Raw genomic sequence first — 57,671 nt, 5'->3', positions numbered from 1 at the left:
ATTACCAAATATAGAAGCATCGACTTCTTGTTCTTCAGCCACTGCATCCGTATCGCTTAGTTCACCGACATCAATACCCAGTGGATCAGAATAACTTAAGCCACTCAAGTTATCCGTAATACTCTCTACAGCCTCTTGTAGGCTCGCAAACAAATCATATTCCTCACCAGCGTCATCACTTGATGGAGCATATAAGCTATTCAATGTACCAACCACGGCCTCTTTGGCAAAAATACCCGTAATAATCCCCACGGTTGCAGGCCAGTTGTCTTCTTTAATACCAATAGGAGCAAGCACAGGTGTCACGACTTGTGCGGCTTTAGATAGCACCGAGTTTGCTGAGTCTTCATTACCAAATGAGCCATCAGTACCCATCGAGTTGAAGAAACTCAATATCGCGACAACCACGACAATGGTTTTACCCGCGCCTAATACAAAACGTTTAAGCTTCTGCCATGTTTTGATGCCCACATTACGCATGGTTGGCAGTTCGTAATCTGGCATTTCCATGATAAAGCTGTCACTACTACCAGGGTAGATAGTATGACGAAGTACCAAACCAGTAAGTACTGCGGCTGCAATGCCTAACAGGTACAGTCCAAATACCACATTCTGTCCATTTTCAGGGAAAAATGCCGCGGCAAATAAAGCATAAACTGGCAGACGTGCGCCACAAGACATAAACGGTGCCATTGCTGCTGCCAACTTACGTTCACGTTCTTGCTCTAACGTACGGGTTGCCATAATGGCAGGTACATTACAGCCAAAACCGAGTACTAACGGTACAAAGGCTTTACCCGGTAAGCCAACTTTCTGCATCACTTTGTCTAAAACAAAAGCGGCACGAGCCATATAACCTGAGCTTTCCAGTACTGCAAGGAACAAGTAAAGACAGGCAATAACAGGAATGAAGGTTGCGACAGTTTGTATACCACCGCCAATGCCATCGGCGATAACCGTAACCAGCCATACAGGTAAATGGCCATCCAGTAAATAATGGCCGCCATCAACAAGCAACGCGCCCACACTAATATCGAAGAAGTCGATAAATGCACTACCGATATTTATAGAGAACATAAACATCAAATACATAACAACAAAAAAGAAAGGGATACCAAATGCGCGGTGCAAAAGTACCTGATCTATCTTATCGCTCACGCTTCGGCTTAACTTACCTTCTTGACGACGTACTTTTTGGCATACATGGTATAAGTGGCTATATCGTGTATCGGCGACTTGAATATCTGGGTCAAGATCAACCTGTAATTTATTACGCACATTACAAGATGCTTCTTTGTGTTCTTCCGATAAAGTGTTAATGATTAAAGTGTCATTTTCGAGAACACGAATAGCTTGGGCGCGAGCTTTAAGTTTCTCATTAGAGAAAAATGGCTCAAGTTCAGTCACCGCCTGTTCAAATTGCTGGCCATAATCAAGTGCAATATCGCTTATCGCAATACCTTGCGCCAACATCTTATGCAGCTTAATTTTGAATGCAGAGACTTGCTTCATATTGTTAGCAGATAAGCTCAGCACTGGGCAACCCAGTACTTTTTCAAGTAACTTAACGTCCAAAACCTGGCGCTGTCGTTCAAGTACATCCATTTTGTTCAGTACAACGACCATTGGGCGGCCAAGCTCACGTAGCTGCAATGTCATATACAAGCTACGCTCTAGGCAAGATGCATCGACAACATTGATAATGACATCCGCTGGTGTTGTTAAAATAGCCCGAGAAGCAATCGCTTCGTCTAGGCTATTTTCATCATTTGCACTATCGAGGCTATAAATACCAGGAAGATCCGTTAAGGCAAACGAATCGCCAGCGCAATCATAACGCCCCGTTTTCTTTTCTACCGTTACCCCAGCCCAGTTACCAACCTGCTGTTTAGCACCGGTGAGGCCGTTGAATAAAGTCGTTTTACCGCTATTTGGATTACCGACAGTTAGAATATTGTATTCCATTATTGGATCTCCACATCGATACTTTCAGCAAGCTGCTTACGCAAGGCAATATCAACACCTCGCACACGTACCTGTAATGGATCTCCTAATGGTGCTACACGTACAACGCTTATCGGCGTATTAGGTAAAACGCCCATAACCATCAGTTTCTTACGCGTAGCCGCAGGTAACGTCGACATTCCAGTCACGACGCCTTCGGCTCCACACGACAATTCAGACAGCTTCATACTAAATCGCAACCTTAAATAAGAATAGTTTTCATTTTTATCATTGTTACAGATTGAAACATATTTAAGGTTGTTTTAAATCAATAAAATACACTCATTTTTGAGTTTATTGTTTCCATTAATGAGTATCACCCGATCATGTGGCACATCATTCGGTTACGATCTACTTTCAGCATTAATAGATAATACAGAGACAATTGTTTTAGGGATTATTTCGGCGGGTGATTTTCAATGGGTCTGCGACAATATAAGTATCATAGTATCCGAGGTAAGCCAGTAGACCATACCTCGTTGTTTATTACGTATGCAGTTTACGCCTTACTCGTATTTATTCGACGCCCCTAGAGCACTGAACATATTGTTTAGGTGTTTGACCTGTTCGGGCTTTAAACTGTGCGCTGAAATCAGATGGGTCATTAAATCCACATGAGAGTGAAACATCTGAAATTTGATCCCCTTGTTTTAACATCATCGCAGCCTGATCAAGCCTAAACTGAGCAATATAATCGTTAAACGCAATACCATACTCTTGCTTAAACTTACGTTGAAACTGGCGTTCAGAGCTATCAAAGGTTTTAGCTGCTGACGCAAGACTAAAATCGGGGTGGTGGAAGCATGTAGAAACTAACGCCTTTACTTCCTCTTTCCAGCTATTCACATCTTTCACAATAACGTGCTGAGAATGTACTGGAAGTGGCAGTAATTGCGCTACCTGTGCTAGCACCAATTCAGACGTCAGCGGCTTTATCAGAACGCCATCAACCCAGTTACTGTCACTTTCAGTATCACCGTCTACTAATAAAACAAATTTCGGTACATGGTTAATATCAGGTTCGTCGACTAAACGTTGTTTTAGTGCTTCTCCCCCAAGCCCTGGTAAAACCGACTCAATAATCATCAAGTCAGGAAGGTGCTCATAGGCCATCATGAGCGCCTCATAACCATCAGAGGTGAAAAGCACATTATAATCTTGCTCCATTAACTCCCTAAGGCAAACGCGCACATGGGGATCTTCAGAAGCAACCAGCACACGCGGCATCGGCGTATAGTACTCTTGCTGATCGCCAGTGGGCTTCACCACATTTTGGGCTCGATGATGCACAGGGAACCGCAGGATAAATTCACTACCAACGCCTTGGTAGCTGATAACTGAAATATCACCGCCATACAACTCCACCAGTTGTTTAACAGTGCTGAGCCCTAAGCCAAAACCAGCTTGCGGATTTAATTCTGGCTCTTCTTGATAGTAGCTTTCAAAAAGATGGGCTTTCGTCTCTTCCGACATACCTTTACCAGTATCACTGACTGAAATAACCAACTGTTTATGTAGCTCTCTGACTGCAACCGTGATGCACCCTTTATCGCCAGTATACTTAAGCGCATTAGACAGTAAATTACCCAGCATGATCTCTAGGTGGTAAGGCGCCATATAGACACTCAATCCTTCCGTTTCATCTTCAAGGCATACGACGATCTGTTTTTCTTCCGCTTCCACTTGCCAACTCATGCAAGAAGCCTGAATTATTGGGCTCACAAGCTGCTCACAAGATTTCTCGGGCTCTACCAGTGCTAATGTATCGCGTGACAAAATCTGCTCTGCGACATGCAATGAATGCGTAATATTCTTTTCTGTAGCATCCAATTTATCATCATCTATCAATGAGGATTCTTGCCGTATGCTCGATAACAAACTAAGTGAAAGACGTAATGGGGTGCGTAACTCGTGCGATAGCTGTGCCATTATATTTTGGCGGATAGACAAAATACGCTGTAATTGCACATTGCTCGCATTAAGTTGCTTCTTCTGTAACTCAATTTTGGCGGTTTTCCGAAATACAGCCTGTTTTAGCTGCATATTCTGGTCTTTAAATGCCCGAGCTCGCCATGTTAAAAACAGTAAAATGCAGACAATAACCATCACAATAGCGATAGTTATTAAGCCAACCGATAAAAACCACGGCCGTTCAACATTAAAGGCGTATTGCAAAACCTCACCAGTATCGCTTCCTATACGATCAATTTTTGCCTCAAGTACAAACTCACCAGGCGGAAGCGAATCGATCAACAAAGAGCTGCCATCGACCTGCAGCCAATTTGATGGCTTCTTGTTGTCTTTTATCAACCGATACGATAATACCGGTCTACCGTAAAAAGGAATAGTACTGAATTCAAAATTAATAGAAGTGCCGTATTGAAGTGTCAGAGTATCTCCAGTTGCACCCGCAAGCTGACGTAGGTCGTTATCGGTTTTGACTTCACTCAACGTTAACTGAAGATTTGACTCGCGACTTGCCAGTATCTTATCTGGCGCGACTTCCAGTACCCCTTCCCTGCCACCAAAAATTAATTTACCGCTAACACCTCGAATACATGCCTGTGAATAGAACTCACTCGCAATGATCCCTTCAGGAGACTTAATGTGGCGCTTGATATTGCCTGTAAACGAAAAGTAAGAAAGCCCTTTACTGCTCGTTACCCATAAACCATTGTTGTCACCAACGATACAGTAAGGGTTAGCACGGACACCTGATAGTAAAATACCTTGAAATGACAAAGGCTTGAGTGTTTGTGAATACTGTAAACTATGATTATTTACTACCCACAACTGCCCAATTCGATCTTCATAGATATCGAGTACGCCGCCCTCTTTCGTCGTCTCACGCTCTAAATAGAGTCGGCCTGCTTCAAAAAGATATAAACCATAATCAGTACCAACCCAAATTTGATATTCGCTGTCTTCAAAAACAGTCGTGACTTGCTCATCCCCTCTTGGGTCACGTAGCCAATGGCTGCCAAACGATACCCACTCGTTGCTATCAGGCCAATATCGATATAAACGCGAAGTCATTCCAACCCAAACCGAGCCAAAGTGATCAACCATTAAACTAACAACTTCACTTTGTTGAAAGTGATCTGGTATCGCTAATGCCTTCCATGTATCAGTCTGACGTGAATAAACCTCTACACCACGCTCTGTGGCTAGCCAGAGCTGGTCTCGCCTTGAGACTACCTGATTTACTTTGCCCAATGCAGGTTGATGCTGAACGATCTTTAAAAATGCGGATAATTCGAATAAGCCATTATCGGTTGCTAACCAAGTTCGCCCATCACTGGTTTGTTCGATATCATTAATTTGTGCAGCAGGCAACGCTCCTTCACCGTAACGCAAGCGCTTCATCAGTGCCGTTGTTGGCGGCAAATAATTAACCCCGTTATTTGTTGCGATCCATAGTGAGCCGTATTCATCGCGTAACATCGCATGAATACGGTTGCCTTCCAGTGCATACATATCATGCACAGAGGATTGGTAATGCGAGATAGCTTTAGTCTGTTGATCGATAACGTACAACCCGCTTTTACTGCCAACCCATAACCCAGACTCAGTTTGTACAATAGAAGAAACTGATTGACTGTCAGTACGCTTTAAATCGACTTTCTTAGCTTCACGAGTAAGAAATAATCCATTCAATGTACCAAACCAAAGCTGCTGCTGGTCATCTTGATAAATCGCAGTAACATCATGTTCAGGAAGTAATAAATCTGAAACTGTTTTATCGTGCCTATATTCATACACTCCTTTCGCCAATGCGACAAAAATAGAGTCACCCGCTGAATATAAACCTGATAATTTTAAGGGGCGCGGAAAAGAAGTGAAGTCAGGAATTTGCGAGCGCTGTTGTAGGCGGTAAAGTCCTCGCCTATTGGCAAATAAAGCCGAGCCATCATTTTCAACCACATACTCCATAGGTACTTGGCTAATATTGAGCTTATATAGGGTCGTTTTTGCTGGGGAATAATAAAAAGCATCGCTATCTTTAACTAACCATAAACCATTATTAATCATAACGGCATCGGTAATACCCGTAAGTTCATTGCCAGCTTGATCAATTGCAGGTTTAAGTTGTCGGCCATCATAGAAAATAAGCGCACCACGAACATCGACAAACCACAGCCCGCCATGAGTGTTCTTTATGATTTTCTTGGCCGCAATCAAGCTCCCCGCTTCCTGGTGCGGTAGCGGATAAAACAAGTGGTTAGAGGCCGCTGCTGCCATTGAAGAAAAGCAAATAATCAATATAACGCAACAAAGAATGATCCACTGTCTAGCCATGACATTTAAAGGGGCAACCACAAACCTTAACCTACAATCTGATATATATGCTTATTATGCTACATCATAATAGTGAATATAAGATCATATTTATAAAATGTGGCTTAGTACATAAAAAGCGTACCGAAGTACGCTTTTTATTTCTTTTTCTTTTGATGGCAATCAGTATTATTTGATATCGAAATTAATCACCATCATGAATATTTACTTAAGACATTGAATAAAACTCTGTCCCATTTCACGTAAAAACTCTGTATAACCACCCTTTGCATCACTAATATTTGTCGCCATAGGATCTAAAGTACCTATATTGACATCAGTACCATTGATGACACTTTTAATAACGGCAGGTGAAAACTGTGGTTCACTAAACACACATGTTGCATGCGCATCTTTAAGTGACTGTCTAATTGATACCAATGTTCTTGCGCCAGGTCGACGATCAGGGTCAACCGTAAATGCACCAAGATTATTCAAGCCAAATTGTTCCTCAAAATAGCCATAACCATCATGAAAGACAAAATAGCCATTATTCAAAACGGGTTTTAGCTGTACTTCAAGCTCTTCAATTACACTCTCAATTTCGGTGGTAAAGCGAGAAAGGTTCAACTCATATTGCGCCTTGTTTTTAGGGTCTAACTCAATGAGTTTCTTGGTGATAACACCTGAAGCTTGGATAACCTGCTGTGGACCTAACCATAAATGCGGGTCGATGCCGTCATGGCTGTGACCTTCGTGACCTTCGTGGCCATCACTGCCATGGTCGTGCCCTTCATGACTACTAGATTCGTCATGCTCTTCGTGACCTTCATGACCTTCATGACCTTCATGACCTTCATGACCTTCATGACCTTCATGACCTTCATGACCTTCATGACCTTCATGACCTTCATGACCTTCATGATTATTATCACCATAATAACGAAATGCAATCTCATGATGATCAGTCAACGCTAATGCATTATCTTTATCTTTTAGCATTCTCGTTAGGAACATTTCAAGCTCAGGTCCAGCCCAGATAACCAAGTCGGCCTCATTTAATTTTTTTGCATCTGAAGGACGTAATGCATAATCATGCGGGGAAGCACCAACAGGCAGCAAGGTCGAGCTAGTTGTCACTCCAGCCGTTAACTCTTGCACTACCATGTTAAGGGGCTTGACTGTTGTTACAATGTTTAGCTCTTGTGCCTGAGCATATGACGATAAAAGCAGTCCAATAGAACTGCAAGAAAGCAAAAAACGGCGCATAATAGGTTCCCGAAATAATTCTTGATTACAACACTAGAATGAAATGTTATATTATAACATATCACTTTGGCAAACATCTTAAGCAAAGAAATTATGACAACCTTAGTTGAATTACAGGCTGTGACCGTGACGTTCTCCGATCGCCATGTCCTTGACCAAGTATCACTCAAGCTAGAACGTGGACAAATCACAACCTTGATTGGTCCTAATGGTGCTGGTAAATCGACTCTCGTCAAAGTCATTACCGGCCTAAGAAAGCCAAGCGCGGGTAAAATTATTCGCCCAAAAGGCCTACGTCTTGGCTATGTACCACAAAAGCTCGAGCTTAATAGCTCACTGCCACTGAATGTAGATCGCTTTATGCGTTTAGCAGGCCGTTACAAAGAGTCAGATCGAGTTCATGCACTTGAACTCGTTAATGGTAAACACCTACACCATAGTAATATGCACTCGCTGTCTGGCGGTGAAATGCAACGGGTGCTGTTGGCACGTGCGCTTTTACAAAAACCCGATCTATTAGTGTTAGATGAACCAGTGCAAGGCGTCGATGTAAATGGTCAACTCGAGCTTTATAGTTTAATACAATCACTACGTGATAAGCTAAATTGTGCAATCTTAATGGTCTCGCATGACCTTCATTTAGTGATGGCAAAAACCGACCATGTGATCTGTTTGCATCATCACATTTGCTGCTCTGGTGAACCCGAGTCTATTACTCGCCACCCCAATTATGTGGCGCTTTTTGGACAACAACAAAGCGAGCAGTTGGCTTTATACCAACATCACCATAATCACGAGCATGACTTATCTGGCAGTCCGATTGGCCCTTGCCAGCACAATCATACAGAACAACAAGAGAACCAAAATGCTTGAGTTACTTCTACCAGCTCTAATCGCTGGTATTGGCATTGCCATGTTAGCAGGGCCTTTAGGTTCTTTCGTGGTATGGCGTAAAATGGCCTACTTTGGCGATACGCTATCACATGCATCATTATTGGGTATCGCACTCGGGTTTTTATTTAATATAAACTTAAACCTTGCACTTATTATCTGCTGTTTGACGCTGGCCGTTATCTTAGTCAGCTTACAAAAACAAAAGTATGTTGCAACAGACACCTTGCTGGGTATTTTAGCGCATAGCGCATTATCTTTGGGGCTTGTTGCCATCAGCTTCCTCGACAACATCCGTATCGATCTAATGTCTTATTTGTTTGGTGATTTACTTGCTGTAACGACCAACGACTTATATTGGATTTATGGCGGCGGCATGATTGTGTTAGGCCTTCTAGTTACCTTATGGCGCCCATTACTCTCTTCTACAATTAATGAAGATCTCGCGCAAGTAGAAGGAATTAATGTCGATTTAATGCGACTATTACTGATGCTAATGGTTGGTTTGGTTATTGCCGTCGCAATGAAGTTTGTTGGGGCGTTGATCATAACCTCATTACTGATAATCCCTGCAGCGACAGCAAGACGTTTCGCTCCTAGCCCAGAGATCATGGCAGGACTCGCATCAATCATTGGGTCAGTTTCCGTCATGATAGGCCTTGCGATGTCATGGCATTATGACACCCCTGCAGGCCCTTCCGTCGTGGTCGCAGCCGCAGGCTTATTCATGCTCAGTCAATTAAAGCGTACTGAAGCCTAACCATTTTTATTATCAATGCCTGCTAATTTAGCAGGCATGGCTAATTGAATAAGCTTCGATGCCTACTGTTGCAGGTACTCTTAACTTGCATAGCCACACTTGTACTTTTTGACGGCGGTAAATAATCGAGTAAGCATTGAAAATAGCCCTGATCTTTTTCCGACAACATAAAGTTATCAATATAGAGACGATGGCAAGCATTGGTCATCAAACTAGCCGCCGTACCATTTTCTGCTAAAGATACATGTTCAAGAATACAGTCTTCGTGTGCCTCTTTATCTTCGGCCGCCATTACTGGTGAGACTACAGACCAACCGAATAAAAATAGTATACCGCACCACTTCATTCTTATCTCCTACCACCAAGCCCGTAAATTTCACGCTACATAATGTTACTCACTAATTATAAGTTAAGTGTACTTACAAACTAATGAACACGGCCTGAATCTCCGTCACGGTGCCACAATACCTTCATATAAACACCCCATAAAAAAACCCGCCAATGGCGGGTTTTTATGTTTGCAACGATGGTAGCTAGAAACTTACCAACCTGTTACTTCACGTAGTGCTTTACCGATATCAGCAAGGCTCTTCACGGTTTTAACACCAGCAGCTTCAAGGGCTTGGAATTTATCTTCAGCAGTACCTTTACCACCAGAGATAATCGCACCCGCATGACCCATACGCTTGCCAGGAGGCGCTGTAACACCAGCGATGTAAGAAACAACAGGCTTAGTGACATTTTCTTTAATGTAGGCTGCCGCTTCTTCTTCCGCTGTCCCGCCAATTTCACCGATCATAACAATCGCTTCAGTCGCAGGATCTTTTTCGAAAAGTTCAAGCACGTCAATAAAGTTAGAACCCGGAATTGGGTCTCCGCCAATGCCCACACAGGTTGATTGGCCGAAGCCTTCATCCGTTGTTTGCTTAACAGCTTCATAAGTCAATGTACCAGAACGAGATACGATGCCAACCTTACCCGCTTTATGAATGTGACCAGGCATGATACCGATCTTACACTCATCAGGTGTAATAACACCTGGGCAGTTAGGGCCAATCATACGTGCGCCTGATTCATCAAGACGAACTTTAACATCAAGCATATCCAACGTAGGGATGCCTTCAGTAATCGTTACAATTAATTCAATTCCGGCATCAATCGCTTCAAGGATTGCATCTTTACAGAACGGAGCAGGTACGTAGATAACCGTTGCAGTCGCGCCCGTTGCCTCTACTGCATCACGTACAGTATTGAACACAGGTAGACCAAGGTGTGTTGTACCGCCTTTACCTGGTGATACGCCACCAACCATCTGCGTTCCGTAATCAATCGCTTGCTCTGAGTGGAAAGTCCCCTGACCACCCGTGAAGCCCTGACAGATAACTTTGGTATCTTTATTAATTAGTACTGACATTATTTGCCCTCCGCTGCAGCAACTACTTTTTCCGCTGCTTCAGTTAGGGAAGTCGCAGCAATAATATTCAGGCCACTTTTTGCTAGAGTTTCAGCGCCAAGTACCGCGTTGTTACCTTCTAGTCGAACAACAACTGGCACTTCAACACCAACTTCTTCAACTGCGCCGATAATACCTTCTGCAATAAGATCACAGCGTACGATACCGCCAAAAATGTTAACCAGTACGGCTTTCACATTGGTATCAGATAGAATGATTTTAAATGCTTCAGTTACACGCTCTTTGGTTGCACCACCGCCAACATCAAGGAAGTTAGCAGGCTGGCCGCCATGTAGGTTAACGATATCCATCGTACCCATAGCAAGACCGGCACCATTCACCATACAACCGATGCTGCCATCAAGCGCAACATAGTTTAGCTCCCACTGTGCAGCATGCGCTTCACGCTCATCTTCCTGCGAAGGATCATGCATTTCACGTAGTTTTGGCTGACGGTACATTGCGTTTGAATCAATGTTGATTTTACCATCTAGGCACAGCAAGTTATCGTCACCGGTGATAACCAATGGGTTGATTTCAAGCAAGGCCAGATCATAGTCAGCAAACATGTTGCCAAGACCTAGGAATATTTTGGTAAATTGCTTAATTTGGTCGCCTTTCAGGCCAAGCTTGAATGCAAGCTCACGACCTTGGTATGGCTGAGGGCCAACCAATGGATCAATCGCAGCTTTATGAATTAGCTCTGGCGTTTCTTCGGCAATTTTTTCAATATCAACACCACCTTCAGTTGATGCCATGAAAACAATGCGTCGTGTGCCACGGTCAACGACCGCGCCAAGGTACAGCTCATTTGCAATGTTCGATGCTTCTTCAACCAAGATTTTAGTCACTGGCTGACCATTCGCATCTGTTTGATAAGTCACTAAATTTTTACCCAACCATTTTTGGGCAAACTCTTTAAGACCTTCTTTATTATCGTGTAGCTCAACACCACCCGCTTTACCACGTCCACCAGCGTGAACCTGACATTTAATTACCCACTTATCACCACCAATCTTACTGGCAGCTTCAGCAGCCTCCTGTGGTGTATCGCAAGCATAACCTTCTGGAACTGGCAGACCGTACTCAGCGAACAGCTGTTTCGCCTGATATTCATGCAAATTCATGATGTTCTATCCGTTTTCATATCCCTAGCGGGACTTGTTATATCCATATGAAATACTCTTGGGTATTTCTTCGTTAATCACTCACCGTGAATATAAGCCGGACGTCGAGCCTGCCCGGCTTCACAATCAGTGTTATACGTCTAGTAATAGACGTGTTGGGTCTTCTAGAAGTTCTTTAATTGTTACCAAATAGCCCACTGACTCTTTTCCATCCACTAAGCGGTGGTCATAAGACAGTGCTAGGTACATCATTGGTAAAATTTCAACTTTGCCATCAACTGCCATTGGGCGGTCAGCAATTTTATGCATGCCCAAAATCGCAGCTTGTGGTGGGTTGATAATTGGCGTCGACATCAGTGAGCCAAATACACCACCGTTAGTGATAGTAAAATTACCACCAATTAACTCATCAACGGTTAATTTGCCATCGCGTCCTTTAATCGCAAGCTCGCGAATGCCTTTTTCGATTTCAGCAAGGCTTAACTTGTCGCAATCACGCAGCACTGGTGTCACCAAACCACGTGGTGTCGAAACCGCAATGCTAACATCGAAAAAGTTATGATAAACAATGTCATCACCATCGATAGATGCATTAACTTCTGGGTAACGTTTTAGTGCTTCAACAACCGCTTTCACATAGAAAGACATAAAGCCTAAGCGAATACCATGGCGCTCTTCAAAGATGTCTTTGTACTGCTTACGAAGATCCATGATTGGTTTCATGTTTACTTCGTTAAATGTTGTTAGCATCGCCGTGCTGTTCTTCGCTTCAAGCAGACGCTCAGCGACACGCTTACGTAAACGCGTCATTGGTACACGCTTTTCACTACGATGAGCAAGAGGTGCTTCCATTTTGGCTTCTACAGCAGGAGCTGCTGGTGCCGGCGCTGATTTGCCTTCTTTAACAAAAGCTTCAACATCTTCACGGGTAATACGACCACCAACACCTGTACCTTTCACATCAGATGCTTGAATACTGTGCTCGCCAAGCAAGCGACGAACTGTTGGGCTAAGCGCTTCATTCGTCTCTTCACCTAACGCTGCAGTGTTGCGCTTGTTCGGTGATGATTCCGCTTCTGCTGGCACATCTTTTGTTGGTTCACCCGCTACCGCTCCAGCTTTGATCTTACCAATAAGCTGTTTCGTTAAAACGGTTGTACCCTCGCCTTCTAGAATAGCTTCTAGAACACCATCTTCTGGTGCTGGAACTTCCAGCACAACTTTATCAGTTTCGATATCAACCAGAACTTCATCACGTGTCACAGCATCGCCTGGCTTCTTGTGCCAAGTTGCTACTGTCGCGTCTGCAACTGATTCAGGTAAATCGGGAACCAGAATTTCGATCGTCATATCGGCTTTGTCCTTTTTGTTCCAGTTCTTATTAGTCTGTAGTTAGTGCGCTTTCAATTAGCGCTTTTTGCTGTTTCAGGTGTACCGACATATAGCCTACAGCCGGTGATGCAGAAGCCGGACGGCCCGCATATTCCAACTGAGCTCCGGCCGGTAACGCAGAACGGAAGTTATGCTGGCTTGAGTACCATGCACCTTGGTTCTGCGGCTCTTCCTGACACCACACGAAGTCATTAACATGTTGATAATCTGCCAATGCAGCTTCAACATCTTCTTTAGGGAATGGGTATAGCTGCTCAATACGAACGATAGCAACATCTGTCTGTTCGTTTTTGCGACGCTGTTCAAGAAGATCGAAATAAACCTTACCAGAACAGAATACGACACGCTTCACCTGCTTTGGATCTAAGTCATCAACTTCTGGAATTGCTGGCTGGAAATTACCATTCGCTAACTCATCCAGTGTTGATGTACATAGTGGGTGACGCAGCAATGATTTCGGCGACATTACAATCAATGGACGGCGCATTGGGCGTACCACCTGACGGCGCAGCATGTGGTAAACCTGTGCTGGCGTTGATGGGATAACCACCTGCATATTTTGTTCAGCACATAATTGTAAGTAACGCTCTAGTCGCGCCGAGGAGTGTTCAGGGCCCTGACCTTCATAACCATGTGGCAGCAGCATGGTTAAACCACACATACGACCCCACTTCTGCTCACCTGAGCTAATGAACTGGTCAATAACAACCTGTGCCCCATTGGCAAAATCACCAAACTGCGCTTCCCAAACGGTCAAGCCACCTGGTTCGGCTGTCGCATAACCATATTCAAATGCTAATACCGCTTCTTCAGACAAAACAGAGTCAAAGACTTGGAAAACACCTTGTTTATCATGAATATTCGATAATGGAATATACGTGCTGGCATCTGCCTGATTATGCAAAACAGCATGGCGGTGGAAGAACGTACCACGACCAGAATCTTGACCCGTTATGCGAATTCGATGACCTTCATCAACGACGGTTGCATAGGCTAGATTTTCAGCCATACCCCAATCAATGGCTTTGTCGCCATTTGCCATTGCAAGGCGGTCGTTGTATAACTTTTGAACACGACTTTGCAGTGTATGACTTTCCGGGAACTGGCACAGGCGGTGTGCCAAATCTTGTAGGCGAGTCTCGTCAATCGTACTTGGCCAATCGACAGTCCAATCATGACCAATATAGGGTTCCCAATCAACTGAGTGCAGTTTCATTGGACGCCATTCTTTAACGACACATTCACCACGGTCAAGCGCATCACGATATTCATTAATCAATGATGTAGCCGTTTCTAGATCCACTGTATTGTGATCAGTTAGATTATCGGCATAAATCTTACGCGGTGTTGGGTGCTTTTTGATTTTCTGATACATCAATGGCTGCGTTGCGTTTGGCTCATCGGCCTCGTTATGGCCATGGCGGCGATAACATACCAAATCAATCACAACATCACGCTTAAAGGCATTACGATAATCAAGCGCAATACGCGTAACAAAAGCTACCGCTTCTGGGTCATCTGCATTCACATGAAAAATAGGTGCCTGCACCATTTTCGCAATATCAGTACAGTACTGTGTCGAGCGCATATCATGCGGATTCGATGTCGTGAAACCAATTTGGTTATTCACCACAATCCGTACGGTACCGCCAACACGGTAACCACGAGACTGAGACATGTTAAATGTTTCAGCTACAACACCTTGACCAGCAACGGCAGAGTCACCGTGAATAGTAATTGGCAGTACTTGTGAACCATCACTATCACCAAGGCGATCTTGACGAGCACGAACCGAGCCCACAACAACTGGGTTTACAATCTCAAGGTGCGATGGGTTAAATGCCAAAACAAGGTGAACATCGCCACCAGGAGTTTCAAAGTCAGCAGAGAAACCTTGGTGATACTTCACATCACCCGTACCCCATGTATCATCATGCTTACCGGCGAACTCATCAAATAAGTCCTGCGGCTTTTTACCGAGCACGTTAACCAACATGTTCAGACGGCCACGGTGAGCCATACCGACTACCACTTCACGAACACCATTGGTACCTGCGTAGCGGATTAACTCTTTGACCATTGGAATCATGGCATCGCCACCTTCCAAAGAGAAACGTTTTGCACCTGGGAATTTAGCGCCAAGATAGCGTTCAAGACCTTCTGCAGCCGTTAGCTCGTCTAAAAAGGTAAGCTTTTCTTCTTTGGTAAATGCACCTTGCCCAACAACAGATTCAAGGCGGTGCTGAAGCCAACGCTTTTCCTCTGTATCAGTAATATGCATGTACTCTGCACCGATCGAACCACAATAGGTTTTCTTCAATGCATCATAAAGTTCAGATAACTTCATGGTCTCTTGCCCGATAGCAAAAGAGCCCACGTTAAATGTTTCGTTAAAGTCATCTGCTGTTAGGTTATGGAATTCAGGGTCGAGATCAGGAACTCGCTCCCGCTGCCATAGGCCTAACGGATCTAAGTTTGCATTTTGGTGCCCGCGGAAACGGTATGCATTAATTAACTGCAGTACCTTAACCTGCTTGGCATCGACATCTGGATCGCTGACGGAAGCACTTAGATGGGTTGTTTCTTTAGCCAAACGCCGGAAATAATCACGAACACGTGAATGCGGCTGCTCAACAACCGTTTCATTCACAATAGGCAAATCACCGAATACGTGACGCCATTTTTCGTCAACTAAGTCTGGGTCGCTAAGATACAACTCGTAGAGATCCTCTACATAAGTTGCATTGGCGCCAGCCAGGTGTGAAGACTCAAGCCATGCCTTCATAACGCCGTTCTGCATTGTTTTCCCTTAACCACTAGTTATCGCCATTTACACCGGTCTCATTGCCGGGCTTAAAGCTGACTCCAGAGAGCGAATCATAGAGCCAGCATATCGATAATTCTGTTGAATTAGACTGCTCGTTTCAGCAGCATCGTTTTGATATGACCAATCGCTTTCGTCGGATTTAGTCCTTTAGGACAAACATTTACACAGTTCATGATGCCATGGCAACGAAAAACACTAAAAGCGTCGTCGAGATCAGATAATCGTTCATCTGTTGCAGTATCACGACTATCAATTAGCCAACGGTAAGCCGCGAGTAATCCAGCTGGTCCGATGAATTTATCTGGATTCCACCAGAAAGATGGACATGAAGTCGAACAGCATGCGCACATAATACATTCATAAAGGCCATCAAGATGTGCACGTTCTTCTGGTGATTGTAAGTTCTCACGCGCAGGTGGTAATGCACCATCATCAACCAAAAACGGCTTCACTTTCGCGTAGTTGGTATAAAACTGATCCATATCGATAATCAAATCACGGATCACAGGTAAACCTGGCAGTGGACGGATAACAATCGATTTTTCATCGGTCAACGCTGACAGTGGTGTAATACATGCAAGGCCGTTTTTACCATTCATGTTAATACCATCAGAGCCACATACACCTTCACGACATGAGCGACGGAATGATAACGTTGGATCTTGTTCTTTCAGCAAGATCAATGCATCAAGTACCATCATGTCTGAGCCTTCAGGCACATCAAGGGTATAGCCCTTCATATGCGGCGCGTTATCAACATCAGGGTTATAACGGTAAATTGAAAAATTTAGTTTCATTATTCGATCCTCCCCTTAGTAAGTACGCGCTTTTGGTGGAAACGCTTCACGATGAACGGGTGCCATATTCACACCACGCTTAGACATTGATTCCGTCTCTGGGTTGTAAACAGAGTGGCATAGCCAATTCGCATCATCACGATCAGGGAAGTCAAAGCGAGCATGCGCACCGCGGCTTTCTGTACGGTAGTTAGCCGCAACAGCAGTGGCAAAAGCGGTTTCCATTAAGTTTTCAAGCTCTAGACATTCAACACGCTGAGTATTGAATTCTGTCGACTTGTCTGAAAGGTATGCATTTTTAAGGCGCTCACGGATAACTTTAAGCTCTTCTAAGCCTTTCGCCATTGCATCGCCTTCACGGAATACCGAGAAATTATTTTGCATACATTGCTGTAGGTCTTTACGGATTTGAGCAGGGTCTTCACCGCCAGTACTGTTTTCCCACCGGTTATAACGCTCAAGAGACGCTTCAATGTCAGCTTCTGTTGCTGGTTTCGCTTCTGCTTGCTTCTTCAGTGTTTCACCTAAGTGAAGGCCAGTTGCACGGCCGAATACCACTAAATCAAGTAGCGAGTTACCACCTAAACGGTTGGCGCCGTGGACTGATACAGAGGCAATTTCACCACAGGCAAATAGGCCTTGAATTTCAACATCAGCACCACTGTCATCTTGCTTAATTGCTTGACCCGAAACTTGAGTTGGTACACCGCCCATCATGTAGTGACAGGTAGGGATAACCGGAATAGGTTCTTTTACTGGATCAACATGAGCAAAAGTACGAGACAGTTCACAAACACCTGGTAGGCGCGATTCAAGAACATCTTTACCGAGGTGATCAAGTTTTAGTTTGATATGAGGACCCCAAGGACCATCACAACCACGCCCCTCGCGAATTTCGACCATCATTGAGCGAGCAACAACATCACGGCCAGCCAAATCTTTCGCATTCGGCGCATAACGCTCCATAAAGCGTTCGCCGTCTTTGTTAAGAAGGTAACCACCTTCACCACGGCAGCCTTCAGTCACGAGAACACCAGCACCAGCAATGCCTGTTGGGTGGAATTGCCACATTTCAATGTCTTGCATTGGAACACCAGCACGAATGGCCATCCCAACGCCGTCACCAGTATTGATGTGCGCATTGGTTGTTGATGCATAAATACGACCCGCACCACCAGTGGCAAGAATGGTTGCTTTCGATTTAAAGTAACAAACTTCACCTGTTTCCATGCAAAGTGCAGTACACCCTAAAATTGCACCATCTTCATTCTTAACCAGGTCAAGTGCATACCACTCAGAGAAAATCGTCGTTTTATGTTTGATATTCTGCTGGTACAGCGTATGAAGCAATGCATGGCCAGTACGGTCTGCCGCAGCAGCGGTACGTGCTGCTTGCTCACCACCGAAGTTCTTCGATTGGCCACCAAATGGACGTTGATAAATGGTGCCATTATCAAAACGAGAAAACGGCAAACCCATTTTTTCTAATTCAATAACAGATTCTGGACCGTTCTTACACATGTATTCGATAGCGTCTTGGTCACCGATATAATCAGAACCTTTTACGGTATCGTACATATGCTGTTCCCAGTGATCCTCGTGCGCATTACCAAGGGCTACGGTAATTCCCCCTTGTGCAGACACGGTATGAGAACGAGTTGGGAAAACTTTAGATAGCAACGCACATTTAAGGCCTTGCTCAGAAATTTGTAGTGCAGCGCGCATTCCAGCACCACCAGCACCGATTACTACGGCATCAAACTCTCGAACTGCAATGCTCACTTACGCACCCCACACAATAAAGAAACCAGAAAACAGGTAAACCAAAAGAACAGCAACAACACCAAACTGAAGACCTGCACGTAAGGCGGCAGGTTTAATGTAATCAGTTAATACCTGCCATAAACCAATCCAGGCGTGGATCAAAATAGACAGTAGTGCCAGCATGGTGAATACCTTGGTACTCAACTTACCCCAGAAGGCAGCCCATGTATCAAAAGTTAGATCTGGCCCGAAAGCCAAAAAGCCAACTAAATAAATTGTGTAAAAAGTGAGGATGATTGCAGTTGCACGGATCAGGATAAAATCATGAACACCGTTACGACCAACTGTTGATACGTTGTTTACCATACTAAGACTCCTGCGAAGACTGAAAGCACAGCGACAATCGCGAAGCTGATTTTCGCGCTTGCAATGCCGGATTCCATTTCTTCAAAATATCCCATATCCATTAGCAAGTGACGCACGCCAACCACTATGTGGTAGAACAACGCAGTCAAAATGCCCCAAAGTACAAATTTCGCAAAAAAGCTATTTACAATGCTGGCAGCACTGGCGAAGCCTTCAGGGGAGGATAAAGAAATATTTAATAGCCAAAGTAAGATGGCTACAGCAACAAAAGTGATCACGCCGGAAACGCGATGTATGATCGACGCTATCGCTGTAAGGGGAAAGCGAATCGTCTGTAGGTCGAGGTTGACAGGTCTTGGCTTATTTACTTTCACGGTGATTGCCCACTCAGCTCCATTGAAGCAATTTTATAGTTATAACTCTCCGTTTCTGCTTTAAACCAACAAAAACAATAACATTTTCGCAACTCACCGTTGCGCTTTTGTGTGACTGTTTTTGTAAAACACAGTTAAACCTAACTTACTAAATTTCTTGATAACTTAAGCATTTGTGTCTGGCGGCGGCAGAACCAGAGACCTGTCGCGAGTATACCCCCCGCAACAATCAATTACAAAGCTTGCAACATGACCTCTAACACAGTTTCGGAAATTTGCATTTTTTTAACCAAAGTTATTAACAATGCCACACAAAAGAACCACAAAAATTGACTTTCCCTCGTACGAAAGGTACAACAATCGTACATCCGCCTTGGATTAGGATTATAAAAACAAAGGAGATTGTTATGGCAGACAAGAAAGCTACTCTTCATATTGAAGGGGAAGCACCCGTCGAACTGTCGATTCTCGGGGGCACTGAAGGGCCAGAAGTAATAGATGTACGTAAGCTTGGTGCTAACGGTTATTTTACATTCGACCCGGGTTTTCTAGCCACTGCATCATGTGAATCTCAAATTACCTATATTGATGGTGATAAGGGTATTCTGCTTCACCGCGGTTACCCAATTGACCAATTGGCCAATAATGCTGACTATTTAGAAGTTTGTTATATTCTTCTATATGGTGAGGTTCCGACTCGTGAGCAATATGAGACATTCCGTACTACGGTAACTCGCCACACGATGGTTCATGAGCAAATTTCGAGCTTCTTCCATGGTTTCCGCCGTGACGCTCACCCTATGGCTGTCATGTGTGGAGTAGTTGGCGCGCTCGCAGCGTTCTATCACGACTCGTTAGATATCAATAACGATACCCACCGTGAAATCACAGCGTTCCGCCTGCTATCCAAAATGCCAACGCTTGCATCGATGTGTTACAAATACTCAATCGGCCAGCCATTTATTTTCCCTCGTAACGACTTAGACTATGCTGAAAACTTTCTACACATGATGTTTGCAACGCCATGTGAAGAGTATACCGTCAGTCCTGTTGTAGCCCGTGCGATGGATAAAATCTTTACGTTACATGCTGACCACGAGCAAAATGCCTCGACTTCTACTGTTCGACTTGCAGGTTCATCGGGCGCGAACCCATTTGCCTGTATTGCTGCTGGTATCGCTTCACTTTGGGGCCCTGCCCATGGCGGTGCTAACGAAGCTTGTCTGAAGATGCTAGAAGAAATTGGCAGCGTTGATAAGATCCCTGAGTATGTTGAACGTGCTAAAGATAAAGACGACCCATTCCGCCTAATGGGCTTTGGTCACCGTGTTTATAAGAACTACGACCCACGTGCAACCGTGATGCGTGAAGCGTGCCATGATGTACTTAAAGAGCTGGATATTAAAGATCCGCTGCTTGATGTTGCCATGGAGCTGGAGCGTATTGCACTTTCCGATGAATATTTCGTTGAGAAAAAACTCTACCCGAACGTCGATTTCTACTCAGGTATAATTCTGAAGGCAATCGGTATTCCAGTATCAATGTTTACCGTTATTTTCGCGATGTCTCGCACTATCGGTTGGATTGCACACTGGAACGAAATGCATAATGACCCGACCAATCGTATTGGTCGCCCTCGTCAGTTGTACACGGGTTACAACCAGCGCGATTTCAGCCCTCTTCATGAGCGTGAATAGCAATTTACTAAATTACGTAAATAAACAAAATACGTAAATAAACAAGAAAGCCACCTTCGAAAGAAGGTGGCTTTTTTTAATATCTATCCCGTCACGCTATTAAAAATCAGTCACTTTTGATAATAAAAAAGGGCCATAAGGCCCTTTTCTTTACATATCATACAAAGATTAAACTAGCTTAGTCTTTGTTAGCTCTTTAATACCAGACAGTACAAACGTTGGTAGTGAAGCTGCAATGAACACGGTAAATAGGTGCCCTGCTGTTAGCGCTTCAGTGCTAAAGATAAACTGACCAACACCTGTGTAGATAACACCTAGAGACAACGTTGCAGACAGCGCTACCGCACCTAACAAGTACTTGTTAGTAAATGGGTTCTTGCGGAACAGCGTAGTGAACGTACGTGAATCAAAGATGTGCCATAGCTGACAGAACACTAGCATTGCAAACGCCATTGTCTGTGCGTAGTTAGCACTTAGACCAGCGTTGACAGCCCAGTTGAATGCCAAGAAGCTCATGCCACCTTGAGCCAAACCACGAACCACAATACGTGTACCTAAGTGATCGCTGAAGAAGCTTTCGTTACGCTTACGCGGCTTACGCTCCATCAAGTCTTTCTCTTCTGGGTCAACACCAAGTGCTAGCGCTGGTAGACCATCAGATACTAAGTTAATCCAAAGGATCATCAGTGGTGTCAGTGGCAATGCCACTTCAGGGCCCATGAAGAGGAAGGCAAACAGGATTACCGATACTTCACCAACGTTAGCAGTCAATGCCTGACGGATAAATTTACGCAGGTTATCGAAAATCTGACGACCTTGACGTACAGCTTTAACAATGGTGCTGAAATTATCATCCAGCAGGATCAAGTCACCAGAGTCTTTCGCAACCGATGTACCCGTAATACCCATTGCAACACCAATGTCAGCACGGCGTAGCGCTGGCGCATCGTTCACACCGTCGCCAGTCATGGCAGCGACTTCATTGTTGTGTTGCTGAGCCTGTACAATACGTAGCTTATGTTCTGGTGATACACGGGCAAATACTGCGACATTAGGACAGATACGACGTAGCTCTTCATCGTCCATATCATCGAGTTCGGTACCCGTCACAACTAAATCTTCTTCGCTGCGAATAATACCAATTTCACGCGCAATCGCTGCTGCTGTAAGAGCATGGTCACCAGTGATCATTACCGTACGAACACCTGCGTCAAAACAGCTATCAACCGCGGCACGTACTTCTGGGCGAGGTGGATCCATGATGCCGTACAGGCCAAGGATCGTCACATCTTGCTCAAGTTCGCTAGGGTCACGCTGTAGGTCATCTTCCGATAACTCTCGGAAACCAACAGCGAGTGTACGTAGAGCCTGGTGAGCAAAGTCTTGAATCGCCGCTTCATAGTTCGCAACTAACTGTTCTGCTGGGTTAGCCGCTACAGCCAAGTTGCCTTCGGCTACAGCTGGCTGGTGAGCAACGACATCACCGTTAACCATAAAGCCTGATGCATTACGCAATACAACATCTGGCGCACCCTTAATCGCTAGGAAGTGCTTACCGTCAGGGCCTTTAACAATAACCGATGCCATTTTACGTGTAGAATCAAACGGGAATTTCTCAATAATTGAGTAGCCGCCCGTTGAAAGCATTTCTGTCTGCTGTAAACCAGCCTTCGCCGCAGCTACAATCAATGCGCCCTCAGTTGGGTTACCACGTACAGATGACTTATCGCCATTCTGAATATACTCAGCATCATTACATAGTGTTGCAACCACCAAGCCTTGCATCATTTCAGGGCTATCTTTCACATCGGTGCTGTGTGAAAGAGGCTTAAATTCACCTTTAGGAGAGAAACCTTTACCGCTCACTTCCCAATTTCGGCCAGATGCATCGTAGGCTTTCATTACCTGCATTTGGTTCTGAGTCAGCGTACCTGTCTTATCTGAACAGATAACAGTTGTTGAACCAAGAGTCTCAATCGCAGCCAGCTGCTTAGCGAGAGCATTGCTCTTCACCATTTTCGTTGAACCCATGGTTAGAACGATGGTGACAACAGTTGGTAGACCTTCAGGAATTGCAGCAACAGATAGTGAAATACCAGTGTTCAGAATTTCAAGCCATGGCATGCCATGGTATAGACCGATAACACATACAACCGCTACTACACCTAGTGCAACAATCATTAGCGTTTTGGCAATCAAATCCATACGCTCTTGCATTGGGGTCTTGGTTTCTTCGGTATTAGCCATCATGTCCGCGATATGGCCAACCTCAGTCTGCATACCAGTGCCAATAACAATGCCGACACCTGTACCGCCTGTCACAATCGTGGTCATGAAGCCCATGTTAACCTGATCGCCCAAGCTAATATGACCATCTTCCAGCGTTTTACTTGTCTTATCAACAGGCTCAGATTCACCGGTCAGTGCGGCCTCATCAATCGATAGACGGTTAGATTCAATAATACGAACGTCAGCCGCTAAGATGTCACCCGTGCTAATCTTTAGCACATCACCAGGAACAATCTCACGTGCTGGAATATCCACCCACTCACCATTACGACGTACCTGCGCCATAGGTGCTGCCATGTCACGTAGTGCTTCCATTCCTTTTTGAGCTTTAAACTCCTGCCAGAAAGCAATAACTACGTTAATCACAATAATGACAGCAATCGCCACAGCATCAATTAAGTGACCAGTGAAGAAGGAAACAATTGCACCAACGGCTAGAATAAAAATCAATGGATTTTTGAATTGGTGAGTTAGCAGCTCTAGCGCAGACTTACCGGCTTGTTCTTGAAGCTCATTTGTGCCGTATTGCTCTGTACGCTTATTAACTTCCGCAGTGTCCAACCCTTTTTCAGCTGACGTTTCCATTATAGAAATCGTGCTGTCAACCGTTTCGGTAAACCACTTCTTTGTCATGGGGAATCTCCAATAAATAAATCAGCTAACACCAGTTAAATCTTTACTGGTAAAAAATATCAGCTGACATAGATCGAGTTAAATTAATGTCTCGTTATTAATGGCAAATCATTACCTGTAATTTTTTACATCCCTGAATAAATACTGAATAAACAATTCAAGGTATATCAAACGAGTTAATTTAAATTATCGGATTGATTCATGGTTGTAATTATATTTCGAACTCGAGACCGTAATTCAGGCCCATCTTTTGACGAAAGTCAAAAAACCGACCGAAAGCACATTAAAAACCTGTAAAAAAATGAAAGATTATATTAATTAGACCCAGATCTAACAGAATCAACACCTCCATATTTTCGATGTATGTAATTTTACAACACAAAATAAAAGGCTCGGCATTAGAAATGGCGAGCCTTTTATTATTCTATATAGCTGAATCAGACCTAAACAGGGTTATCAATATCGATAAAATTAATATCTAAATCATATTTTATTGCTAAATATTCACCTAACGCTTTAATGCCATAACGCTCTGTTGCATGGTGTCCAGCACTATAATAATGAATACCTAATTCTCGGGAAATATGAACTGTTCTTTCGGAAATCTCACCAGAAATAAAAGCATCCAGTCCTTTTTGTGCCGCCAATTCAATATAATCTTGACCGCCACCAGTACACCAACCCACCGTTTTAATTTCTTTCGGAGAATTATCACCAATATGTAACGGCTCTCGATGTAGTGTAATTGCAAGTCGCGCGGCTAGCTCATCACCAGTTAGTGGCTGATCTAGTTGACCATAAATAGCAACAGAGTTCGGGTTGCCGTCTTCCAGCCCACCAAGTACTTCAATACCTAATAATTTAGCCAACTGTGCGTTGTTACCAAGTTCAGGATGAACATCCAACGGTAAGTGATAGGCATATAAGTTAATACCATTTTCAATCAATGCTTTAATACGTCGAAACTTCATACCACGGATCTCAGCGGGTTCACCTTTCCAAAAAAAGCCGTGATGAACCAATATCGCGTCCGCTTTTTCTGCAATTGCATGGTCAATAAGTGCCTGACACGCTGTGACGCCTGTAATGATTTTTTTTACTTCTGCATTACCTTCAATCTGAAGGCCATTCGGGCAATAATCTTTAATTAAATGAGGACTTAGCAACTTGTTGAGTTCAGACTCAAGCTTAATATTATTCATACTTTTATTCCTTCTTTAGCCGCATGCTTAAGCAACCTCAAGATAGCGTATTTTTGAGTGTAATAATGACTCACCACACTCAATCTGTTTTCTATATTCTATCTCGAAAATCAGGCATTAAAAAAGCTGCATGTGTGCAGCTTTTTACGCATATACGTGGTATCCATGTGACTAAAGCACAATTAACCTAGTATAGTTCTTCTACAGCATGTTCACTTTCGATAAGCCAAACGGGCTTATCGCTGGTTTTCAGCCACGTTCGATGTAAGTAGCTATAGAGTTTTGAGCGAGTATACATGGAAGTAAAAATCATGACGGGAAAAGTACTCACGCCAACAACGACCACAAAGGTACGGCGTAGTAAAATGTACGATGTTGAATAATGTTTATACATATCGCCCTCTCCAATCGGCCAATAAGCTTACTTACTGTAAGGGTAATAATTAGAGTAAACACCCTAAGTTATAGCTCAACACTTAACAAGATAAGCCTTTCGTCAGCCTACACACGATAAAATGGTAACTATGTCTCTGAAATACAATACCGCGCCTATTGAAGAATTTATGAATAATAGCGCTCAAGCGATTTTGCAGCTCCCCCCGCTACTAGCTGGCCATGAATCAATTGCCGATCAAACTTGGTTCGATGCCTTTCGCATTCACGCGGTGCTTCCACCAGCACAAGAATATAGTGGTAACCATCGGCTTGGCTTCTTTTACCAATGGCTTTGGCAACAACTAATTACTCACCATCCGCACTACACGCTTATTGCTGAAGAGCTTCAGCTAACTCACAATAAACAAACCTTAGGGGCGATTGATTTTATCGTCAGAAATGAACTAACAGGGCAGCTTGAACACTGGGAGGTGGCAATTAAGTTTTATCTGGCTTTTGAGCAATCTTGGCCGGGCCCCAATGCTCGCGATAATCTTGATAAGAAAGCCGAACGAATGTTGTCACACCAACTTTTGATGTCACAGCATTCAGCTTATGAACACCAATTCTCTTCTCAATACGGTACGCCACAAGTGCGCCGCCTTATAATGCAAGGCCGATTGTTCTACCCTTACCAACAGGATTATTCAGGCTCATCCATCACTCTGAACTCCAATGCTGCTACAGGCCTTTGGTGCTATTGTTCACAAGCGTACAAGTTCAACTTGCGAGGCATATCAAAGCCACAGTGGATAGCCCCTCCAACCTTTGATCAACTTGAACATCACGACCAGCTAGTAAGCGTCAGCCATCCAACAATGGCTGTCGCGCCCGATAATCAAATCTGGTTTGTGATGCCAGAGTGCTGGCCTAATACTGGCGAATAACCCAGAAAGCGTAAGCATAAAACTGCAGACATAAAAAAACGCCCGACATGCGGGCGTTTTTAATCGTAAAAAAAAGCCAACCAGCTTAGATGCCTGCGTCAGCAAATACCTTACTCACAATTTCCTGTGCTTCTTTTTCGATAAGTGCTAGGTGCTCTTTACCTTTAAAGCTTTCACAGTAAATTTTATAAATATCTTCAGTACCTGATGGGCGAGCTGCAAACCAACCGTTTTCAGTGGTTACTTTCAGGCCACCAATTGCCGCACCGTTACCCGACGCATGAGTCAGGCGTGCAGTAATTGTTTCACCAGCTAGCGTTTCAGCGGCAACCATTTCTGGAGACAACTTGCTAAGTACTGCTTTTTGCTCACCATTCGCTACAGCTTGAATACGGTTATACTCTGATGCGCCATGCTTAGCCGCCAGCTCATCATAGTATTGTTGTGGGTTCTTACCCGTAACAGCCGTAATTTCAGCGGCTAACAGACATAAAAGGATACCGTCTTTATCTGTTGACCATGGTGTACCATTCAATCGTAAGAAAGATGCACCAGCACTTTCTTCACCACCGAAGCCTAGCTCACCGCTGTATAGACCATCAACAAACCATTTGAAGCCAACAGGCACTTCGCAAAGCTCTCGGCCTAGATCAGCAACAACACGGTCGATCAACGCACTTGAAACCAATGTCTTACCAACGGCAACATCCTGACCCCAGTCTGGACGGTGGCGATATAGGTAATCAATACAAACCGCTAAGAAGTGGTTAGGGTTCATTAGTCCAGCCGGCGTCACGATACCATGGCGGTCATAATCAGGGTCGTTACCGAACGCTAAGTCATACTTGTCTTTGTGTGCAAGCAAACCTGCCATCGCATAAGGTGATGAGCAGTCCATACGAATTGCACCATCTTTATCTAATGACATAAAGCGGAAAGATGGGTCGATTGACTCATTCACCAACGTCAGATCAAGATTGTAATATTGACCAATTTGGCGCCAGTATTCGATACCAGAACCACCCAGTGGATCAACACCGATTTTCAGGTTTGCTTTCTGAATCGCAGCCATGTCGACAACGTTAACAAGATCATCAACGTACGGGGCAACCAAATCATGCTCTTCAACAAAGTCGCTAGCAAACGCATCTTCAATTGAAACACGCTTAACATCAACTAAACCAGCAGCAATAATTTCGTTGGCACGGGTTTCGATAGCTGTTGTTAAAGCACCTTCAGCAGGGCCGCCATGGACAGGGTTATATTTAATGCCGCCATCTTGAGGTGGGTTATGTGAAGGCGTGATAACGATACCGTCTGCTTTCGCATCATTAGCTTCGTTATGGCAAAGGATCGCGTGAGAGATACCCGGTGTTGGCGTATAACCACGATCTTTTTGGATAACAACCTGAACACCATTTGCAACCAGTACTTCTAGTGTTGAGGTAAAAGCTGGCTCAGATAATGCGTGGGTATCTTTACCCAAAAATAGAGGACCAGTTACCCCATTAGCAGTGCGCACTTCTGCAACCGCTTGAGCAATTGCCCAAATATGGTGCTGATTGAAGGTTCCTTTATCGGCAGTACCGCGATGACCAGATGTGCCAAATGCCACTTTCTGCTGCGGGTTTTGAGCACTTGGCTCAATCAGGAAATAATTCGCTACCAACGCAGGAATATTGTGCATATCTTCTTGCTGAGCTTGCTGCCCAGCGCGAGGATGAATCGCCATTAAACTTATCCTTGTAAGACAAATAGGCATAATGCCTGTTAAATTACACCGCAAACTTTTTCAACGATATCTGCACCGAAGTTCATTTTACCCATCAGTTGCTCAACCATCTGACGCTTGCGATCAGTATTAGTATTTGTGATCACCCAGAATGGCGTTTCTGGGATCGATTTTGGCTTGGTCGTTTTGCCGCTTGCTAATAGTGTTTCCTCACTTTCAGCAAAATAGACACGAGTACGGCCTTTAATGGCAGCAGCTTCGGCAAAACCCTGCGGATCGATATGATAAAGCGAGGATAAAACCAGCATAAATCGACCAATCGCTTTTTCCTGAGCAGCAAACTCATCAGAGATCAGCAAACTGCGCATTTCTTTAACGCGATCAGTCTGGGGTACATTACCAGCATCTTTGCTAACCACGATCCCCTTAGGACGAACAGGCATAACGGCCTCTGGCTGCATAGCAATCGCGTCTTGATCTGGCATCATAAGCAATCGGCGTAAGATATCAGATGCGCTCTCGCCAATATGTTGCGTTTGGCTAGCGATGTAACGATATAGCTCGTCGTCTACCTCAATAGTCTTCATCGTAGTGTTCATTATCGTTCCGTTTAAAAATCACCGTGAGATTATAACGTGATCCGAGGTTATACTCTACGGTAAAGCGTTAACAACAAGAGAAAATAGTCTGTGAATCTTCATTACCAAGTGAATGGCGAAGGAAGCGCGATCATCTTGATCCATGGTTTGTTTGGCAGTGCCGACAATTTAGGCCTGCTCGCCAGATCGTTGAAAGATAAATATAAAGTGATCAGTGTTGATCTACGTAACCATGGCCGTTCACCACATAGCCCGCATTTTACCTACCGTGAAATGGCCGCAGATGTATTGAGTGTGATTGATGAACTCAACATCGAGCAATTTTCAGTTATTGGTCATTCTATGGGCGGGAAAGTCGCTATGGCACTGACAGAAGTGGCTGGCGATCGATTAGAGCAACTTCTTGTCCTCGATATGGCCCCTATCCATTACCATGTTCATCGTCATCAAAATGTTTTCGCGGGATTACGCGAAGTGGCTAAGCACACTGTAAGTAAGCGCAGCGAAGCTGAAAACTATCTTGCAATGCATGTCGTCGAACCCGGCGTACGCCAATTTCTGCTTAAATCATTCGCCAAGCAAGACAACGGAGACTATGGCTGGCGTTTTAATGTCGAAGGGCTTATCGCTAACTACGAAACGATTATGGGTTGGCAAGACGTGCCGGCTTACCATGGCAAAACATTATTCATTAAAGGGCAGAATTCTGATTACATCTTGCCTGAGCACCGAGAAGCGATAAACCGTCAATTTCCGAGTGCAAAAGCACATATGGTCGCGAATACTGGACACTGGCTGCATGCAGAAAAACCAGAGACCGTAAATCGTATCATTTTGAACTTCTTACAAGCTGCTTAGCCGTTAACAGGTGGCTACTGTCTGTGGTATAGTTCGCGCCAAGCTCAACATTAGCAATGATCAGGTAAGGAGACATTAATGTTGTATGAGCATATGGACTTGCTTGAATCCATTGGCTTGGACTTACTATTTGCTGCCATTTTTTTCTTTATTGGTATGGCCATTAAAGATGTGCTGAAGCAAGGTAATGTGCCACCCTTTGGGCGCAAAATTGTCTGGTTAGTCCTATTTTTAGGCTGTACTGGCTTCATTACTAAAGGCCTTATCCAGCTTAGCTGGGAAGGGGCTGGCATCGGTTAACGTTGAGATAATAAATTTAACCAATGATGGGTTTTGATCATTAAATCGCATAGACTCGTAGATCGAAATAGTTATCATTGGCTATCAGGGCATAGCGCCTAGCAACGAATAATGTACCTCGTTAGCAGTCAGGCTAACGGTCAACAATTAATACGGGTAATTTCTACTATGGCGAGTGTAGGACTCTTCTTTGGTAGCGACACTGGTAATACAGAAGCAGTCGCTAAAATGATCCAGAAGCAACTAGGTAAAAACTTAGTTGAAGTTAAAGATATCGCGAAAAGCAGCAAAGAAGATATCGACAATTTTGATCTTCTACTACTGGGTATCCCAACATGGTACTACGGTGAAGCACAGTGTGATTGGGATGACTTCTTCCCTGAGTTAGAGAACATCGATTTCTCTACCAAGCTAGTTGCTATCTTCGGCTGTGGCGATCAGGAAGACTACGCTGAGTACTTCTGTGATGCGATGGGTACAGTACGTGACATCATTGAAGGCCGTGGTGCAACCATTGTTGGCCACTTCCCAACAGAAGGCTTTGAATTTGAAGCATCTAAAGCACTAGTTGATGAAAATAATTTCATCGGCCTATGTGTTGATGAAGATCGTCAGCCTGAATTGACCGAAGAACGCGTTACCCAGTGGGTTAAGCAAATTTTTGATGAAATGTGCCTAGCTGAACTAGCAGATTAATTTCACCGAATAACCAAAAACGCCAGAGCTCTGCTCTGGCGTTTTTTTATCTGCAATCTACCTAACACTATGACTATGATGTTAATTCCTCTTGTTTGAGATTATCAGCTTCCGCTCGGTACCCTGGTTTCTTCCTGACATAAAGCGTACGCTTCACTTCAGATACAATCTCACCATCTGCATTTTTTACTTGTACACAAAACTCAGGGAAGTACTTCTCACCTGCCGCTGTAGCCTGAATGATCTCATTTAAGCAGCTATCACTGATTATAAAATCTGCATACAAGTCACTATTACCCGGCTTTATAAAACTGATTTCAGCATGCTTATCCCAGACATAATACTGCCTGCCTAATAACCCAATCAGCATTAAGGCATAAACAGGGTCAGTGAGTGAAAAAATACTGCCGCCATATTGGGTTCGATTAGCATTTTTATTCCACCATCTTAACTTAAGCTTAATCCGTACTCTTTTAAAGTCATTAGAAATACGAATGATACTGATTCCTGATCCCCAAAAGGGAGGCCATAAATTCAGAGCCAGCCTGACGATGGCTGGTTTATAGAAACGATACATAGCGTCTAACCTTCAAACTGGTACGATGAGATTAATATTACTCCCCTAAAATCGAAATGTACATTTTGACAACAAACTAACAACAAAAAGAAAAGTTAGATATCAGCAAGATTGACCCGCTTTGAGGTTTATTGTTACCTTGTGGTCACTTATAATAAGTAAAGAAGAGAAAGACTACCGCATCATGTTGATGTGGATAGCCAATAGGAAACTCGAATGTCAGATAATAATCATGCACTCAAGCAAGCAGGCCTTAAGGTTACACTTCCACGTCTGAAAATTTTGGAAGTATTACAGCAACCTGACTGCCAACATATCAGTGCTGAAGACTTGTATAAAAAATTAATCGATATTGGTGAAGAAATTGGTCTGGCAACGGTTTACCGAGTTTTAAACCAATTTGATGATGCTGGCATTGTGACTCGTCATCACTTCGAAGGTGGTAAATCTGTTTTCGAACTGGCTACGCAACATCACCATGATCACTTAGTGTGTTTGGATTGCGGCAAAGTAATTGAATTTTCTGATGATGTTATCGAAGAACGTCAAAAAGAAATTGCTTCAAGCTTTAATGTTCGCCTGACAAACCACAGCTTATACCTCTACGGTCACTGTATTGAAGGTAACTGTTCAGAAGACGAAACCCTTCATAACCCACGATAATTAGTTCGCTATTATAAAAATATAAAAGCTAAGCGCTCAACACTTAGCCACTTAAGAATGATTATCCAGATATAGAAAAACCAGCCACATGGCTGGTTTTTTATTCGCAAAAATCCGCAAATTAATCGCCGATTTTAGCCCATGTATCACGAAGACCAACAGTACGGTTGAATACCAGTTTCTCAGCAGAAGAATCTTTGCTGTCGGTACAGAAGTAACCTGTACGCTCAAACTGGAGTGCCTTCTCAGCTTCAGCAGAAACCAAAGATGGCTCAACAAAGCCGTTCATCACTGTCAGTGACTCAGGGTTAATCACGGATACAAAGTCATCCGCAGCCCCTGGGTTCGGAATCGTAAACAAGCGGTCATACAAACGAATTTCAGCAGGAAGACCTTGCGTTGCTGAAACCCAATGAATAACGCCTTTTACTTTACGGCCATCAGCCGGATTTTGACCCAACGTTTCGTTATCGTAAGTACAGAAGATAGTTGTAATGTTACCTTCTTCGTCTTTTTCGATACGCTCAGCTTTAATGACATAAGCACCACGTAAACGTACTTCTTTACCCAGAACCAAACGCTTATATTTCTTGTTTGCTTCTTCACGGAAATCTTCACGCTCGATGTAGACTTCACGAGTAAACGGTACAGTACGGCTGCCCATTTCTGGCTTGTTCGGATGATTAGCGACTTCAAGCATTTCCGCTTCACCATCAAAGTTTTCAATAACAACTTTGATCGGATCAAGAACAGCCATCGCACGTGGTGCGTTTTCGTTCAAATCATCACGGATGCATGACTCTAGAGAGCTCATTTCAATGGTGTTGTCTTGCTTAGTCACACCAATGCGCTTACAGAATTCACGAATAGACGCCGAGGTGAAACCACGACGACGCAGACCAGAAATCGTCGGCATACGTGGATCATCCCACCCTGATACCAAATTGTCAGTAACAAGCTGGTTAAGCTTACGTTTTGACATTACAGTATATTCAAGGTTTAAACGGCTGAACTCATACTGACGTGGCTGACAATCAATCGTAATATTGTCCAGTACCCAATCATACAGACGGCGGTTGTCCATAAATTCCAATGTACAGATAGAGTGTGTAATACCCTCTAGCGCATCAGAAATACAATGGGTGAAATCGTACATCGGGTAGATGCACCATTTGTCACCAGTCTGGTGGTGAGTCGCAAAACGTACACGGTAAATAACCGGATCACGCAAAACCATAAATGGTGATGCCATGTCGATTTTTGCGCGTAGGCTCATTTTGCCTTCTTCGATTTCGCCATTCTTCATTTTGTCGAACAGCTCAAGGTTTTCTTCTACGCTGCGATCGCGATATGGGCTGTGCTTACCAGCTTCGGTAAGTGTGCCACGGTACTCACGCATTTGCTCTGGACTTAGCTCATCAACATACGCTAAGCCTTTATTAATTAATTCAATAGCAAACCCGTGTAGCTTATCGAAGTAGTTCGATGAATAACAAATCTCATCGCTCCACTCAAAGCCTAACCAGTTAACATCGTTCTTAATAGACTCAACGTATTCGATGTCTTCTTTCTCAGGGTTTGTATCATCAAAACGCAGATTACATTGACCCTGATAGTCCTGAGCAATACCGAAGTTCAAACAAATAGATTTCGCATGGCCGATATGCAGGTAGCCATTCGGCTCCGGCGGGAATCGGGTATGTACGCTTGTATGTTTGCCACTCGCTAAATCCGCATCAATAATTTGGCGGATAAAGTTTGTTGGACGAGCTTCAGATTCACTCATCAATTACACCTCGTGTGCTTACAGGATTTTTGAACCCCCTATGATCCATAATTATGGGGGCCGACTCAACAAATAGTATGCATTGTTTGTCGATATGTATAAAAAAAACCCGCAATAAGCGGGGAATTAAAATAGTGAGCCAAAATATAAGGCCCAATAGCAACATTCCACATAGAAACCCATCATAAAAATAGAATTTCTAAAGCTAAGATGGGCAGTGTAGATGACATAAAAAAGGCTCCCTAACAATCTAGAGAGCCGATTAAATGGCCGTGCAGTTACTTAACGGTGGTCACTCGACTCGAACGCTCACCTGTCGCAGATACAGAACGAATCTCGACGTTTCCATTTACACTCGGTTTTTGTTCATCAAAATATGTTATCCAGTTTTCACCGCCATCAACGGAGTATTGAAGCTCAACACCAGGGAACTGAACATTCATTGCCAGCTTGCCACCCTCAATTTTCGCGCCTGGAACGGGTAAACGGTAATCAATGCCTGATTTCTCTAATTTAGCGAGTTCACGCTGACCGAGTACATTGGCAAATCGGTTCCAATCTTGAGTCAGCAACTCATCATTAACCAAGTTAGTCTGCTGCGAATATTCCACACCTGCCTTGTAGTCGTTTTCCCAATTCGCTCGGTGCCAAGCTCGCTCTGCCGCTGCTAATACGCGTGGGAACACCATGTATTCATATTGCTCGTCGGTGCGAACGGTTTCAGACCATAACTGAGCGGACAAACCATAGAATGGCTGTGCTTCGATTTCACCTTCAGCAGTAAAACCATTGCCATCGCGATCTACAGACGTTTCCGCGTTTTGTGGCATATTTTCAGGCGCAAAGGTAAACATCTTACGCGTATCCGTTGCGCGAGTTGCCCAGTAGTAACCACGCTCTTTGGCGTCCACTTCATAAGGGAAGTCCATGTACATATAATCTGGGTTAGAAACAATCACGTCATAACCGTTCGCTGCCCACTCATACACAGTGGCACTTCCACCCCAGTACAGAACATCCCAGAAGTTAACGCGGGTGTTTTCAGTCGCAAAAGCCTGTGCGCCTTCGCTATACTTTAGGCCATCTTCCCATGCTTGGAAGTTCGGGATCCCTTTATCTGCAACAATCTTCGAGACTTCTTCTGCCATATAGCTTGGTAAGTGCGCGAAATCGCTAACGGTACCATCAGCAATTAATGCCTGACACTGCGGAGATTGAGCAAATGGTATGTCCTGAGCCGATAGATCTATCGTCCCTTTCCAATTTACTTTTTCTTCTGCATTGATATCTTGAAAGCCAGCACCCAATTTAATATTTTTTGCTTCATCGCCACCAAAGTGCCAAGTTGTTAATGGCGCACCCGCTTCTTGGTGCATTGCCGCTACTTCAGAAATTACTTTGTCAATAAAGTGAGTGGAAGAGTCAAGACACGGATTGATAAAGCTCTGCTTATCGTAGAACTGAACAGTTGTGACATTTGACGTATCTTCCGCATCCATCAAGCGATATTCGTTAGCTTCTGCTTCTTTACCTTCCGCCATAAGACGATCGTAGCGAGCTTCCATTGAAACTACCGCAGCACGGGCGTGTGCTGGCATATCGATTTCTGGGATCACTTCAATTTCACGTGCTTTCGCATATTTCAGGATCTCGACATAATCCGTTTTGCTAAAGTAGCCAGAACCGAAGTTGTCCGTCGTTGGACCTGAACCTAACTGAGGCAATAAACAGCTCTTCTCTTCCAAGTCAAAACAGCGATTTGAGCCAATGTCAGTGAGTTCTGGCAGGCCAGGAATTTCAAGACGCCAACCTTCATCATCAGTCAGGTGAAGGTGCAGTTTGTTCATCTTGTACGCTGCCATTTGATCTAGCGTTGCAAGAATCGCCTCTTTAGAGTGGAAGTTACGGGCAACATCAACCATGATACCGCGGTATTCAAAACGCGGCACATCGTTAATAACGACCTCTGGTAGAGACTGAGCATTCTGGCTATCAATCAAACCAAAAATCGATTGTACAGCGTAGAAAGCACCAGCATTATCGAAGGCTTTAATGGTAATGCCGCTTGACTGAATATTTAGCTCATAAGCACCAGACTTCGCAAAATCCCCAGTAAAATCAGCTGAAGTAATATCAATACTGACAGGCAGATCACCACGTACATCTACATTCACGATACCAGCTCGATCTTCGATAGCCGTGAATTGCGCCGCATCAAACACGCCTTTTGGTAAGTTCAGACCACCAGCGATACTCACTGTCCCTTCGCCGGCTTCAACTGACATTGGCGTTGGTAACAATGTCGTTGTTACATCTTGTGTTTCAATGTCTGCATTTTTTTCAAAACGAGTAATCGCAGTTGCCATTACATTATTGTCTTCTGGCGTACGCTTTAAATTATTGCCTTCCAGGCCTGTTACAAATGATCCGATATCTTCTGTATTAAGAGATGCAATCATTTTCGGCTTCGCATTTGGTGCAGCAACAAACGCTCCTGGCATAAAGTCTGTTTCAAATAGCTGCCAGAATTCACTAATCAGTGGCAGTACCACTTCTTCACCTGCCGCAAAACCATCAAACTTGTCCGTTGGTTCTAGCTTATGTAGGTCACCTGTTATGCGGGTGATCTTAAACTCGTCACTATCAATATCTAGAATCAAGCGGATACTGTGGAAATAGATAGCCCAATCGCTAGACTCAATGGCTTCACCTTGGTTGACAAGCGTCATGTTCACTTTATTACATGATGCAAACTCAGCGCCTAGTTCTTGACAGCCAAGGCCTTCGTTTGCCCCATGATTCGTTAATACCGCATATTGAATATCAAGGTTGTTTGCTAGCGAATTTACCACTTGTTGTTCCGAAGACGGTGTGATCGAACACCCTGCTAACCCGGCCAATACAGATACAGCAATTAAGTTTCTTTTTAACATCTCTACATACCCATCAAATCATATTATTAACTGAAACAAGAAAGGGCTCGTTTCTTAATACAGACAAATATATTGAGTTATTTATCAGCGTCAATTTAGTCGCTAGCAAAAGTGATCCACTTCAAATCTAAAAACCACAAAACAACAAAAAATCATTTAAATCATAATGATACGAAAACGTCATTTTCGTTGAATTTTAAATTGACGTTTTTTTTGTGATTGAGTGCACAAAAACATGGAGCCATTGTTCACTCCTCACTCTAATAATTATGCTGATTTTTATTTTGATGCTTTTTTTATAAATCAGGCAAAAGCAACGTGAACAAGATCACATAAAGTAACGTCAAAGTAGCTCGGTAAATTGGTTTTGACGGAGTTCAAACCCGATGAAAAAGCGTTAGAGTGAACCACTTTATTGCTTTTAGGCTCTTTATTTGCGAGTAAAAAAAGGGAATAGCGTTAATTACAACCGGCTCACCGTTCAATATATCAATAATTTTCAGTCGGTTAACCTAAACAACAACAAAAGTGCTCCTGTAAAGCCTTGCTCAAACAGGAATTGCCCTCGGCAACATTGCCTTTGAAATGACAGCGTAGCTTGAGGTCGCCACAGGAAAAGTAATTGGCATTAAGGTGATGTACGACACGAACAACCTATAAGGTGTTTAGCTTTAACCTCGGGGGTCACGCAGAAGAGTGTCACCGACAAATGGATGAGTCCCGTATGGCAATGACGGCACCGATAAGAAGAAGCGCAGCGATAGTGTAAGAGATGAGAAGACCGATAGGTTGCTAGGTGAGTAACATAATAAAGAGACTAAATGCCCAGGTCTATATTATCGTTATTCAAAGTTATACCAATCTGGATAAGTAATTGATCTAAGTATTACGCGGGAAAAATTGTGGTTATCAAGGCAAGTAATGCGAAGGTATTTCAGAGGATGGTTGAGCCTGTGTTGCTACTAAAAAAACGGCCTCCAGTGATGGAGGCCGATAATTCGAGTTAATTACTACAGGCGTAATTACGTCATATTATGATATTACTTCGTAGCTGAAGGCATTTTTTTCATTTCGCCAGCAACGATTTCAGCCAGTGGGCCAAGAATAACCTGTAGGTTGTTTGAACCTAGTTTAACCACACCCATAGCGCCAAGAGCTTTTAGTTGCTTCTCGTCAGCTAGGCTGCTGTCTTTCAGTGTCAAACGTAAGCGAGTGATACATGCATCAATGTTCTCTAGGTTTTCGTGGCCACCAAGAGCTTTAACATATTGCTGAGCTAGCTCGCCAGTTTCTTTAGAACCTTGAACTGCACCTTCTTCTACATCATCGTCTTCACGGCCTGGTGTTTTCAGGTTGAACTTAACGATTACAGCACGGAAGATGAAGTAGTAAAGCGCGAAGAATACGAAGCCCTGAACGATTAGCATATACCAGTTAACAGCTAGTGGGTTACGTGTAGATAGAACCATATCTACAAGACCTGCTGAGAAACCGAAGCCTGCAATCCACTGCATTGATGCTGCGATGTATACAGAGATACCCGCTAGCACTGCGTGAACAACGTATAGGCCAGGTGCTAGGAACATGAATGCAAATTCTAGCGGCTCTGTAACACCGGTGAAGAATGATGCGAAACCAGCAGCAATCATGATTGATGCAACTTTTTCTTTATTCTTCGCTTTAGCCGTGTGGTACATCGCAAGAGCAGCACCTGGTAAACCAAACATCATGATTGGGAAGAAACCAGCTTGGTACATACCTGTAACACCGACAGTTGCAGTACCTTCAGCGATTGATTTCGCGCCACCAAGGAAGTTAGGGATATCGTTAATACCTGCTACGTCAAACCAGAATACTGAGTTTAGAGCGTGGTGAAGACCAACAGGGATTAGTAGACGGTTAAAGAATGCATAAAGACCAGCACCTACTTCACCCATACCTTGAATACTTTCACCGAAGTTTACTAGACCGCCGTATACAGCAGGCCAGATGTACATAAGGATGAAGGCAATCAAAATACCAGCAAAAGACGTTAGGATAGGTACTAGACGCTTACCAGAGAAGAACGCCAATGCTTTGTGCAGTTCAACTGTTGAGAAACGGTTATAGATTTCAGCTGAAACAATACCCACAAGGATACCAACAAACTGGTTGCTGATTTTACCAAATGCAGCAGGTACTGCGCTTGGGTCGATACCTTGGATTTGTGCAACTGATCCAGGAGAAAGTAATGTGGTAACAACTAAGAAGCCAACAAAACCAGCAAGTGCTGCTGCACCATCTTTATCTTTAGACATACCGTAAGCAACACCAATTGCAAACAGTACAGACATATTATCAATAATTGCGGCACCAGCTTTAATCAAAAAAGCTGCAAGTGCACTGTTTGCACCCCAACCGTTTGGATCAATCCAGTAACCAATACCCATTAAAATTGCTGCGGCTGGCAGAGTGGCGACTGGCACCATCAATGCTTTACCTACTTTTTGAAAATATCCAAGAATATTCACCCTTAGTTCCCCCTATGGTTGTCTTAGATGTAAAACTGATAACTTATTTTGGTTATCCGATTAAGTTACCTGCAGTTTAAGAAATTAATTTCGCCCCGCAAATTAAAACGTCATCATTTGTGATCTTTGTCACCTGTATAACCAATAATAAGGCGATTTTGCTAGCTCGATCATAAAACTTATTTTATTATCCAAAACAAAGGCGTGAACACGCTAAGATTTTATCGATATTTAAACTTGGAATGAGGTGTCACCGTGAGACTAATCCCACTGAATAAAGCGAAAGAAGTAGGTTTGTGGTCAGCACGCTATATTGCTGATCGTATTAACAAATTTGAGCCAACAGCGGAACGTCCTTTCGTGCTAGGCCTGCCAACAGGTGGCACCCCCCTCGCAACTTACAAACGCCTTATTGAGCTTTATGAGGCTGGAGAAGTAAGTTTCAAGCATGTCGTAACGTTTAACATGGATGAATATATCGGTATCCCATCGGATCACCCAGAATCATACCACAGCTTCATGTTCAACAATTTCTTCAAGCACGTTGATATCCAAGAAGAAAACATCAACTTACTTAACGGTAATACTGATGACCATGACGCTGAATGCCAGCGTTACGAAGATAAAATTAAGTCTTATGGCCGTATTAACCTGTTCATGGGTGGCGTTGGTAACGATGGCCATATCGCATTTAACGAGCCAGCATCTTCTCTAGCATCGCGCACTCGTATCAAAACGTTAACAGAAGATACTCGTATCGCTAATTCACGTTTCTTCGATGGTGACATGAACCAAGTACCAAAGTACGCACTAACAATTGGTGTGGGTACTCTATTAGATTCTGCTGAAATCATGGTTCTTGTTACAGGCCATAACAAAGCCCTTGCACTAGAGGCTGCTGTTGAAGGTTCTGTAAACCACCTATGGACAGTTTCAGCACTTCAACTTCACCCTAAATCATTGATTGTTTGTGATGAGCCTTCAACACAAGAGCTGAAAGTGAAGACTGTTAAGTACTTCCAAGAGCTAGAAGCTAACAACATCAATAACCTGTAATAAAAGGATTTGTTCATGTACGCGCTAACCAATTGCCGCATTTATACCGGTAGCGATGTGCTGAATAACCACGCCGTCATTATTGACGGCGTGAACATTCACGCTGTCTGCCCAATTGCAGAATTACCCGCTGATATTGAAACCCGTGATCTTAATGGTGCAAATCTAACAGCAGGCTTTATCGATCTACAGCTAAATGGCTGTGGTGGTGTCATGCTTAATGATGAAATTAACGCAGATACCATCCATACCATGCACCGTGCCAACCTGAAATCAGGTTGTACAAGCTTCTTACCGACACTGATTACATCGTCTGACGAAGACATGAAAGCAGTCATTGCTGCCGAACGTGAGTATCAAAGCCAATACCAGAATCATTCATTAGGTCTGCACCTTGAAGGTCCTTACCTTAATGTCATGAAAAAAGGTATTCACTCTGTTGACCATATCCGCCGCTCTGACGACGCGATGATCGATACAATCTGTGCTAATGCTGATGTTGTCACTAAAGTGACGCTCGCACCCGAGCTAAACTCGCACGAACATATCGAAAAACTGGTCGATGCCGGTGTTGTTGTATCGGCAGGACATACCAACGCAACTTATGTTGAAGCACGAAAAGGCTTTGCATCTGGTATTAGCTTTGCCACTCACCTTTTCAATGCTATGACCCCTATTGCTGGTCGTGAACCGGGAATGGTTGGTGCGATTTACGATACGCCAGACGTCTATACAGGCATTATTGCCGACGGTTTCCATGTCGATTATGCCAATATTCGCATGGCCCACCGTATGAAAGGTGAGAAACTTGTTTTAGTTACGGATGCAACTGCACCTGCAGGAGCTGACATGGATCACTTTATTTTTGTCGGTAAGAAAGTATATTATCGTGATGGGAAGTGTGTTGATGAAAATGGCACACTCGGTGGTTCAGCACTAACAATGATTGAAGCAATTCAAAATAGTGTCGAACATGCAGGTATCGCCTTGGACGAAGCGATTAGAATGGCCACTCTGTATCCTGCTCGCGCGATTAGCGTTGACAAGAAGTTGGGTGCCATCAAAAAAGGTATGGTTGCAAACCTTGCTATTTTTGATCGTGATTATAATGTTCGGGCGACTGTAGTTAACGGTGAATACGAGCAGAACTAACTATGACAGGCGGACAAATTGGTAATGTAGATCTGGTAAAACAGCTGAATAGTGCAGCTGTTTACAGACTAATTGACTTGCAAGGCCCTATTTCACGCATTCAGGTGGCTGACGTTAGTCAACTCGCGCCTGCAAGTGTTACTAAAATCACCCGCCAATTGCTTGAGCGCGGCCTGATCAAAGAGGTCGCGCAGCAGGCTTCTACTGGAGGTCGGCGTGCGATATCGCTGACGACAGAATCAGCCCCTTTTCATTCAATTGCAATACGCCTAGGGCGTAATTATATTGAATTAACCCTCTACGATTTAAGCGGTAAACACGTAGCGGGCGCGGCACATCCATTCCATTATGGTAACCAGCAAGAATTGACCGACGGCTTATTTGAGCATATTCGTCAATTCATGGCTGATAATCAAAATACCATGCGTGAACTTGTCGCATTTGGTATCACGCTTCCAGGACTGATTGACCCAGAGAGCGGTGTTGTTGAGTATATGCCGCATATCGATGTCGAAAACCTTCCACTAGCCGATATCATTAGTGAAAAGTATGGTGTTGCTTGTTTTGTCGGTAATGATATCCGTGGCTTAGCCTTGGCAGAGCATTACTTTGGCTCAAGCAAAGATTGTAAAGACTCCATCTTAGTCAGTGTCCATCACGGTACTGGCGCTGGAATTATTGTAAATGGCCAAGTCTTTCTGGGCTTTAACCGTAATGTGGGCGAAATTGGCCATATTCAAATAGATCCTCTTGGGGACAAGTGCCAATGCGGTAATTTTGGCTGCCTTGAAACCGTTGCGGCCGATCCTGCGATTGTTAAGCATGTCCAGAACCTACTCGATCAAGGCTACCCAAGTACCCTACGCGAGCTAGAAGACGTTACAATGCCAGCAATTTGTGAAGCGGCGAATAAAGGTGATGAGCTGGCAACCCAAGCGTTGATTAAAGTGGGAAACCAGTTAGGTAAAGCGCTCGCAATGACCATAAACCTGTTTAACCCACAAAAAATCGTGGTTGCAGGTAATATTACTCAAGCGAAAGATGTCATTTTCCCGGCAATCCGTCGCTGTGTCGAAACACAATCGCTGTCGACGTTTAATAAAGATCTACCGATCGTAACGTCTGAACTTTACACCCAACCGACGATTGGTGCTTTCTCGATGATCAAACGTGCAATGCTCAACGGTGTACTGCTGCAACGTTTACTGGAAGACTAAAATACCGATTACCTTAGCCACCGTTAAGTGGCTAATTTGTAACAATACCAAAGGGCGTGTTCCAGACAGGAATACGCCCTTTGTGTTATATTTCACAAATAATTATTACTATTACTTCCAAATTTAGCCCCTTAGTGCCATAGGCCATGCTCAAAACGCCCTAGCACTTTAAACAGGGACAAGTAAAAAGGATTGTCAGTCTAACCATGGAACTCATCTTTATTATTGCCGCCTTTCTCGCAGGCTACATTGCGTTGAGGTGCAAACTCCCCCCGCTTGTTGGCTTTCTTGTTGCCGGCTTTGCACTGAATACTGCGGGTTATGAATCCACAAATATACTCAGTAGTCTTGCCGATCTCGGCGTAACGTTATTACTCTTTACCATCGGCCTTAAGCTCGATGTTAAAACACTGCTTTCCAAAGAAATTTGGGGCGGGGCAACGCTGCACAACATACTCACCACTGGCCTTTTCACCCTTTGCTTATTAGTTCTAAAGCAATTAGGGATAGGTATGATGGCAGAGTTAGACATCATGCAACTTGCACTCATGGGGTTTGCGCTCTCATTTTCCAGTACCGTTTTTGCCATCAAAGCATTGCAAGAAAAAGGTGAGCTCAATGCGACCTACGGTACGTTAGCTATCGGTATCTTGGTTATGCAAGATATCTTTGCGGTTCTCTTCCTAACCGTTTCAACTGGGAAAGTACCTGAAATTACTGCACTTGCGTTATTTGCCCTACCGCTGTTACGCCCTTCATTGTTTAAGATTTTAGACCGAGCGGGCCATGGTGAGATGTTGGTCTTATACGGGGTATTTCTTGCCCTTGTTGCTGGCGCAGGACTTTTTGAAGCCGTCGGTCTGAAAGCCGATCTTGGCGCACTGATCATGGGTATGATGCTTGCTGCTCACCCTAAATCATCAGAACTCTCGAAGTCGTTATTCAATTTCAAAGAATTACTACTCGTCTGTTTCTTCCTCAATATAGGGCTGTCAGAAGAACCAACCATAGATGGCTTCCTGATGGCACTCCTACTGCTCGTGCTATTACCTATCAAAGGCATTTTGTACTACGTTATATTCAATCTGTTTAAATATCGCGTACGTACTTCGCTACTCGGCACTTTCACCTTATTTAACTACAGTGAATTCGGCCTAATTGTCGGTGGGCTTGCTTACAGCATGGACATGCTACCGGGAAGCTTTTTGGTTGCCATTGCCATTGCGGTATCACTCTCTTTCTTGATTGCCGCTCCACTCAACAGCATGGGGCACAAACTCTATAAAGATGCCTCTAAATGGCTGAAAGAATTTGAACCAGAGCAACTGAACTCAAGTGATCAGCTTATTGACCTTGGCGATAAACAAATCATGATCCTAGGTATGGGGCGCATTGGCAGCGGCGCTTATGATGAACTTGTTAGCCGCTACGGTGAGCAGGTTATCGGGGTTGAAGCCAGAGAGGACTCTGTCGAGTACCACCAAGAGAAAGGCCGAAATGTCATTCATGGCGATGCCACAGACTCCGACTTTTGGGCGAGGGTAATATCCAAACGTAATACGAAACTTATTTTACTCGCAATGCCGCATAGCCATGCGAACACCTTTGCTTTAGAACAAATAAAAGAACGTAACTATCAAGGTCAAATCGCCGCTATCGCAAAATACAGCGACGACGAAGAGCAGTTACAAGCACTTGGCATTGATGCCGCGTTCAATATTTACAACGAAGCTGGTAGCGGTTTTGCGCGTCATGTTTGTGACCATTTATCGCCTCAGATAGATCAAAAATAAATATCACCCCTTTCCTTTCTAATGGCAGCTTCGGCTGCCATTTTTTTTTGAGCTCAAAATATCATCGCGTATTAGAAAATATTCACTAAAATGGGATTTAATTAAATCATATTCAGCACATGGCCTTTTTGTGTATTGATCTGAAATTAGTTGTTGCTTTTAATTGTTGAATACGCAATTTTAACATTAACGAAGGGATAACAGTTTCATAGCTTGAGTTACGTAACATTCAACATCATAGCTAAAACTGTCTCCCAAGATTTATGGATAGCAACAATGTTTTAATTTGGGGTAAGAAGTATGTGTTCAGTATTCGGTATCTTAGACATTAAAGGTGATGCATCAGCATTACGTCAAACCGCATTAGAAATGTCTAAAAAAATGCGTCACCGTGGACCAGACTGGTCAGGAATTTACTCATCGGACAAAGCCATTTTAGTTCATGAGCGTCTGGCTATTGTCGATTTAAACAGCGGTGAGCAACCACTGTATAACCAAGACAAAACACATGCCCTTGCCGTAAACGGTGAAATTTACAACCATAAAGAATTACGTGCAGAACTTGCAGCAGACTACCCGTTCCAAACCGAATCTGACTGTGAAATTATCTTGGCACTTTATAAAGAAAAAGGCCCAGAGCTGCTCGACTACCTTAACGGTATCTTTGGCTTCATTCTTTATGATGAGCAAGAAGATGCTTACCTGATCGGTCGTGACCATATCGGTATTATCCCGCTTTATCACGGCTATGATGAGCATGGTAACTACTATGTGGCATCCGAAATGAAATCATTGGTACCCGTTTGTAAGAGCATCAGCGAATTCCCTCCAGGTCATTACCTATGGAGTAAGAAAGGTGAACCTGTACGCTATTACAAGCGTGACTGGATGGAGTTTGATGCCGTTGCAGATGCACCAACAGATAAAGTGGCATTAACTGATGCATTGGAAAGTGCTGTTAAGCGTCAATTAATGACCGACGTTCCTTATGGCGTACTATTATCTGGCGGTTTAGATTCTTCGGTAATTTCCGCGATCACCAAAAAGTTTGCCGCAAAACGAATTGAAGATGATGAACAGTCTCAAGCTTGGTGGCCAACGCTTCACTCTTTTGCTGTTGGCCTTGAAGGTGCTCCTGATCTCAAAGCTGCTAAGATTGTAGCGGACAGCATTGGTACCGTTCACCATGAGCTTACTTATACGGTTCAGGAAGGCTTAGATGCAATTCGTGATGTGATTTACCACATTGAAACCTATGATGTGACAACCATTCGAGCATCAACACCAATGTACCTAATGTCGCGTAAAATCCGCGCCATGGGCATCAAAATGGTATTGTCAGGTGAAGGGGCAGATGAAGTCTTCGGTGGCTACTTGTACTTCCACAAGGCACCTAATGCAAGAGAGTTCCACGAAGAAACCGTACGTAAGCTGCTTGCCCTTAACATGTTTGACTGTGCGAGAGCGAATAAGTCTATGGCAGCTTGGGGCATTGAAGCCCGTGTACCATTCCTAGATAAAGATTTCCTAGAAGTAGCAATGCGCATTAACCCAGAAGATAAAATGTGCGGCAACGGAAAAATGGAAAAACACATTCTTCGTGAGTGCTTTGAGCATTACCTACCAGAATCTGTTGCTTGGCGTCAAAAAGAGCAGTTCTCAGATGGCGTTGGTTATAGCTGGATTGACTCACTCCGTGACGTTGCAGAAGAGAAAGTCTCTGATCAACAACTAGAAACGGCTAAATTCCGCTTCCCGTACAATACGCCAACAACCAAAGAAGCGTACGTTTACCGTGAAATTTTTGAAGAGCTATTCCCGCTAGAAGATGCAGCTAAATGTGTTCCTGGTGGCCCGTCAATTGCTTGCTCAAGTGCAAAAGCAATTGAGTGGGACGAAAGCTTCAAGAACAGTGCAGATCCATCAGGCCGAGCAGTTGCGGCGATTCACAATGAAGCTTACAAAAAATAGCGCGCTAGCGATTTTATAGCGACATAAAAAAACCGCCGAATGGCGGTTTTTTTATATGCAACACTTAAAACGATTAACGTTCCCAGTATGCTTCTTCCAAGCTATCTTCACGCTCTGGTAGCCCACGAGATAAACGAGGTGAGTGCTGAGCCAATACTTCATAACTTACACGGTTAGAGTATAGGCATACCTGCGAGAACGAAGAGTACGTTAAGAAGCTAAACTGATGCTTACTCGACTTAGGTACATTTTCTTTATGGTAGCGGTTAGCTGACATGTCATGCAGTAAGGCTGATAGCGCCCCATCACCCGCACCATTGGTATTTTTAATGCGCTCAGGACCACCCATATAAGGAGCAATATGCGAGTACACTTTGATCGGGGTAGTACAGTCGTCTTTTAGCATCGGACGGCTAAATTCATAACGGTTGAATTCAGGAATTTCACCCGGCAGTAGCGGTAAGCTTGTTTCTCGCTTCGCTTCATCTTCGGTATAACCCGCAGTATACAAACCAACAGGGCCTGCCGTACAAAGAATAAGGTCAACCCATTCAAGTGTCTTTTCAGAAGCCATTAAAGGATCAGACTCACCCGTTAGTGCTTCGGCTTCATCTTCGTTCATCGCCACAACAGTGACGTGCTCACGTAAGAAATCACGCCACCACTGCGGATCGTCTTGGATCACAAATTTGGTACCAAGCGTCAATACTACTGGCACATCATGCTTTTTCGCATATTCAATCGCGCGCATAGTTGCTTCAGGCATTGGATCGCCCTCTTTACAACGAACCAAATACGCCGTAAGTACCAATGCAGAAGCATTTTCAAAGACTGACTCAGGAATGCTATCAGGGTGGAGTTGGTTCATTTTACCTTCGTTGATTGCAAAAGTACGTTCGCCGTCTTTTGAAATCAAAGCAAAACAACGCCCTATCGGCCCATCGACTGGCTGTAAATAGTTCATGTCCATGCGGCTAGACGTATTACACAGGTAGCGATATGCGTAGCTGCCGATCTCGATATCTTTACTCATTACACCTAGCAATACTGATTTATCATCAGCCAGTACCGAATAGTTGTGTAATGTATTACCGATGGTACCACCAGCAAACTCATGGCTGATCAAATTTTTATCTTTCAGCTCTTTATACAAGGCTTCAGCCTGTTCGTCAGTAATAACCAACGAGTGGCCCTTGCTCAGCTCATAGCGTTCCAGGAATTCATCTTCAACACACGCTTCGATATCAACCAAAGTCTGATCAATACCTACAGCATGTGTGCGTGTTAGTCGCTTTTCTTGTTTCGCTTGACTAAGAAGGGGATCCCGCGCATGTACAGGAAAGTAATGCTTAGATTTACGTTGGCCTGGAAATTTCATGTCAATGAGCTGTCTGTTGAGAAATTTTTGCGAATTCTATCACAGAATATAGAACATAAAAGAAAAAGCTCTCATAGAAAATGAGAGCTTTTATGCCATAAAGGCAAGTTCTGGCTACACGTGTCTACTTAATTGAACACTTAGGTTATTTCTTTTTCACCATGGCTTAATCGTAATCTATGCCCAGCCTTGGCTATGCTGTTGCACAAGATTCGCCATTAATTTGATATGTGCAGGGTTGTCATTCAAACATGGGATAAGGTTAAATTCTTTTCCCCCCGCTTTGATAAACGTCTCTTTACACCCTTCAGCAATTTCTTCCAGTGTTTCTAAGCAATCAACCGAAAAGGCTGGGCACATCACATCTAAACGCTGGACCCCTTTTTTGGCCAGCGCTTCAATAGTGCCTTCAGTATAAGGCGTCAGCCACTCTTCTCGTCCAAAAATAGACTGGTAGCTCATGCTCATTTTTTCACGCGGCATATCCAGTGCAGTCGCCAGTTTATCGGTTGTGCCATTACAATGCTCAGGATACGGGTCGCCATTATCAGCAAAGCGCTTAGGAATGCCATGATAAGAACATAGTAGGTAATCTGGCTGGCCGTGTTCCTGCCAAAATGAAGTCGCTGAGTCTGCCAGCGCAGAAATATAATCCGGATGATCGAAATAGTCGTTCACGAATCTAAGTTCGGGGATTTCAGCTTGGCTTTTGAGCACCTTAGCAACTTTATCAAACACTGCAGCAGTGGTGGTACGCGAATACTGGGGGTACAGTGGCAAGACCAATACACGTTGGCAGCCTTGCTGTTTCAACGATTCTAGGCCAGAACTAATACTCGGGCTGCCATAGGTCATACCGAGCTCAACGGGAACATCCAGCTGTTCAGCCAACTGTTGTTGCTGCCGTTGTGAGTAAACCATCAATGGTGACCCCTCCTCCATCCAGACGGATTGATACAACTTCGCCACCTTCGGCGCACGGATCGGCAATATCACACCATGAAGGATTGGGCACCATAACCAGCGGGTCATATCAACCACACGCTTGTCATGCAAAAATTCAGATAAAAACCGCTTCACGCCTTGAGACGTTGGCTCCTCAGGGGTGCCTAGGTTAACCAGCAACACGCCATATTTTTTGTTGTTCTTGTCTGCCGTTAATTCGCTCATGCTGCCCTTCATAATTTAGTCGTTCAGGTTGACGGTAACAGTTTTCGTTTCAGCAAGTTATACCACAATTATGCACATTACGATCACTGCCGATAGTATCCACACATAAAAAAACGGGTTGGCATAAAGCCAACCCGTTTTTGGAAAAAGCAAAATAAATTAAGAAAGTGCTTTTTCTAGTTCTGCGCTTACTGCAGCAACAGGCTGAGTACCGTCAAATTTAAGGTACTTAGTGTTACCCGCTTCTGCTTCTTTACCGTAGTAAGCAATTAGCGGTGCAGTTTGGTTGTGGTAAACACCTAGACGAGCACGAACAGTCTCTTCTTTGTCATCTTCACGAATAACAAGGTCTTCACCAGTAACGTCATCTTTACCTTCAACCTTTGGTGGGTTGTAAGTGTTGTGGTAAGTACGACCTGATGCTAGGTGAGCACGACGACCCGCCATACGCTCAACAATAACACTGTCAGCTACGTCAAATTCAATAACGTAATCAACTTCAACACCGATTTCTTTTAGGCCATCAGCCTGAGGAATCGTGCGAGGGAAACCGTCTAGTAGGAAGCCTTTTGCACAGTCGTCTTCAGCAATACGCTCTTTAACCAAGCCTAGGATGATGTCGTCAGACACTAGTTGACCAGCATCAATGACAGATTTCGCTTGTTTACCTAGCTCTGTACCTGCCTTGATTGCTGCACGTAGCATGTCACCAGTAGAAATTTGTGGAATACCAAATTTTTCCATGATGAATTGTGCCTGAGTACCTTTACCAGCACCTGGAGCGCCCAGAAGAATGATGCGCATCTTGATCCCCTTTAAATTTTGGAGTTTTCAAAAAAAGAAAAAATACACTGATTAGCACAGACTCGCAAGCCCAGTACAGGCTGCAAGCCGTGATTACATGCTGTATCAGAATACAATTAGACATAGACAAAGCGCGATTAGACCTTAGTCATATCGCGCTATACCTAAAAAATTAAGCCAATAATTTGTTTACTGCGGCTAGGAACTGAGAAGGATCATCCATCGAGCCCTTTTCTGCTAGCATTGCTTGGCCTAGCAGCATTTCAACCCAACGGCCAAATGCTTCTTCGTCCGCTTCATCAGCCATCTTATTGACTAGCGGGTGTTGTGGATTCAGTTCAAAGATGTAATTAACTTCTGGCGCATCGTGACCAGCAGCCGCAAGCAGCTTAGCCATTTGTGTGCCCATCTCATGCTCATCGGTGACCACTACCGCTGGTGTACCTTGTAGCTTAAACGTAGGGCGAACATCTTTAACACGATCTCCCAAATACGTTTTAGTGCGTTCAACCACAGACTGGAACGCTTCTTCTGTTTCTTTTTGCTTCTCTTTATCCGCTTCGTCTTCAAATTTCGACAGGTCAAGGTCCGCTTTAGTAATCGCTTGGAATTGCTTGCCGTCAAAGTCAGCCAAGTGACCCATCAACCACTCGTCAATGCGGTCATGCATTAGGATAACTTCCAGGCCTTTAGTGCGGAATTGCTCTAGGTGTGGACTGTTTTTCGCAGCCGTGAAAGTATCAGCGGTAATGAAGAAAATTTTATCTTGATCTTCTTTCATACGTGAAACGTAATCAGCTAGCGATACCGTTTGTTCAACGGTTTCTGCATGCGTTGAGCTAAAGCGTAATAGCTTCGCAACTTTCTCGCGGTTAGCCATGTCTTCAGCCGGGCCTTCTTTTAACACCTGACCAAATTCATTCCACAGGGTCTGATATTTTTCGGCATCATTGTTTGCCAAGCGCTCCATCATCGTCAGTGCACGTTTAGTACACGCCTTACGTAATGATTGAGTCACTTTGTTATCCTGCAGAATTTCACGCGACACGTTTAACGGCAAATCATTCGAATCAATCAAGCCACGCATAAAACGTAAGTACGAAGGCATAAATTGCTGCGCGTCATCCATAATAAACACACGCTGTACGTATAGCTTCAAGCCATGCTTGCTGTCGCGGTTATTCATGTCCCAAGGTGCTTTTGACGGGATATAAAGCAAGCTAGTGTAATCTTGCTTACCTTCAACACGGTTATGGCTCCATGTTAGCGGCTCAGCAAAGTCGTGCGATACATGGTTGTAGAATTCTTTGTATTCTTCTTCGCTAATATCAGATTTATTGCGAGTCCATAACGCTTGCGCTTTATTGATTTGCTCCCACTTGCGACCGGTCTCATTACCTTCTTCGTCACGATCAACCGTTTGGATATGAACGGGAATACCAATATGGTCAGAATATTTCCCGATAATCTCACGTACGCGGTGCTCGCTTAAGAACTCTTTTTCGTCTTCACGTAAATGAAGAACGATATCAGTACCACGGCTTGATTTCTCGATATCTTCGACGCTGTAGTCACCTTCACCACCAGAGTGCCAAGATACGGCTTGATCAGCCGCAGCACCTGCTGCTCGTGTATTGACCGTAACAGAATCAGCAACGATAAATGCAGAGTAGAAACCCACACCGAATTGGCCAATAAGCTGAGAGTCTTTTGACTCATCGTCATTTAACTTAGCAAAAAAATCTTTCGTGCCAGATTTTGCAATTGTGCCTAAGTGCTCAATCACGTCATCACGGCTCATACCAATACCGTTATCGCTAACCGTCAGTGTGCCAGCTTGCTCATTGAACGACAGCTTAACCCCTAACGTTGCATCATCTTCGTACAAGTCAGGCTGAGACAACGCACGAAAGCGCAATTTGTCTGCGGCATCCGACGCATTTGAAATTAACTCTCTTAAGAAAATCTCTTTATTTGAATACAGAGAGTGGATCATCAGGTGCAGAAGTTGCTTTACTTCAGACTGAAAACCACGGGTTTCCTTGTTTTTATGGATAGTTTGATCGCTCATCTCAACTCCAAAACTCATACATTTGTAACTAATTAGGGACTGCCTTTTCAGGCAAAAAATAGCTCAAGTAAAAAAGTTCATCTTTACCATGAAGATTTATCTAAATAGATATGGTCAAAGTTACCGTTTTCAACCTAAAATACCCGCTTTTATATTCTTTATGTTTTTTCAGTGTCCTTTTTTATATTTTTTATGTTCAGAGATGATTAAGGGGCGACATGCTATATATGCTTGTAGGTTGTACCGTTGGTGCTAAAAATGAATAAAATTGAAAATAAATTCCTAATTGGGCAACGCTTTTTGTTTGACCCGTATGATAACAGCTTGCTCGATCAGCAGGAAAACGATGAACTGACTCGGCTAGGTAGTAATGAAAGCCGAGCGTTGAGCCTGCTGATTGAAGATCCAGGGGCGATTATTACCCGTAATCGCCTTCATGATTATGTCTGGCGCGAACAAGGTTTTGAAGTTGATGACTCAAGCCTAACGCAAGCTATTTCGACTCTTCGTAAAGCCCTGAAAGATTCGACAAAATCACCTGAATTTATTAAAACCGTGCCCAAACGCGGCTACCAAATGATCGCGAATGTCGACTCGTTATCTGACCAAATTAGTGGCAGTGACACCGAGTTACTGGAAAATCAAGACAACAGCACCGATGTTCACACCAGCACAGAGCCTGAGTTAGGCGAACAACAGCAGCCGAAAGCGCCAGTAAATTTCACCAATCCAGCACAAAGCAAAAAAACTAAAAAATTATCATGGCCGTTAATTAATGGCTTGGCTGTACTATTCGCTATCTTGCTGCCTATTTTAGTTAACATCAGTGTGCCACCAAAATCAGAAGCCTTTGAACAATTGAAAGCGGTCGAGGGCGTAAAGGTACTCGTGCCTAAAAACCACCCAAATGTCTCACAATGGCACGCGATGATCACGCAATGTGTTGAGTCTTACTTAAAGTACCATGATGGTGAAAAGTCCCCGGTGGAAGTCATTGCTACGGGCGGGCAAAGTAATCAAATTTGGCTTAACTATATACACAGCAGTGATACGCCTAGCGAAAACGTGACACTTCGTTTGCTTACAAGCCAAAAGGACAGTACTAAGTTATGCCAGTAACGACTACGCAAAACCCAGCACTCGCGCAAATGAAAAAGTACTGGGCAATTATTTTATTAGCACTGTCTACGGTCTTTAGCATCTGGCTTTATTACTCAAGTAATTACAAGCAAGAACAACTTTTAATGTCTCGTGAATGGCAATCAGTATCCGTCAGCCGTATTGAAACAGAAATCGAAGAACTTGGTATGCTTCGTCGTGTCGAACAAAACAGCCATGTCGTTTATCTGCCTAATAAAACCTATTCACGCATCACGCTGGTAAAGTTATTTAGTGATAGTGAACAACCACTAACGCTACATATCTCAGAATCCGGTGAATGGGGCGTCAGCGGTGGCTACTTACTAACAGAGCCTAAAGAGTTTAAAGACATTACTTCAGGCCAAAATAATGACTTTAAGAATAGTCATTTAGAGATCGTAAAGCAGCTTATTCGAATGGATGCCCAACAGAGCCGCCGTATCGATGTAATGAACGAAAAATCGATTTTATTGACTAGCCTGAACTATGGCTCGAGTATTTTATACTCACTCTAATTCAGTTACTTAACACTGAATATATGTAGATACAAAAAAGCCGACATGTGAAATTCACAATGTCGGCTTTTTAATAACTTGTTGAGTACAATATCGATCTATATCTATCAATATAGACGTTGTCGCCCTGCGAGTGAGTGAGACAAGGTTGTCCCATCGACTAATTCAAGCTCTCCACCAACCGGTACGCCATGAGCAATACGTGTCGCTGGAATATCATATTCACTGCATAGCTCAGCAATATAGTGAGCTGTTGCTTCACCTTCTACCGTCGGGTTCGTTGCCAAAATCAATTCCGCAATGGATTCATTCTGCATTCGAAACTCAAGGCTATCTAAACCGATATCTGAAGGACCAATACCGTCTAATGGTGACAAATGCCCCATTAATACAAAGTATCGCCCTGAAAACTGACCAGTAGATTCAACCGCGACAATGTCAGCAGGACTTTCAACGACACAAATCTGGCCATTTTCCTGACGACGAGGGTTAGCGCATATAGCACACACTTCTTCTTCAGTGAAGGTGCGGCAATCGCGACAATGACCAATATCTGTCATCGCACGACTCAGAGCGTCTGCTAGCTGCAAACCACCCTGACGATTTCGCTGTAACAAATTGAAGGCCATACGCTGCGCCGACTTGGGGCCAACCCCAGGCAGGCAACGTAGGGCCTCCATTAATTGTTCCAGTAAGTGACTGGTACGCATTAATTAGAATGGCATTTTAAAGCCAGCAGGCAAGTTCATGCCGCCAGTTACACCAGCCATCTTTTCTTTTTGAGTTTCTTCAACGCGACGTGCTGCATCGTTAAATGCCGCTGCAATGAGATCTTCAAGCATGTCTTTGTCATCTTCCATTAAGCTGTCGTCCAGCTCAACGCGACGTACACTGTGGCTACCAGTAATCGTCACTTTCACAAGGCCAGCACCAGACTCGCCAGTGACTTCCATATTTGCGATCTCTTCTTGCATCTCTTGCATGCGCTCTTGCATTTGCTGCGCCTGCTTCATCATGTTAGCCATACCGCCTTTACCAAACATATTATCTCTCTCTATTGGTCTGGTTGATCTATAAGGGTCTTACGCTTTCTTCATCTAAAACAGCGGCAAACCGCTGACGAATGAAGTTCACGTTCGGATCAGACTGCAAGCTGTGCTTGGCCTGTTCCAGTTTCTGCTGATAAATTGCTTCTCGCCACTCAAGCGGCGAAAGCCCTTCATCACTCAATTCAATGTTTAATGATACAGGCTCTTCAAACAACACAGTGAGCGCTTGCGCTAACTGTTCACGAGCCTTTGGTGTATCAAGGTGCTTCTGCGCCGGTCTCAGCAATAATGTCGCTGCATTACCATCACGAGTTAATGCAGAATTAAGGGCAAGTTGCTGTACTAACCGACCTACATTAAGTTTAGTCACCCAATCCGACCAACTATCCTTATTTGCCGCTTCCATGACAAGCAATTTTGCCATTTCAGGCGTTTTTTCATGCTCCAGCGCCTGCTTTAAGACCGTTGGAGCAACCTCTAGCGTAGCTTCTTGAGTATCTTCTACGTTTATTGTTGCTCGCCATTGATACTCATCGCTTTGTGCGGGTTCAAGCATTGGTGCCGTTGAAACGCCCGGTACAGGCATCGCTTGAGCGGTAGGTGCCGCTCCATTTTGCTTATTAGCAATGCGTTCTAGCACACTTGAGGTGCTTTTTTTCGCCCGTACCGGCTCACCCTTTTTTGAGGTGGTTGGAGCTTGTGGATCGCGTTTTGCTTGGCTACGTAATTTATTGCGCGCAGCCATTAAGCCAGATGCTGCAGAAGCCGCAGGGCGAGCTGCTTGAGCCGCTTGCTGCATCGGTTGTTGCTGCATCGGTTGTTGCTGCATCGGCTCTTGCGGCGGCACATCATAACCTTGCGCAGGATGCTGTGGCTCATAACCTTGAGGAGCGGCATCATACGATGGCGGCGGTGCCTGTTGAGGCTCAGCCGTTCTGATCGGTTGATGCTGTCCTTGCTGAGGCATATTTTGCGCCAGCGTACCTTGTGGATGAGGCGTTTGGGACTGTGTTGGCACCTGTTGCGGTGATGATAAAGGGGCTTGAGCCGAAGCTTGACCACCATTCATTTGCGCTTTCAGTGCTTGCACCCGCTGCATACCCTGACCTTGCGGTTGAGCTGCAGCCGTTTGCGACACCACAGCCGCGGGTTGCGAGCTCGGGATCGTAATCTGTTGCGGTGTTACAGCCGAAACAGAAACCGGTCGGAAAGCCAGCATTCGTAACAGAACCATTTCAAGCCCTGTACGGCCATCAGGTGCAAAAGACAGATCTTGCCGGCCTTGTAGTGCAATTTGATAGCATAGCTGCACTTCCTGTGGTGAAACAGATTTACTTAATATTTCGATTCGCTCGGCATCTGGTGCTGCACTATCCAGCGAAGCAGGTAATGCTTGATGCATCGCAACACGGTGCAATTGCGTCGCGAATTCACGTAATAGGCTATCCCATTCAACACCCACACCGGCCAGCTCTTCAAGACAAGCCATTGCAGGTTGCGCTTCACCTTTCGCAACCGCCTCTAACAGATACAATGCTTGCTCGGTATTTAGCGTACCCAGCATTTCAGAGACCGACTGGGCGACAACTTGACCATTACCAAGCGCAATGGCCTGATCGGTCAAACTCAATGCATCTCGCATACTGCCTTCAGCAGCTCGAGCTAATAAACCTAACGCACGCGGTTCAAATTCAACCTGCTCTTGGGCCAGTACATTTTCGAGTTGAGATTGGATTTGGGTATTATCGAGATGTTTAAGGTGGAACTGTAAACAGCGCGACAGGATCGTAACGGGTAGTTTTTGAGGATCAGTCGTCGCCAGAATAAATTTCACATATTCTGGTGGCTCTTCCAATGTCTTTAGCAAGGCATTAAAACTGTGACGAGATAGCATGTGCACCTCATCAATCAGGTAAACCTTAAAGCGTCCACGTGCTGGCTTATACTGAACATTGTCCAGTAGCTCACGGGTATCTTCTACCTTGGTACGAGAAGCTGCATCAATCTCTAACAAATCGACAAAACGCCCTTCATCAATTTCACGGCATGTTTCACACTGCCCGCAAGGTGATGATGTCACGCCCTGCTCACAGTTCAAGCCCTTGGCAAAAATACGGGCGATGGTCGTTTTACCAACTCCGCGTGTTCCGCTGAACAAATAAGCGTGGTGAAGACGGTTATGGGCAAGTGCGTTAGCCAGTGCCGTTAAGACATGGGACTGACCGACCACATCATCAAATTGGTGTGGACGCCATTTGCGTGCCAGAACCTGATAACTCATGTTTACTAACCTTACAGAATCAAGAACTCAATGCTAGCACAGGGAGGATTTTTGAGCGAGAGGGCGCGTCGTCGAGCGCCCAATGATTAGCCAGCTAACCGCCGCTAATTGAAGTATAACGGTATTAGTGGCCGTCAAAGTCACAAATACTGAACACGTTCAGGCCAATGCCCTTCAAACGCTCTGCACCACCAATATCTGGCAGGTTAATAACGAATGCAGCGTCTTCAACAGTACCACCCAAGCGACGTACTAACTTGGTTGTTGCTTCAATCGTACCGCCTGTTGCAAGTAAATCATCAACGAGCAATACTTTATCACCGTCGTTAATCGCATCAACATGGATTTCAAGGGTATCTTGGCCATATTCAAGTTCATAGCTTTCACCAATCACTTCACGCGGTAATTTACCCGGCTTACGAACAGGTACAAAACCTACGCCCAATTCAAGTGCGAGTGGCGCACCAAATAAGAAACCACGCGCTTCAGTACCAATAATTTTCGTGATCCCCTGATCTTGGTATTTCTCGATCAGTACCTGCATTGTTGCTTGGTAAGCCGCAGGATCTTCCATTAGGCTGGTCACATCACGAAATAAGATCCCCGGTTTTGGGTAATCAGGGATCGACTTGATACTGTTTTTGATTAACGTGAGCTTGTCTTGAGTCATAATCATTTTCCATGCCCTACCGTTGTGAAGGGCTAACGAACTAAGTAAAACGGTGCATACCTTCTATGTATACACTGATAAATTCCGCTCAAATAGTAGTGACTTTACTTACAAGGGGCAAGGACTGGCGAGAAAACAACGCAAAGAGGGAGAGATACCTCTCTTATTTACCAAGCGCTATTCACTTGGGCTACCATCACGAACAGGTAAACGGTTAAACCATACTAATAAGACAGAAAGAAAAACCAATAGCATCACCTTATGCCATAACAAAGGCACAAGATAAATCGACAGCGCAAAGCTCA

46 protein-coding genes (2 of these 46 cut by a window edge) are annotated in these 57,671 nt (G+C 44.1%); 15 read left to right on the top strand and 31 right to left on the bottom strand.

Annotated features, from left to right (window positions below; translation table 11 throughout):
• The 4 genes from feoB to znuA form a co-directional block, all read right to left on the bottom strand.
• A protein-coding gene (gene feoB / locus L4D78_RS15445) for a Fe(2+) transporter permease subunit FeoB (protein WP_428467747.1) crosses the window boundary here: on the bottom strand, positions 1-1,965 show its 5' portion. 315 nt of this gene lie to the left of the window's left edge; the window shows 1,965 of its 2,280 coding nt (coding positions 1-1,965); it begins with the start codon at positions 1,963-1,965; its stop codon lies beyond the left edge, outside the window.
• Entirely contained in the window at positions 1,965-2,192 is a 228-nt protein-coding gene (locus L4D78_RS15440; protein WP_428467746.1) for a FeoA family protein, read from the bottom strand. Before L4D78_RS15440 ends, feoB begins: the two co-directional genes overlap by 1 nt.
• Positions 2,193-2,520: 328 nt before the next feature.
• Positions 2,521-6,324 carry a hybrid sensor histidine kinase/response regulator transcription factor gene (locus L4D78_RS15435; protein ID WP_428467745.1) on the bottom strand — a complete coding sequence of 1,268 codons (3,804 nt, stop codon included), beginning with the start codon at positions 6,322-6,324 and terminating at the stop codon, positions 2,521-2,523.
• Between the two features lie 183 nt (positions 6,325-6,507).
• Positions 6,508-7,551 carry a zinc ABC transporter substrate-binding protein ZnuA gene (znuA, locus tag L4D78_RS15430; RefSeq protein WP_428467744.1) on the bottom strand — a complete coding sequence of 348 codons (1,044 nt, stop codon included), beginning with the start codon at positions 7,549-7,551 and terminating at the stop codon, positions 6,508-6,510.
• Between the two features lie 93 nt (positions 7,552-7,644).
• On the opposite strand from znuA, the gene znuC reads away from it, so the two are divergent.
• Both znuC and znuB read left to right on the top strand, forming a co-directional pair.
• Positions 7,645-8,424, top strand: coding sequence for a zinc ABC transporter ATP-binding protein ZnuC (gene znuC, locus L4D78_RS15425; RefSeq protein ID WP_428467743.1), 780 nt, complete (start codon positions 7,645-7,647; stop codon positions 8,422-8,424).
• Positions 8,417-9,202: a zinc ABC transporter permease subunit ZnuB gene (znuB, locus tag L4D78_RS15420; protein ID WP_428467742.1), complete on the top strand. Its 786-nt coding sequence runs from the start codon at positions 8,417-8,419 to the stop codon at positions 9,200-9,202. Before znuC ends, znuB begins: the two co-directional genes overlap by 8 nt.
• A gap of 40 nt (positions 9,203-9,242) precedes the next feature.
• Here the strand turns inward: znuB and L4D78_RS15415 are convergent, their stop codons facing one another.
• The 9 genes from L4D78_RS15415 to sdhC all read right to left on the bottom strand — a co-directional run bounded on the left by L4D78_RS15415 (position 9,243) and on the right by sdhC (position 19,302).
• Entirely contained in the window at positions 9,243-9,548 is a 306-nt protein-coding gene (locus L4D78_RS15415) for a VF_A0006 family four-cysteine protein (RefSeq protein WP_428467741.1), read from the bottom strand.
• A 195-nt stretch (positions 9,549-9,743) separates the two neighbouring features.
• Positions 9,744-10,616 carry a succinate--CoA ligase subunit alpha gene (gene sucD / locus L4D78_RS15410; protein ID WP_428467740.1) on the bottom strand — a complete coding sequence of 291 codons (873 nt, stop codon included), beginning with the start codon at positions 10,614-10,616 and terminating at the stop codon, positions 9,744-9,746.
• Positions 10,616-11,782, bottom strand: coding sequence for an ADP-forming succinate--CoA ligase subunit beta (sucC, locus tag L4D78_RS15405; protein ID WP_428455816.1), 1,167 nt, complete (start codon positions 11,780-11,782; stop codon positions 10,616-10,618). The genes sucD and sucC overlap by 1 nt, the downstream gene beginning before the upstream one ends.
• 132 nt (positions 11,783-11,914) lie before the next feature.
• The gene (gene odhB, locus L4D78_RS15400; RefSeq protein WP_428467739.1) at positions 11,915-13,132 is read right to left on the bottom strand and encodes a 2-oxoglutarate dehydrogenase complex dihydrolipoyllysine-residue succinyltransferase; all 1,218 of its coding nucleotides are present in this window, start codon (positions 13,130-13,132) and stop codon (positions 11,915-11,917) included.
• A 31-nt stretch (positions 13,133-13,163) separates the two neighbouring features.
• Entirely contained in the window at positions 13,164-15,974 is a 2,811-nt protein-coding gene (gene sucA, locus L4D78_RS15395; protein ID WP_428467738.1) for a 2-oxoglutarate dehydrogenase E1 component, read from the bottom strand.
• A gap of 110 nt (positions 15,975-16,084) precedes the next feature.
• The gene (locus tag L4D78_RS15390; protein ID WP_428455819.1) at positions 16,085-16,798 is read right to left on the bottom strand and encodes a succinate dehydrogenase iron-sulfur subunit; all 714 of its coding nucleotides are present in this window, start codon (positions 16,796-16,798) and stop codon (positions 16,085-16,087) included.
• A 15-nt stretch (positions 16,799-16,813) separates the two neighbouring features.
• On the bottom strand, positions 16,814-18,580 hold the full coding sequence (gene sdhA, locus L4D78_RS15385; RefSeq protein WP_428467737.1) for a succinate dehydrogenase flavoprotein subunit: 1,767 nt from the start codon (positions 18,578-18,580) through the stop codon (positions 16,814-16,816).
• Positions 18,581-18,928 carry a succinate dehydrogenase, hydrophobic membrane anchor protein gene (gene sdhD, locus L4D78_RS15380; RefSeq protein ID WP_428467736.1) on the bottom strand — a complete coding sequence of 116 codons (348 nt, stop codon included), beginning with the start codon at positions 18,926-18,928 and terminating at the stop codon, positions 18,581-18,583.
• Positions 18,922-19,302 carry a succinate dehydrogenase cytochrome b556 subunit gene (sdhC, locus tag L4D78_RS15375; protein WP_428467735.1) on the bottom strand — a complete coding sequence of 127 codons (381 nt, stop codon included), beginning with the start codon at positions 19,300-19,302 and terminating at the stop codon, positions 18,922-18,924. The genes sdhD and sdhC overlap by 7 nt, the downstream gene beginning before the upstream one ends.
• Before the next feature lie 407 nt (positions 19,303-19,709).
• Between sdhC and L4D78_RS15370 the strand changes: the two genes are divergently transcribed.
• Positions 19,710-20,999 (top strand): citrate synthase, encoded by a 1,290-nt coding sequence (locus L4D78_RS15370; protein ID WP_428455823.1) that lies wholly within the window; start codon positions 19,710-19,712, stop codon positions 20,997-20,999.
• A gap of 168 nt (positions 21,000-21,167) precedes the next feature.
• Here L4D78_RS15370 and L4D78_RS15365 read toward each other — a convergent pair whose 3' ends face one another.
• The 3 genes from L4D78_RS15365 to L4D78_RS15355 all read right to left on the bottom strand — a co-directional run bounded on the left by L4D78_RS15365 (position 21,168) and on the right by L4D78_RS15355 (position 25,517).
• Complete coding sequence (locus L4D78_RS15365; protein ID WP_428467734.1) at positions 21,168-23,921, bottom strand: cation-translocating P-type ATPase; 2,754 nt, start codon at positions 23,919-23,921, stop codon at positions 21,168-21,170.
• Positions 23,922-24,364: 443 nt separating this feature from the next.
• Entirely contained in the window at positions 24,365-25,123 is a 759-nt protein-coding gene (locus L4D78_RS15360) for a Nif3-like dinuclear metal center hexameric protein (RefSeq protein ID WP_428467733.1), read from the bottom strand.
• 187 nt (positions 25,124-25,310) lie between these two features.
• Entirely contained in the window at positions 25,311-25,517 is a 207-nt protein-coding gene (locus tag L4D78_RS15355; RefSeq protein ID WP_428467732.1) for a DUF2517 family protein, read from the bottom strand.
• A 130-nt stretch (positions 25,518-25,647) separates the two neighbouring features.
• Between L4D78_RS15355 and L4D78_RS15350 the strand changes: the two genes are divergently transcribed.
• Positions 25,648-26,445 carry a DUF1853 family protein gene (locus tag L4D78_RS15350; protein ID WP_428467731.1) on the top strand — a complete coding sequence of 266 codons (798 nt, stop codon included), beginning with the start codon at positions 25,648-25,650 and terminating at the stop codon, positions 26,443-26,445.
• Between the two features lie 85 nt (positions 26,446-26,530).
• Here L4D78_RS15350 and pgm read toward each other — a convergent pair whose 3' ends face one another.
• On the bottom strand, positions 26,531-28,177 hold the full coding sequence (pgm, locus tag L4D78_RS15345) for a phosphoglucomutase (alpha-D-glucose-1,6-bisphosphate-dependent) (protein ID WP_428467730.1): 1,647 nt from the start codon (positions 28,175-28,177) through the stop codon (positions 26,531-26,533).
• 38 nt (positions 28,178-28,215) lie between these two features.
• Entirely contained in the window at positions 28,216-28,764 is a 549-nt protein-coding gene (gene seqA, locus L4D78_RS15340) for a replication initiation negative regulator SeqA (protein WP_428467753.1), read from the bottom strand.
• Positions 28,765-28,866: 102 nt separating this feature from the next.
• On the opposite strand from seqA, the gene L4D78_RS15335 reads away from it, so the two are divergent.
• From L4D78_RS15335 to fldA, 3 genes are all read left to right on the top strand, one after another.
• The gene (locus L4D78_RS15335) at positions 28,867-29,634 is read left to right on the top strand and encodes an alpha/beta fold hydrolase (RefSeq protein WP_428467729.1); all 768 of its coding nucleotides are present in this window, start codon (positions 28,867-28,869) and stop codon (positions 29,632-29,634) included.
• 78 nt (positions 29,635-29,712) lie between these two features.
• A complete protein-coding gene (locus L4D78_RS15330) occupies positions 29,713-29,934 on the top strand; it encodes a DUF2788 domain-containing protein (RefSeq protein ID WP_428455830.1) in 222 nt (73 codons plus the stop codon).
• A 168-nt stretch (positions 29,935-30,102) separates the two neighbouring features.
• A complete protein-coding gene (gene fldA, locus L4D78_RS15325; RefSeq protein WP_428455908.1) occupies positions 30,103-30,630 on the top strand; it encodes a flavodoxin FldA in 528 nt (175 codons plus the stop codon).
• Between the two features lie 73 nt (positions 30,631-30,703).
• Here fldA and L4D78_RS15320 read toward each other — a convergent pair whose 3' ends face one another.
• The gene (locus L4D78_RS15320) at positions 30,704-31,207 is read right to left on the bottom strand and encodes a DUF4442 domain-containing protein (protein ID WP_428467728.1); all 504 of its coding nucleotides are present in this window, start codon (positions 31,205-31,207) and stop codon (positions 30,704-30,706) included.
• Positions 31,208-31,423: 216 nt separating this feature from the next.
• Between L4D78_RS15320 and fur the strand changes: the two genes are divergently transcribed.
• A complete protein-coding gene (gene fur, locus L4D78_RS15315) occupies positions 31,424-31,870 on the top strand; it encodes a ferric iron uptake transcriptional regulator (protein ID WP_428455832.1) in 447 nt (148 codons plus the stop codon).
• Positions 31,871-31,991: 121 nt separating this feature from the next.
• Here the strand turns inward: fur and glnS are convergent, their stop codons facing one another.
• The 3 genes from glnS to nagE form a co-directional block, all read right to left on the bottom strand.
• Positions 31,992-33,656 carry a glutamine--tRNA ligase gene (gene glnS / locus L4D78_RS15310; RefSeq protein ID WP_428455833.1) on the bottom strand — a complete coding sequence of 555 codons (1,665 nt, stop codon included), beginning with the start codon at positions 33,654-33,656 and terminating at the stop codon, positions 31,992-31,994.
• 278 nt (positions 33,657-33,934) lie between these two features.
• Positions 33,935-36,589: a beta-N-acetylhexosaminidase gene (locus L4D78_RS15305; RefSeq protein WP_428467727.1), complete on the bottom strand. Its 2,655-nt coding sequence runs from the start codon at positions 36,587-36,589 to the stop codon at positions 33,935-33,937.
• A gap of 1,040 nt (positions 36,590-37,629) precedes the next feature.
• Positions 37,630-39,099, bottom strand: coding sequence for an N-acetylglucosamine-specific PTS transporter subunit IIBC (nagE, locus tag L4D78_RS15300; protein ID WP_428467726.1), 1,470 nt, complete (start codon positions 39,097-39,099; stop codon positions 37,630-37,632).
• Between the two features lie 255 nt (positions 39,100-39,354).
• On the opposite strand from nagE, the gene nagB reads away from it, so the two are divergent.
• The 5 genes from nagB to asnB all read left to right on the top strand — a co-directional run bounded on the left by nagB (position 39,355) and on the right by asnB (position 46,288).
• Positions 39,355-40,155 (top strand): glucosamine-6-phosphate deaminase, encoded by an 801-nt coding sequence (nagB, locus tag L4D78_RS15295; RefSeq protein ID WP_428467725.1) that lies wholly within the window; start codon positions 39,355-39,357, stop codon positions 40,153-40,155.
• A gap of 15 nt (positions 40,156-40,170) precedes the next feature.
• Complete coding sequence (gene nagA / locus L4D78_RS15290) at positions 40,171-41,307, top strand: N-acetylglucosamine-6-phosphate deacetylase (protein WP_428455837.1); 1,137 nt, start codon at positions 40,171-40,173, stop codon at positions 41,305-41,307.
• Positions 41,308-41,309: 2 nt separating this feature from the next.
• Positions 41,310-42,524, top strand: a complete 1,215-nt coding sequence (nagC, locus tag L4D78_RS15285) for a DNA-binding transcriptional regulator NagC (RefSeq protein ID WP_428467724.1) — start codon at positions 41,310-41,312, stop codon at positions 42,522-42,524.
• Between the two features lie 206 nt (positions 42,525-42,730).
• Complete coding sequence (locus L4D78_RS15280; RefSeq protein WP_428467723.1) at positions 42,731-44,317, top strand: cation:proton antiporter domain-containing protein; 1,587 nt, start codon at positions 42,731-42,733, stop codon at positions 44,315-44,317.
• A gap of 300 nt (positions 44,318-44,617) precedes the next feature.
• Positions 44,618-46,288 carry an asparagine synthase B gene (asnB, locus tag L4D78_RS15275; RefSeq protein ID WP_428467722.1) on the top strand — a complete coding sequence of 557 codons (1,671 nt, stop codon included), beginning with the start codon at positions 44,618-44,620 and terminating at the stop codon, positions 46,286-46,288.
• 73 nt (positions 46,289-46,361) lie between these two features.
• Here the strand turns inward: asnB and L4D78_RS15270 are convergent, their stop codons facing one another.
• The 4 genes from L4D78_RS15270 to htpG all read right to left on the bottom strand — a co-directional run bounded on the left by L4D78_RS15270 (position 46,362) and on the right by htpG (position 51,711).
• Complete coding sequence (locus L4D78_RS15270) at positions 46,362-47,666, bottom strand: inosine/guanosine kinase (protein WP_428467721.1); 1,305 nt, start codon at positions 47,664-47,666, stop codon at positions 46,362-46,364.
• 177 nt (positions 47,667-47,843) lie between these two features.
• A complete protein-coding gene (gene hemH, locus L4D78_RS15265; protein WP_428467720.1) occupies positions 47,844-48,836 on the bottom strand; it encodes a ferrochelatase in 993 nt (330 codons plus the stop codon).
• Positions 48,837-48,995: 159 nt separating this feature from the next.
• Positions 48,996-49,640 (bottom strand): adenylate kinase, encoded by a 645-nt coding sequence (adk, locus tag L4D78_RS15260; protein WP_428467719.1) that lies wholly within the window; start codon positions 49,638-49,640, stop codon positions 48,996-48,998.
• A 172-nt stretch (positions 49,641-49,812) separates the two neighbouring features.
• Positions 49,813-51,711 (bottom strand): molecular chaperone HtpG, encoded by a 1,899-nt coding sequence (gene htpG, locus L4D78_RS15255; RefSeq protein ID WP_428467718.1) that lies wholly within the window; start codon positions 51,709-51,711, stop codon positions 49,813-49,815.
• 258 nt (positions 51,712-51,969) lie between these two features.
• On the opposite strand from htpG, the gene L4D78_RS15250 reads away from it, so the two are divergent.
• Positions 51,970-52,830 carry a winged helix-turn-helix domain-containing protein gene (locus L4D78_RS15250; RefSeq protein ID WP_428467717.1) on the top strand — a complete coding sequence of 287 codons (861 nt, stop codon included), beginning with the start codon at positions 51,970-51,972 and terminating at the stop codon, positions 52,828-52,830.
• Positions 52,821-53,366, top strand: a complete 546-nt coding sequence (locus tag L4D78_RS15245; protein ID WP_428467716.1) for a regulatory protein ToxS — start codon at positions 52,821-52,823, stop codon at positions 53,364-53,366. Before L4D78_RS15250 ends, L4D78_RS15245 begins: the two co-directional genes overlap by 10 nt.
• Before the next feature lie 107 nt (positions 53,367-53,473).
• Here L4D78_RS15245 and recR read toward each other — a convergent pair whose 3' ends face one another.
• From recR to L4D78_RS15220, 5 genes are all read right to left on the bottom strand, one after another.
• Positions 53,474-54,076 (bottom strand): recombination mediator RecR, encoded by a 603-nt coding sequence (gene recR, locus L4D78_RS15240; protein ID WP_428455847.1) that lies wholly within the window; start codon positions 54,074-54,076, stop codon positions 53,474-53,476.
• A gap of 3 nt (positions 54,077-54,079) precedes the next feature.
• A complete protein-coding gene (locus tag L4D78_RS15235) occupies positions 54,080-54,409 on the bottom strand; it encodes a YbaB/EbfC family nucleoid-associated protein (RefSeq protein WP_428455848.1) in 330 nt (109 codons plus the stop codon).
• 28 nt (positions 54,410-54,437) lie between these two features.
• Positions 54,438-56,696, bottom strand: a complete 2,259-nt coding sequence (dnaX, locus tag L4D78_RS15230) for a DNA polymerase III subunit gamma/tau (RefSeq protein ID WP_428467715.1) — start codon at positions 56,694-56,696, stop codon at positions 54,438-54,440.
• Positions 56,697-56,820: 124 nt separating this feature from the next.
• Positions 56,821-57,366: an adenine phosphoribosyltransferase gene (gene apt, locus L4D78_RS15225; protein ID WP_428455850.1), complete on the bottom strand. Its 546-nt coding sequence runs from the start codon at positions 57,364-57,366 to the stop codon at positions 56,821-56,823.
• Positions 57,367-57,543: 177 nt separating this feature from the next.
• A protein-coding gene (locus L4D78_RS15220) for a YbaN family protein (RefSeq protein WP_428467752.1) crosses the window boundary here: on the bottom strand, positions 57,544-57,671 show its final stretch. Its footprint extends 250 nt past the window's final position; 128 of the gene's 378 nt are visible here — the last part of the coding sequence; its start codon lies beyond the right edge, outside the window — the gene reads right to left on this strand; it ends in the stop codon at positions 57,544-57,546.

Source organism: Photobacterium minamisatsumaniensis (assembly GCF_050336695.1).
GTDB classification, from domain to species: Bacteria; Pseudomonadota; Gammaproteobacteria; order Enterobacterales; family Vibrionaceae; genus Photobacterium; species Photobacterium minamisatsumaniensis.
This window is presented reverse-complemented; position numbering and strand designations above follow the sequence as displayed.

Excerpts from the sequence above, each read along its gene's own strand:
- hemH (WP_428467720.1), bottom strand. The coding sequence starts at position 48,836 with ATGAGCGAATTAACGGCAGACAAGAACAACAAAAAATATGGCGTGTTG.
- L4D78_RS15320 (WP_428467728.1), bottom strand. The coding sequence starts at position 31,207 with ATGTATCGTTTCTATAAACCAGCCATCGTCAGGCTGGCTCTGAATTTA.
- sucD (WP_428467740.1), bottom strand. The coding sequence starts at position 10,616 with ATGTCAGTACTAATTAATAAAGATACCAAAGTTATCTGTCAGGGCTTC.
- L4D78_RS15370 (WP_428455823.1), top strand. The coding sequence starts at position 19,710 with ATGGCAGACAAGAAAGCTACTCTTCATATTGAAGGGGAAGCACCCGTC.
- L4D78_RS15305 (WP_428467727.1), bottom strand. The coding sequence starts at position 36,589 with ATGTTAAAAAGAAACTTAATTGCTGTATCTGTATTGGCCGGGTTAGCA.
- seqA (WP_428467753.1), bottom strand. The coding sequence starts at position 28,764 with ATGAAGACTATTGAGGTAGACGACGAGCTATATCGTTACATCGCTAGC.
- znuC (WP_428467743.1), top strand. The coding sequence starts at position 7,645 with ATGACAACCTTAGTTGAATTACAGGCTGTGACCGTGACGTTCTCCGAT.
- L4D78_RS15365 (WP_428467734.1), bottom strand. The coding sequence starts at position 23,921 with ATGACAAAGAAGTGGTTTACCGAAACGGTTGACAGCACGATTTCTATA.
- sucC (WP_428455816.1), bottom strand. The coding sequence starts at position 11,782 with ATGAATTTGCATGAATATCAGGCGAAACAGCTGTTCGCTGAGTACGGT.
- L4D78_RS15415 (WP_428467741.1), bottom strand. The coding sequence starts at position 9,548 with ATGAAGTGGTGCGGTATACTATTTTTATTCGGTTGGTCTGTAGTCTCA.
- fldA (WP_428455908.1), top strand. The coding sequence starts at position 30,103 with ATGGCGAGTGTAGGACTCTTCTTTGGTAGCGACACTGGTAATACAGAA.
- asnB (WP_428467722.1), top strand. The coding sequence starts at position 44,618 with ATGTGTTCAGTATTCGGTATCTTAGACATTAAAGGTGATGCATCAGCA.
- htpG (WP_428467718.1), bottom strand. The coding sequence starts at position 51,711 with ATGAGCGATCAAACTATCCATAAAAACAAGGAAACCCGTGGTTTTCAG.
- fur (WP_428455832.1), top strand. The coding sequence starts at position 31,424 with ATGTCAGATAATAATCATGCACTCAAGCAAGCAGGCCTTAAGGTTACA.
- L4D78_RS15250 (WP_428467717.1), top strand. The coding sequence starts at position 51,970 with ATGAATAAAATTGAAAATAAATTCCTAATTGGGCAACGCTTTTTGTTT.
- L4D78_RS15350 (WP_428467731.1), top strand. The coding sequence starts at position 25,648 with ATGTCTCTGAAATACAATACCGCGCCTATTGAAGAATTTATGAATAAT.
- glnS (WP_428455833.1), bottom strand. The coding sequence starts at position 33,656 with ATGAGTGAATCTGAAGCTCGTCCAACAAACTTTATCCGCCAAATTATT.
- nagA (WP_428455837.1), top strand. The coding sequence starts at position 40,171 with ATGTACGCGCTAACCAATTGCCGCATTTATACCGGTAGCGATGTGCTG.
- odhB (WP_428467739.1), bottom strand. The coding sequence starts at position 13,132 with ATGACGATCGAAATTCTGGTTCCCGATTTACCTGAATCAGTTGCAGAC.
- sdhD (WP_428467736.1), bottom strand. The coding sequence starts at position 18,928 with ATGGTAAACAACGTATCAACAGTTGGTCGTAACGGTGTTCATGATTTT.
- znuB (WP_428467742.1), top strand. The coding sequence starts at position 8,417 with ATGCTTGAGTTACTTCTACCAGCTCTAATCGCTGGTATTGGCATTGCC.
- znuA (WP_428467744.1), bottom strand. The coding sequence starts at position 7,551 with ATGCGCCGTTTTTTGCTTTCTTGCAGTTCTATTGGACTGCTTTTATCG.
- nagC (WP_428467724.1), top strand. The coding sequence starts at position 41,310 with ATGACAGGCGGACAAATTGGTAATGTAGATCTGGTAAAACAGCTGAAT.
- recR (WP_428455847.1), bottom strand. The coding sequence starts at position 54,076 with ATGCGTACCAGTCACTTACTGGAACAATTAATGGAGGCCCTACGTTGC.
- adk (WP_428467719.1), bottom strand. The coding sequence starts at position 49,640 with ATGCGCATCATTCTTCTGGGCGCTCCAGGTGCTGGTAAAGGTACTCAG.
- apt (WP_428455850.1), bottom strand. The coding sequence starts at position 57,366 with ATGACTCAAGACAAGCTCACGTTAATCAAAAACAGTATCAAGTCGATC.
- L4D78_RS15355 (WP_428467732.1), bottom strand. The coding sequence starts at position 25,517 with ATGTATAAACATTATTCAACATCGTACATTTTACTACGCCGTACCTTT.
- L4D78_RS15440 (WP_428467746.1), bottom strand. The coding sequence starts at position 2,192 with ATGAAGCTGTCTGAATTGTCGTGTGGAGCCGAAGGCGTCGTGACTGGA.
- L4D78_RS15245 (WP_428467716.1), top strand. The coding sequence starts at position 52,821 with ATGCCAGTAACGACTACGCAAAACCCAGCACTCGCGCAAATGAAAAAG.
- pgm (WP_428467730.1), bottom strand. The coding sequence starts at position 28,177 with ATGGCGATTCATCCTCGCGCTGGGCAGCAAGCTCAGCAAGAAGATATG.
- L4D78_RS15360 (WP_428467733.1), bottom strand. The coding sequence starts at position 25,123 with ATGAATAATATTAAGCTTGAGTCTGAACTCAACAAGTTGCTAAGTCCT.
- dnaX (WP_428467715.1), bottom strand. The coding sequence starts at position 56,696 with ATGAGTTATCAGGTTCTGGCACGCAAATGGCGTCCACACCAATTTGAT.
- L4D78_RS15280 (WP_428467723.1), top strand. The coding sequence starts at position 42,731 with ATGGAACTCATCTTTATTATTGCCGCCTTTCTCGCAGGCTACATTGCG.
- sucA (WP_428467738.1), bottom strand. The coding sequence starts at position 15,974 with ATGCAGAACGGCGTTATGAAGGCATGGCTTGAGTCTTCACACCTGGCT.
- L4D78_RS15390 (WP_428455819.1), bottom strand. The coding sequence starts at position 16,798 with ATGAAACTAAATTTTTCAATTTACCGTTATAACCCTGATGTTGATAAC.
- L4D78_RS15235 (WP_428455848.1), bottom strand. The coding sequence starts at position 54,409 with ATGTTTGGTAAAGGCGGTATGGCTAACATGATGAAGCAGGCGCAGCAA.
- L4D78_RS15330 (WP_428455830.1), top strand. The coding sequence starts at position 29,713 with ATGTTGTATGAGCATATGGACTTGCTTGAATCCATTGGCTTGGACTTA.
- L4D78_RS15270 (WP_428467721.1), bottom strand. The coding sequence starts at position 47,666 with ATGAAATTTCCAGGCCAACGTAAATCTAAGCATTACTTTCCTGTACAT.